The following is a 57,071-nucleotide window of genomic DNA, read 5'->3' as shown; positions in this document are numbered from 1 at the left end:
AAGTGCTCCACGTCGCGGGCGATGATGTGGATGATGTAGTCCATGTCGCCGGTCACGGCGTGGCAGGCGATGACATAGGGATTGTCGCGGATCGCCTGTTCGAAGCGCGTGATGTTCTCGTCGATATGGGCGTTCAGGTTTATCAGCACATAGGCTTCCAGTTCGAAGCCGAGCTTGCGCGGGTCGAGCACCGGCGCGTAGCCCAGGATCACCCCGTCGTCCTCCAGCCGCTTGATGCGGCGGCTGACCGGCGTGGCGGAAAGCGCGGTGCGTTCGGCCACTTGCGCCACCGGCATGCGCGCGTCTTCCTGCAAGGACGCGATGATCTTGCGGTCGAATAGATCCAGCTGCATGAATCCCCTGCCCTGAGCTGACTTCCTGGTGGAATCCCCTTTTACAGGCTGCCAGCGCGCGCGCAATCGCACGAATCTGCCATGAGACTTGTGGTATTCTCTAGGGAATGAAGAAGCCCTCCACCGAGACATCGACGAGCGAGCTTCGGGGAGAGTATGAAGGCGCTGCCGCGGACTACACGGTCGGGCAGGACTGGCATGCCTACACCCCCGAAATGCACGAACGCTGGCGCCGCCTTCATGCGCGGCAGTCGGCGCTTGTCGAGACATATGCCTGCCGCGCCTTCCGCGAGGGCCTGGCGCGGCTGGACTGCGCGGACGGCATTCCACGCTTCGAGGATGCCAACGCGATCCTCGGCCCCGCCACGGGCTGGGAGCTGGTGGGCGTGCCGGGCTTCATTCCCGATGCCGTGTTCTTCGACCACCTTGCCCATCGCCGCTTCCCGGTAACCCGCTGGCTGCGCGAGGAGCATGAGCTGGACTATCTGGTCGAGCCGGACGTGTTCCACGATTTCTTCGGCCATGTGCCGATGCTGCTCGATCCCACCATCGCCGATTTCCTGGAGCTTTACGGCAAGGCCGGGGCGCGGGCCATGGCGATGGATGCGCTGGGGATGCTGGCGCGGATCTACTGGTACACCATCGAATTCGGCCTGGTCCGCGAGGACGGCGCGTTGAAGGTCTTCGGCGCCGGCATCATCTCCTCGGCCAGCGAAACCCGCTTTTCCATCGAGGATCGCGCGGTCCTGCGGCTGCCCTTCGATGCCGTGCGCGTCATGCGCACCGGTTACATGATCGATGCTTTCCAGAAGACCTACTTCGTCCTGGAGAGCCTGCCGCAGCTGATCGAGGATCTGGTCGGGCTGGATTTCGGCCCCGTCTACGAAACCTGGCGCGCGGCGCCGCCCATTCCTGCCGGAGAGACGCTTTCCGGCGAAATTCCTTTCGGAGAAACGCTTCCATGACCGACCTTCTCGAAACCTCCATCGAGCCAAATCCCATCGGACTGGACGGCTTCGAGTTCGTCGAGTTCTCGGCGCGGGAAAAGGGCGTGCTGGAGCCGGTGTTCGAGGCGATGGGCTTCACGAAGATCGCACGTCACCGCTCCAAGGACGTGGAACTCTGGCGCCAGGGCGGCATCAATTTCATCACCAATTACGAGCCGCACAGCCCGGCCTGGTTCTTCAGCCGCGAGCATGGTCCTTCGGCCTGCGGCATGGGGTTCCGCGTTCGCGACGCCCGCGCCGCCTATGCCGAACTGCTGGCCCGCTCGGCCGAGCCTGTTTCGGTCGAGACCGGACCGATGGAACTGCACCTGCCGGGCATCCGCGGCATCGGCAACTCGATCATCTACCTGATCGACCGCTACGAGCGCGCCGATGAAAACGGCGAAAGCGACGGCGCCCTGTCGATCTACGACATCGACTTCGACTATCTGCCCGGCGTCGATCGCCACCCGGTCGGCGCCGGCTTCGACGTGATCGACCACCTGACCCACAACGTCTACGGCGGCCGCATGGCCTATTGGGCGGATTATTACGAGAAGCTCTTCAACTTCCGCGAGATCCGCTATTTCGACATCAAGGGCGAATATACCGGCCTCACCTCCAAGGCGCTCACCGCGCCAGACGGCAAGATCCGCATCCCGCTCAACGAAGAGGCCGAGGGCGGGAAGGGCCAGATCGACGAGTTCCTGCGCGCCTTCAACGGCGAGGGCATCCAGCACATCGCGCTGATCTGCGACGATCTCGTCGGCGCCTGGGACAAGCTCAAGGCGCTGGGCGTGCCGTTCATGACCGCGCCGCCGGAAACCTACTACGAGATGCTCGAAGAGCGGCTTCCCGGCCATGGCGAGCCTGCCGACCAGCTTAGGATGCGCGGCATCCTGCTCGACGGCACCACCGATGAAGTCGGCGCGGGCGGCCAGCCGCGCCTGCTGCTCCAGATCTTTGCCGAGGCCCGCGTCGGGCCGGTGTTCTTCGAATTCATCCAGCGCAAGGGCGACGACGGTTTCGGAAACGGCAATTTCAAGGCACTGTTCGAAAGCATGGAGCGCGACCAGATCCGCCGCGGCGTGTTGAAGGTGGAAGAGCCCGCCGGATAAGCGGCGCAGCGCACACGAAATTGGGAGAGACGGGCGGGCCCACGCAGGCTCGCCCGCAATTCCCGGGAGACCGAAGATGACTGACGAGAGCCCGATGCCAGCCCCGATGCCCGACGCGACTTTGGCGCCGAAACTTGGTGGGATCCACCATGTCGCCTACCGTTGCCACGACGCGAAGGAGACCGTCGCGTTCTACCGCGAGGTGATGGGCATGGATTTCATGCTGGCCATCGCCGAGGACAAAGTGCCCTCTACCGGCGCCCCCGATCCCTACATGCACGTCTTCCTCGACTGCGGCGGCGGCAATGTGCTGGCCTTCTTCGAGCTTCCGAATTCACCCGAGATGGGGCGCGACGAGGCGACCCCCGCCTGGGTCCAGCACATCGCCTTCAAGGTGGAGGGCGAGCAGGACCTCCTTTCGGCCAAGCAGCGGGCCGAGGCGCGGGGCATTTCGGTGGTCGGCCCGGTCCATCACGGCGTCTTCAAGTCGATCTACCTGTTCGATCCCAACGGCCACCGCCTGGAACTCGCCTGGCAGTTCGGCAGCTCCGGCCAGATGGCCCAGCTCAAGGCCGTGGCCGACGACATGCTGGAGGAATGGGCGCGCACCAAGAAGGCCCCGCGTCACGCGTCCTGGCTGCACGAGAAGATCGCGGCGGAGACGTGAGGCTCCACGGCTACTGGCGCAGCTCCACCAGCTACCGCCTGCGCATCGCGCTGGATCTCAAGGGGCTTGAATACGAGCAGGTTGCGGTCAACCTGCTCGACGGGGAGCAGCGCTCCCGGGAGTACCGCCGCCTCAACCCCTACGGCGGTGTTCCGGCGCTGGAGATCGATGGGCGCATCTATGCGCAGTCGATGGCGATACTGGAATGGCTCGACGAGAGCTTTCCCGACCGTCCGTTGCTCCCCCGCGATATCGAGGACCGCTTCGCGTCGCGCGAACTGTCGTTGGCGATCGCCACCGAGCTTCATGCACCGCTCAACCTGCCGGTGCTCAAGTACCTGAAAAACGACCTCGGCCATGCGCAGGACGAAGTGGACGACTGGTATCGCCACTGGATCGCCCGCACGTTCGAAAGCGTCGAGACCCGGCTGGCGCAGCGTCTGGAGGCGTCACGCGGGGCAGGAGATTTCCTGTTCGATGCGCCGGGGCTGTTCGAATGCGTCCTGGTGCCGCAGCTCTACAATGCGCGGCGGTTTTCCTGCGATCTATCGGCCTATCCGCACCTGACACGCATAGATGCGGCCTGCCGGGAGCATCCGGCCTTCATCGCCGCGCATCCCGACCGCCAGCCGGACCGAAACTGACCGCGTAAGGTTCCCGTCGGCGGGCACGCAGAGAATCCGGCGCTTTCCCTGCGTCCCGATGGGAAAAGACTACCTGACAGGCGCCCTCAGGCCTTCGGCGTGACCCAGACCTCTACGGGCGCGGCGAACTTGCCCGGCGCAGGCTTGCCCACATGGACGCGGTCGGCGGTGACGAGTTCGCCGGTGGCGAGGTTGAAGCTCGCCCAGGGCTTGGGCATGCGGCCGAACGTCATCTTCTGGATGGGTTGGCCGGTGGTCGAATTCATGATGGTGGCGATAATGCTCATCCGCCCGCCCGTAGCGAGATCGTGGCGGGGCGGTCCAGCGGGCGGGGCAAGCTATGCACCGCCCAATTCGCTCAGCTTTCGGCAGGCGCCAGCAACAGGTCGCGCAAGGCGTGGAGGCTGGGCAGCACTTGCGCGCAGAGCAGCGTCTGTTCCTCGGTGGCGGGCAGCAGGTCGGGCACCATCACCGTGGCAATCCCGGCCGAAGTCGCCGAGCGGACGCCCGCGGGGCTGTCTTCGATGGCGACGCAATGCGCCGGATCGACACCGAGGCGGCTGGCGGCCAGCAGGTAGGGTTCGGGGTGGGGCTTGGCCTCGGTCACGTCGTTGCGGGTGACCACGAGATCGAAATAGCGCAGCAGGCCCGCCTTTTCGAGGCGTTGCTGCGCATAAGGCGCTTCCGAGGACGTGGCGATGGCCATGGGAATGCCGGCCTTGGCGAAGTGCTCCAGGATCACCTCGGCGCCGGGGCGCAGCGGGATTCCGGCATCGAGCATGGCTGCGAAGGCCCGGTCGCTTTCCTCGAAGAAGCGGTCCAGCGGGAAGTCCGGTCCCATGTGGTCGGCGACCAGGCGGCGCGAACCGTCGCGGTGGATGCCGACCATCGAATTCTGCAGCTCCGCTGCGAGCGGATAGCCCATCGCCTTGCCGGTCTGCGCGAAAGCGCGGCCGTGGGCGGCTTCGGTATCGAGCAGCGTCCCGTCCATGTCGAAGATCGCCGCGCGGATCGGGTCGGGCAGCACGGGGGAGCGAAGCGTTTCGGGCAGTGAAGTCATAGGCTCAATATGCGCCCTGACAGTGTCGGGACCATTGCAAAGGGCGAATGTGCGGTTGCGAAAAGCGCCCGTCGTCCCGGATCGTGCCCGGGGCGACGGGGCCATCATGCGTTGGCGTAAGTCACCGTATCGCCCACCTCGACACCGAGCAGTGCCGCCGCCGCGGCGTCCAGCGTCACGCCGCCGTCGGCAGCGTCCACTTTGCCGAGGCAGGCCCGGAACCGTGCGAGGCGGCCGGTCGCCACGAGGTGGCTGGCTTCCGTATCGTCCGCCTTGGTCAGGGCGGTAATCACGCCGGTGCGGGCGTCCTGCACGGTGCGGATCTGGTCGGTCCGGGCGAGCATGGTGGGGCCGCCGTCGAAGATGTCGACGTAGTTCTGGAAGGCGAAGTTCTCGTTCTCCAGCATCCGCATCGCCGGGCGGCCGGAGTAGTGCGGCTGGCCCATCACCTGCCGCGCCGCCTCTGAGAGCAGGGCGCAGTAGATCGGGTGCTTGGGCATCAGGTCGGCGATGAACTGGTTGCCGTGCTTGGCGTTGAACTCGTCGGCATCGCGGAAGCTCATGTCGAAGAAGCGGCCTGCGAGACCGTCCCAGAACGGCGAGTTGCCGGCATCGTCGATGGCACCGCGCAGTTCGGCCAGGGTGGTATCGCCGAAGCGCGCGCGGTGCGTCTTGATGAAGAGGTAGCGGCTGCGCGCCAGCAGCTTGCCCACGCCGGCCGAGCGTTCGGTGGCGTCCAGATAGAGCCCGCCCACTTCGCTGGCGCCGTCGAGATCGGTGCAGAGCGTCAGCATCTCGGCGCGGAAGGTGCGGCCCAGTTCCTGCGAGTGCTGCGTGATCCGGCCGATCCGGTAGGAATAGAAGGGAAACTCCGTGCCCACTTGCGAGAAGGCCTGGCAGGTGCCGCGGACTTTGCCCGTGGCGGTATCTTCCAGGATGAACACGAAGAGATCGTTGGCGATGTCTTCGCTTTCGCGCGCGAAGCTCTTGGCCGTGCGCTTCAGCTTGGCGCCCAGCGTGGGCTTGTCCGGCGGCAGGTTGGTGAAGCCGCCGCCCGTGCCCTTCGCCATGCGATAGAGCGCGTCGAGGTCCTTTTCCTGTGCGGTGCGCAGGAGAAACGTCATGCGGGCAAAACTCCGTGGCGGTCGATCCGGTGAAGGACGAGAGCGGTGAGGCGGGCGCGGGCATCGAGCGAGTCGGCCAGCAGGAATTCGTCCGGCGAATGGATCGACCCGCCCAGCGCGCCCATGGTGTCGAGCACCGGAACGCCGCAGGCGGCGATGTTGTTGCCATCGCAGACGCCGCCGGTGTCTTTCCAGCTCATCGGCTGGCCAAGATCGGCGGCGGCCTTGCTGACGGTGCCGTAGAGCGCCTCGGTTTCGGCCGAGATCGCCTTGGGCGGGCGCGAGACGTGGCCGTGGACGTGCATGTGCACGTCATGCGCGGCGGAGACTTCGGCCACGGCGGCCTTGACCAGCGCCTGCGCCTCTGCCGCCAGCTCGGGGGTGGCGGGGCGCATGTTGAAGTGAAGGATCGCCAGGTCCGGCACGGTGTTGTTGGGCGCGCCGCCTTCGATCCTGGCCGGATTCACCGAGAGTCCGGGACGGCGCATCGCGGCGAGGCGCAGGGCGAGATCGCCTGCTGCAACCACGGCATTGCGGCCCTCTTCGGGATTGCGGCCCGCGTGCGCGGAGCGGCCGTGGATCACCACGGCATAGTTCCCGGATCCCGGCCGCGCGCGGGCCATCTGCCCGCCGGGAAGCGCCGGTTCGTAAGTGAGCGCTGCCAGTTTGCCGCGCGCCAGATCGGCGATCAGAGCGGCCGAAGACAGCGAGCCGGTCTCCTCGTCGCTGTTGATGAGGACGTCGTAACCGAGGGTCGGGCCGGAGCGCTCGTAAGCGGCAAGCCCGGCCAGCATCAGCGCGAGGCCGCCCTTCATGTCGGCCGTGCCGGGGCCGTGCAGCCTGTTCTCGTCCAGCCAGTCGCAGGTCTGGAAGGGGTGTTCGCGCGGGTAGACGGTGTCCATGTGCCCGGTCAGGATGACCCGGCGGGCCGCCTCCGGTCGCACCGAAAGCACGAGGTGGCGGCCGTGAGCCACGGGGCGGGTCTGGCCCTGGCTGTCGACTTTCTCCACCGGGGCAGGATCGACCAGCCGCACTTCCCCCGGCAGCGCGGCGAAAGCCTGGGCGAGCTGCCCGGCCATCGCGGCCAGCCCCTCGATATGAGCGGTGCCGCTGTTGATCGCCGCCCATTCGAGCGTGTGGGCGAGGATCGGCGCCCGCTCGATCGGGGCCAGGAGGTCCTGTTCCTCGGCGGTGAGAGCGCTCATCCGCCCAGCTTGCCGTGAAGCTTGCCGTTCAGTTTGCCGTTCAGGGCGGCGCTGTTGCCCTGCGCGTCTGCCGCCTCGAAGCTGGCTACCGGATAGGCGCAGTAATCGGCGGCATAATAGGCGCTGGGGCGGTGGTTTCCGCTGTCGCCAAGGCCGCCGAAGGGCATCGATCCGGCGGCGCCGGTGGTCGGGCGGTTGCGATTGACCACGCCCGCGCGGCTCTCCAGCACGAAGCGGTCCCACAAGCCGTCGTCGGCGCTGACGAGGCCGGCGGAAAGGCCGAAGCGCGTGGCGTTGGCAGCGGCGATCGCGGCGTCGAAGTCCGGAACCCGCGTGACCTGGACGATGGGAGCGAACACTTCCTCGTCAGGCACGTCCACGCCGGTCACGTCGAGAATGCCCGGCGTCACGAAGGCGCCGCTGCGTCCCTCGATCCCGCCGAAAGGCCGCACGACCCGCGCGCCGCGCGCGACCAGTTCGTCGTAACGCTCCGCAGCGGCCTCGGCCGCGCGCTCGGAGATCAGCGGGCCGATCCACGGTTCGGGGGTCTCGTTCCAGGCGCCCACGGTGATCCGGTCCGCCAGCGCGGCGACGGCATCGACCAGGGCCGCGCCGAAATCGTCGTCCGGCACGATCAGGCGGCGCGCACAGGAACAGCGCTGGCCGGTGGTAATGAAGCTGGACTGGACGACGACCGAGGCGGCCTCGTCGAGATCGCCGTCCCATACCACCAGCGGGTTGTTGCCGCCGAGTTCGAGCGCGAGGATCACGTCCGGCCGATCCGCGAAGATCCGCCGGAAATGCGCGCCGGCGCCGGCCGAGCCGGTGAACAGCAGGCCGTCGATATGGCCTGCCACCAGCGCCTCGCCAGTGGCGCGGGCGCCGTGAACGATCTGGAACACGCCTTCGGGCAGGCCCGCTTCGAACCAGGCATCGGCCATGGCCTGCCCGGTCGCGGGGGTCATCTCGGAGGGCTTGAACACCACCGTGTTGCCCGCCAGCAGGGCCGGGACGATGTGGCCGTTGGGCAAGTGGCCGGGGAAGTTGAAAGGCCCGAGCACGGCCATGACGCCGTGTGGGCGGTGGCGCAGAACGGCCTGTCCGAACGGCATGTCGCTGCGTTTCTCGCCCGCGCGCTCGGCTTGTCCGGCGATGGAGATGCCGATCTTGCCGATCATCGAGGCGAGTTCGGCGCGCGTCTCCCAGAGCGGCTTGCCGGTCTCGCGCGCGATGACCTCGGCCACGGCGTCCTTGCGGGCTTCGAGCACGGCCTTGTAGCGCTGCACCGCCTCGACCCGGGCCGCCACGGGCAGCGCCGCCCAGCCGGGGAAGGCCGCATGGGCGCGTTCCAGCGCGGCGTCCACGGCCGCGGCGTCCGCGATCGGGCCTTCCCAGACGAGGGCGCCGCTGGCGGGATCGTAGGACCTCAGCTGGTTCATGCGTTCCTCGTGACGGCGAAGATGCCGGTGGCATTGCCAGAATCGAACGTGAGATCGAGCTTGCCGGTCTCGGGATCGATGTCGCGGGTGATGAATTCGTAGAAGGAGCCCGGCACCGGCAGCGGCACTTCGCTGCCGTCGGCCTCGCGGAAGGGGCGCACGACCTTGTCCGCCAGGATCGCCGTCTGGCGGACGCGGCCGTTCTGCGAGATCTCCACCGACGGCTTCATCGGATAGCCGTCTTCCTTCAGTTCCTCGGCCAGGATCATGACATTGGCCGTCCGGGTCGTGGCGTGGTTGAAGGCATTGCCCTCGGTGGCGATCCAGGCGCCTTCGCGGGTTTCCGGCAGGAGCACTTCGTAATCCGCCAGCGCCGGGGGCTGATGCTGCCGCTCGAAACAGGCGAGCGCGCCCTTGAGCGCGGTGACGCCCTGCTCGAAGGCGCAGGCGCCCTTGGCGGAAAGCGCGTCCAGCGCCGCCCATTCCGCTTCGCCGAGTGGATCGACGGAAGTGCCGAAGACATTGGCGCAGGCCGCTCGGGCCGCTTCGGCCAGCTGCTCGACATGGAGTTCGGAGACGAAGAACTGCGGGATCGTCTCGGGCAGGTCGCGCTGGACATAGGCGCGCCCGGTCATCTTCAGCTTGGGCAGCGGATAGAGGCCGCCCACTTCATAGCCGAGCGGGATCAGAAAGCGGCCGAAAGCCTCGTGGCCGGCAGGCAGGTCGCCGGTCTCTCCGTCGATGGTGCGCAGGGCGCCGTGGTCGAAGACGATCGTCTCGCCCGCCTCACGCACGGTCTGGACGTAACGCGCCGCGGTGGGCACGCGGACCAGCAGATCCGCGAACAGCGCAGCGTTGAGCGCCATCGCGACTTGGGCGCGGGACACGGTGTCTCCCGAGCCGGCAAGGGCGGGGTCTATGGTCAGAACGGTCAGGGCCGAAGTCGCGGCATCGTCGCCCACGGCGGCTGACAGCAGCCGGTAGAGCGTCTGGTCCCGATTCGCGAAAGGGGTGGAGGCGGAGGGCATGGTGTTCCCGTCGTTTCTCAGTTTGCGCGTTCGACGGACATAGGAAAGCCCCGGAGCCAAGTCCATGCCGGGCAGGGGTGGGCCCATGCTTTTTTGTCTATACTAAATCGCGACCTGCTTGCGCCTCCGTGATGCCGCCGGCTCCCGATTCGCAACTGCACAAATGTGAACTTAACGCGTTTCCGGCCTCTGCACGGCCTTCGCGGCGGGCGCTTTGCCGCGACATGTCAGTTTTTTTGCAGTGCAGCGGGAAACTCATGGCACTCTTGGGCTTTCATTGAGCATTCTCCTCCACCTTCTGCGGGGTGCGCATGAACCTGATGCCTCGTGACGAAGAACCCGGCCGGAAATCGGGTTCGGACAAAGTCCGTTCGATCTTCGACGTGATCCCCTCCAGCGGCGACGCCGAGGCGGGGCCTGTCGAAGCGAACAGGCCCGAAGCGGATCGGCCGGCACCGCGGCCCCTGCACATCGCGCTTGTCGGCAACTTTGCGCCGCGCAAGTGCGGCATCGCCACTTTCACCACCGACATCTTCGAGAAGCTGCGGGAATTCCATCCCGAGATCACGCTCGACGTGCACGCGCTGGACGATCCCGACCATCGGCTGGACTACCGGGACGTCACCGGGACGATCGCTTGCAACGATCCCGAGGACTACGCCCGCGCCGCACGCCAGATCAACGAAGCCGGTGTCGATGCGGTCTGGGTCCAGCATGAATACGGCATCTTCGGCGGCGAGGATGGCGAGATGGTCCTGGACTTCGTGGACCGTCTGGCCGCGCCGCTGGTGCTCACGCTGCACACCGTGCTGTCCGATCCTTCCGAGCGCCAGCGCAAGATCCTGCGCCACCTGATCGCGCGCGCCTCGCGTATCATGGTCATGTCGCATCATTCGCGACACCTGCTGGAGAGCGAATACGACGCCCCGCCGCGCATCCTCGAAGTGATCGAGCACGGCGCGCCGGACCGTCCCTTCGGCCGCCAGGACGAATTCAAGGAGCAGCTGGGTCTCGACGGCCGCAAGGTGCTCATGACGTTCGGCCTGCTCAGCCGCGGCAAGGGCCTGGAACACGCGATCCGGGCGCTGCCGGCGATCGTCGCGCGCCATCCCGAGGTGATCTACCGCATCGTCGGCGCCACGCATCCCAATCTCGTCGCTTACGAGGGCGAGGCCTATCGCGAGGAATTGCAGGCCCTGGCCGATCGGCTGGGCGTGCTCTCGCACATCGCCTGGGAAAACCGCTTCCTCGAAACCGACGAACTGCTCGACCAGCTCGAAGCCTGCGACATCTACCTGACGCCCTATCTGGGGATGCAGCAATCGACGTCCGGCACGCTCAGCTATGCCGTGGCGGTGGGCAAGGCCGTGGTGTCCACGCCTTATGTCCATGCCCGCGAATTGCTGGGCGAGGGGATCGGCCGCCTGATCGAGCCGGGCTCCAGCGAGGCGATCGCCGAAGCGGTCAACGCCCTGCTCGATCGTCCGGCGGACCTCACCGCCATGCAGCGCCGCGCCTGGGCGCGGGGCCGCGAGATGATCTGGCCGCGCTTCGCCGATGCCAGCCTGCGCCTGGTAGACCGGGCCCGCGCGCCCGATCCGGCGATGCCGCCGATTACCGCGACGCCGGGCCTCGCCGCCGTGCTGGCGATGAGCGACGCCACCGGCATGCTCCAGCACTCGGTGGGCGTCGTGCCGGACCGCCGCCACGGGTATTGCCTGGACGACAATGCCCGCGCGCTCATGCTGATGAACGTCGCGCGCGGCCTGCCTGTGGCCGAGCGGATGAAGTGGAGCCTTGCCTACGCGGCCTTCGTGCAGTCGGCATGGAACCCCGACCTTGCGCGCTTCCGCAACTTCATGCGCTTCGACCGGGGCTGGTGCGAGGACGAGGGTTCGGAAGATTCCAACGGTCGCGCCATCTGGTCACTGGGGCACACATACGAACGGGCGCCGGATCAGAGCCTTTCGGAATGGGCGCTCCAGCTGTTCGAGGACGTGCTCCCCCGGCTGGCCACGATCGAGGCGCCCCGCGCCCGCGCCTTCGCCATGCTCGGCGCCTGCGCGGTGCTGCGGCGCGATCCCCGCAATGCGGCGGCGCTGGAGTGCGCGCGGGAGGGGGGCGACTTCCTCATGCGCCTGCTCGGCCATGGGCGCCGTCCCGACTGGGCCTGGTTCGAGGCCGTGCTCGGCTATGACAACCCCCGGCTGCCGCAAGCCCTGATCGAAGCGGGCCGCGCGCTGGACCGGGAAGCCTGGATCGGGGCCGGCCTGGAAACGCTGGAATGGATTTGCCGCCAGCAGGTCTCCGCGCGCGGCCAGTTCCGCCCGATCGGCTCGGAAAGCTTCGGCAAGCCGCATGGCTACCTGCCGTTCGACCAGCAGCCACTGGAAGCCCAGGCCGCCATCGAGGCAGCCTGCTCCGCCTGGACCGCCACGCATGGTGCCTTCTGGGTGGAACATGCGCTGACGGCATGGCGCTGGTTCTTCGGCGGCAACGATCGCGGCGTCATTCTGGCGGACATTGCGACGGGCCGTTGCCGGGATGGGGTCACACCGAGGGGAGTCAACGCCAATTGCGGTGCGGAATCCATTCTCGCCTTCCAACTTTCGCACTATGCTCTGGCCGAGCTTGCCGTGTCGGCACCGCTCGGACGTGGAGGAGGATTGCTTGAATCGGCCCGAGAACGTCTGGTCTGAACCGCTCCATGTTTTTGAGACTCGCCTTTACGCCGATCCGGCGCGAGTCGTGCTGCGCCCGTTCCACCTGGGCTGGCAGGGCAAGAACGCGCCCGGCGGCCGTGCGAACAAACTCGTGGAGGATATCGCCGGCCTGAGCGAAGAGCAGGTGGCTTCCGAGTACGAGCGCGTGCTGCGCGACTTCAAGGAGCGGCACTGGCAGACCGAGAACATATTCGCCGACCGCTTCCTGGAAGTTGCGTCGAATCTGGATCTTGATCCCACCCAGTTTTCCGAGACGCGCCAGCGGCTGATCGGGGCCTATTTCTGCCACGAATATACGTTCGCGGCAGCGGCCCTGATGAACCCTTCGATCGTGCCTGCGCCTGACCAGTCTGGAATGCAGGACGGCGCGGTGCGCTTCATCATGTCGCTGCGGGCCGTGGGCGAAGGGCACATCAGCTCCATCGCCTTCCGCGAAGGCATAGCCGAGGCCGACGGCACGTTCTGCCTCTGGCCGCAGGCCTCCTTCGCGACGTCCGTGGAACTGGACGAGGAAGGTGAAGTCGATGCCGACGGCGCCGTCTCGGTCCACCGCCATCCCGAATCGAGCCTGTCCAACACCGTGATCTTCCCGATCACGGAACAGCAGCGCGGCGGGCTGGAAGACTTGCGCCTCGTGCGGTTCGACCATGGCGGCGGCGACTTCGAATGGGTGGGCACTTACACGGCCTATTCGGGCAGTTCGATCCGTTCCGAACTGCTGCGCACGCGCGATTTCCGGGCGTTCGAGCTGGAGCCAATCCGCGGCCGTGCCGGTCGCAACAAGGGCATGGCGCTGTTTCCCGAGAAGATCGACGGCCAGTTCGCCATGGTCGGGCGGCAGGACGGCAAGAACCTGTTCCTGCTCCGCTCCGATTCGCTCGACATGTGGGACGACGACGGCGTGCTGCTGATGGAGCCGAAATACCCCTGGGAATTCATCCAGATCGGCAATTGCGGCAGCCCGATCCCGACCGAGCACGGCTGGCTGCTGTTCACGCACGGTGTGGGCGCCATGCGCAAATATGCGCTCGGCTGCGCCTTGCTGGACCTGAAGGACCCCTCAAAAGTCCTTGCCCGCACGGTCGAGCCGGTGCTGACGGCGGAAAATGCCGACCGCTCGGGCTATGTGCCGAACGTGGTCTATACCTGCGGCGCCCTGAAAGTGGGCGAGCGGCTGCTCCTGCCTTACGGCATTTCCGATAGCACCGTGGGCTTCGCCACTTGCGAGATCGACGGGCTGCTGAAGCTCATGGCCTGATCGCCTCAGGTCCCCAGGTGCCCGGTCGTGTCGTAGCGGATCGAGGTATAGGGCACCTGGAAGTAGTCCAGCACCGTGTAGCCCGCCTTGCCCAGCCTTGAGCGGGAGCGGCCGAACAGCAGTTCGCCGAGGTTGAGGCCCAGGCCCACGAACAAGTGGCGCTTGGGTTCCTTGCCGGCCAGGCGGTCGTCGATCATGAAATCGCTGCCGTAGTAGCCCACCTGCAGGTCCACGAAGCGCAGCGGCGTGCGCTCCAGCGCTTCGAAACCCGCCCCCTTGAACGAGAGCATGTAGCGCTGCTGGGCATAATGGGCCTGGCCGCGGTAGCTGTAGATATTGTCGTCCGGGATGATCTCGATCTTGAAGGCGACTTTCTCGCGCATGCCGGGCACGGTGTTGCGCAGGATCGAAAAACCCGCGCCGACCAGGTTCATCGTGATGTCCTGCATCGAATAGCCGCTGTCCGTCTCGATCCCGTCCGAAATCTCGTTGAGCGCCATGAAAGTCGAGGCGAGGATCGCCGCCGTCACCGCGTCGCCTTGCGAGGCATGGGTCTTGTCGTGGAGCCGCATGTGCAGGATTTCGGCGATCAGGTACGTGTCGAAGGCATGAGTGAGCTTGTCGATGCCGAGGTTGGTGGTGTCCTTCCCGAACCAGCCCTCGTTGTGGAAGTGGAAGCTGGTGGTCTCGCGGAACAGCTTCTTGCCGCTCTGGAGGCTGAAATAGCCGAGCAGGATCAGCGTCTCCCACTTGATCGTGCCGAGCTGGCTGAGGAAGTCGGGATTGGCGGCGTAAGCGCGCGGCACATGGTCCGACCAGCGGCGCGGCTGCAGTTCGGCAGGGAGCATGGGCGGCAGGCGATCCCCCGGACCGGCGCCGGGTTCGCCGCTGGGCCTGACGAGCGGCGCATCACCCGGGTCCTCCAGCGAAACCTGGCCGGTTTCCGCGCCGGACGACGGCGTTTCGAACGGGCTGCGCGGGCGCTCCCGCGCTTCGGCCAGATCGGCCAGGTCCCACTGCGCTAGGCTGGCGTCTGCCTCGGCGTCAGGGGCGAGATCGGGCCATTCGCCGAAGCCATGGGCCCGGGCGGGCGCGGCGAGGAAAGCGGTCAGGACCAAGGAACCGAGAAGCAAGTTGCGCATGCATCATCCCCGGCCCCCCGGAGCAGACGTGATGTGCGACCAACCGGGTGCGAGTAGGCGCCCGAAAACCCGGAAATTCAACTAGGACTTTCATGGATATGCCGGGCGGGGCGAGAGAGCATCGCCGCTCTCCCGCCCCGCCCGGCGGAACCCTGGGCCGGATCAGCCGTGCGCGCCGAACTCGTTCGCCAGCGCCGTGGTGATCCGCAAGGACAGGGCATAGGAGCGGGCGATCGGGTCGATGTAGTCGCTGTGGATGCGGGTATAGCCGGTCGCGCTCGAGTCCGGGTAGTCGCTGGGGCAATCCACCTTGAAGTCGTCGATCGAGGGGAAGCTGGTGGGGAAGGCGCGGCGCAGCTGGGCCAGGCCATCCTCGACGCGCAAGGTGAAGAACATCTCCAGCACGTCGTCGCGGCTGATGTCGTTGGCGCGGCTGAAGGGCGGGACCATGACCGCGCGCAGGAACATGTGCTTGAACAAGGCGATGCGCAGGGACTGGAGCACGCCCAGGCTGCGGCGGGTGTGCTCGCGGTCCGGCAGCGGGGCTTCGTCCGGCAGCAGGTCGAGCAGGAAGTGCAGCTTCATCGCGTCGACGCGCAGGCGCGAGGCGAGGCGGCGGAACACGCCGGTGCGATCGTCCTTGGTCAGGTATTCGGCCAGCTTCAGGCAGGCCTCGGCGATGTACTGCTCGTCGCCGCGATAGGGGCGGCTGGCCCAGTAGGCGGAATTGAACAGCTCGCCATAAGCCGCCACGGTCTTGATCGAGGCCAGCGCATTGGCACTGCGCGCCAGCCGCATGAGTTGCTGGCCGCGCTCGCTTTCGCGCAGGAGCACGGCAATTTCCTCGCGGTTGCCGTCGGAGGCGGTGCCGATCCCGGCGATCACGTTTACCGGGTAGCCGAGCTGCTGGAGGATGGCGTTGTGCGGGATCGCGCGGATCTGCCGCAGGCTCATCGAACGGTCGGAAGCGAGGTCCGACTGGCGGCGCGACTTGCGGCTGCCGGTATCGTTGAGCAGGCCCAGCCCGAAAGCGGTGATCGCGCGGCTATAAGTCGCGCTTTCGAGATGCTCGTGCTGGACGCCGCGGATCGCCCGGTAGAAATCGAGGCTGAGATCGGTGCGGCGGTAGAACAGATCGGTGGGCGCATCGGCATCGGCGCCCCAGAGCGGCATCTCGGCCATGCGCGTGAGCGTGGCGAGGGCCAGTTCGTCCGAGCCGAACCAGAGGTAGCCGTCCCCGCCCTGGAACGAGACTTCCGGTTCCAGCCGGATGCCGGCGCGCAGGAAGCGGCGGCGCGCCCAGGGCGACATCGGCCACTGGAAGCGGTCCTTGATGCTGGAAGGATGAGCGCCGCGGCCCATCGATTCGCCGTGGGTGTTGAAGATCAGCGCCGAAACGTCGGTCAGCCCGTTAGCGACCATCGCTTCGGACAGGCGGCCCTGAAGACGCTCGATGGCGAGTGCGGCGGGCACTTGGCCGACGAAACGGCCCGCGTCCGAGAAGCCGGTCTGGATCGAGACGCGGCCGCGCTTGCGCGCATAGTCGCGGTAGGCAGGCTCTGCCAGCACGGCATCGACGAAGCGGCCGCCGTGTTCCAGCGCGCTTTCGGTCTCGAACAGCGGCGAGACGTCCACCTTGTCGTCGATCCCGAACATGCGCGCGAAATAGAGCGCGGCCAGGATCGTCGTCGGTTCCTCGCACTCGGCCACGAGCATGCGGATCGGTGCATCGGCGTCGATATGGGCCAGGATCTGCGCCATGGCCAGGAACTGGCGCACGGCGGTGGAATTCTCGATGGCGAGCGCGGCGAAGTTGGACTTGAGCGGCACGACTTCGGCCAGCAGTTCGCGCATGCGCACCAGCGCGGCCTGGCTGGCCAGGCTGAGCTTGCCTTCGGGGTCGATGCGCAGGCGGATCGCGTTCTGGAGCTGGGAGGCGTTCACCCGGAAGTGGATCCAGCCCATGCCCAGGCCGTCCGCCCGCATGGCGGCGGCGGTCACGAGCAGGGTGCGCGCGATTTCCTGATCGGCATGGCGCGCTTCGTTTTCCAGCGCGGTGATGACCCCTTCCAGGCTGACCAGCCGGTCGGCATGATCCGCGGTCAGCGCGTTGGCGGCTTCCGAAAGCGCCTCCGGCGAGGAAAGATCGGCGGCGAAACGGGCGACCATGTCCTCGGTCAGCTTGCCGGCGCGGGCCAGCTTCTGCGCGATGTCCGGCGCGGCCTGCATGAGGCTTTCCGCATAACCGGCGAGGCGCAGCGCCTTTTCCTGAAGGCGGTAGCGGATCGAGGTGGACCAGCCGATATCGGTGCGGCCGTCCATGTCGTAGCCGACCCAGGAGGCGAAGCGCGCCGGCATCGGGTTCAGGCCGCGCCAGCGCTTCGGCCAGCGGGCAGCGGCAATGTCGAAGAGGCGGGCGTTGATACGGTCGCGGGCCTTCTGGCCGCGCGCGATCGCTTCCATCGCCTTGTCATGCTCGTAATCGAGCGTGATCTGGTCGCGCTCGGAAGATGCGGCACAGACCGTGGCGTCGCTGAAATCGCCGTTCGAGGCCGAGACGGCCACGGCCTCGGTCTGCGCGGTGGAGAGCAGGAACGTGGGGTGCGCGGTGAAGACCACATGGGCGGCCGGGCGCTGCCAGCGGACGGCGAAGGCGGTGAAGTCGTCCTCCTCGGCCGCCGCATCGATCCGTGCGTCGTTCTCGGCAAGGCCGACGGGAGCGAGCAGCCGGTCGAGACGGGCGGCACGGGCGCGCAGGCCCTCACACTCCATCTCGGCGACCAGAGCCTCGATATGATCGAGGCTCATCTCGCCGGTCTCCAGCCGCCGCGACAGTTCGAGGCCGAGCTGGAAGACCGGGTTGTAGAGCGGCGTCTGGGCCGTGAGGACGTGCAGTTCCTGGAGCCGCTTGTCGAGGTCCTCGACGGTGGTCAGAGCCGCCCCGCTCACTGGGCGAGCCCCGCTGCGGCGCGGGCCGCCGTCTCGATCGCGGCGACGTCCGGCTTGCCCTTGGGGACCATCCAGCTGCCGCCGACGCAGAGCACGGCATCGAGGGCGAGCCATTCCGGCGCGTTCTGGGGCGTCACGCCGCCGGTGGGGCAGAACTTCGCCTTGAACAGCGGGGCCGCGATCGCCTTCAGCGCCGAAGGTCCGCCCGCCGCCATGGCGGGGAAGAACTTCAGCCGGTCGAACCCGCATTCCAGCGCGAACATCACGTCGCTGGCATTGGCGGTGCCGGGCAGGAACGGGATCTGCGACTTGTAGGCGGCTTCGGCCAGCATCGGCGTGAGGCCGGGCGAGACGATGAACTCGGCGCCCGCGTCGATCGAGCGCTTGAGGTCGTCGGGCGAAAGCACGGTGCCCGCGCCGACCACGGCACCGGGAACCTGCTTCATGATCTTGATCGCCTCGATCGCGCATTCGGTGCGCAGCGTCACTTCCAGCGCGGGCAGGCCGCCGGCGACGAGGGCTTCGGCGATCGGCAGGGCGTGTTCGATATCCTCGATCACCAGCACCGGGATCACCGGGGCAAGACGCATGACCTTTTCGACGGCTTCGGACGGGCTGCTCATTGGACGTGCTCCCTGACATAGGCGGCAGCCGCGCCGTAGAGGCCGGGCTGCGGGTGAGTGATGAGCTTGACGGGGATCTGCGCCATCATCGAGGCGAAGCGCCCCTTGGCGCGGAAGCGCTCCGAAAAGCCCGAGGACAGAATGGTTTCGCGGATACGGTAGCCGAGGCCCCCGGCGATGACGACACCGCCCGCGCCATGCGCCAGCGCATAGTCGCCCGCCGCGCTGCCCAGCGAGAGGCAGAAACGGTCCACGGCGGCGGCGGCCAGCGGGTCTTCGTAGTTGGTGCCGGCGGTCCAGATCTCCACGTCGGTCAGGTCGTGGACGGCGCGGTTCTCCATGGCGGCGAGCGTCTGGTAGATGTCGACGATGGCCGGGCCGGAGACGACGCGCTCCACCGAGACGCGGTTGTGGCGCTTGCGCAGGCGCGCGAGCACGGCATCCTCGATCAGGTCGAGCGGGGCATAGTCGACATGGCCGCCTTCGGTAGCCTGCACATGGTAGAATCCGCCCTGGCCGTGCGGGAGCCCATTGCGCCACAAGTGCGCGACGCCGAGCCCGGTGCCCGGCCCGAGCACGCTGAGCGTGCCGGTGGCGGGCAGCGGCCCTTCCGGCCCGGCCAGGTGCAGGAACTGGTCCTCCGGCGCCAGCGCCACGGCATAGGCGACCGCCGCGAAGTCATTGACGACGGTATAGTGTTCGACGCCCATCTTCTCGGGGATCATCGCGGGGCGAATGATCCAGGGGTTGTTGGTGAAGCGGATCACCTCGCCGCCGACCGGGCCGGCTATCGCGATCGAGATGGCATCGGGCAGATGCCCGCCATTGCGCTCGCGGAAAGCCTGCCAGGCCAGCTGGAAGCTGCCGTGTTCGCTGGTGTGCAGGGTGACGGGTTCGCCCAGCGTGATCCGGCCCTGGCCGTCTACCGAGGCCAGCGCGAAGCGGGCGTGCGTCCCGCCGATATCGACGGCGACGAGTTCGGTTGTCTCAGCCGCACTCACAGGCCCGCGACCTCCAGCATCGAGGAGCCGCCCTGTTCGGCGCCGCCCGCATTGATGCGGAACATCGCGAAGAGTTCGCGGCCCATGCCTTCGGCGGGCGCGGGCAGCGGCGCGGGGGTGCGGCCCGAGAGGTCGGCGGTGGTGGAAAGCGTGCCGTCCTCGGCCGAGAGGCGCACGATATCGCCGTCCTGGAGATAGGCAATGGGGCCGTCCGCCAGGGCTTCCGGGGTGACGTGGATCGCGGCAGGAACCTTGCCCGAAGCGCCCGACATGCGGCCGTCCGTGACCAGTGCCACCTTGAAGCCGCGGTCCTGCAGCACGCCCAGCGGCGGCGTCAGCTTGTGCAGTTCGGGCATGCCGTTGGCGCGCGGGCCCTGGTGGCGCACGACCACCACGACGTCGCGGTCAAGCTCGCCCGCCTTGAAGGCGTTGATGACGGCTTCCTGCGTTTCGAACACGCGGCACGGTGCCTCGATAGTCCAGCGCTCCTGGTCGACCGCGCTGGTCTTGAACGTGGCGCGGCCGACATTGCCGGAAACGAGGCGCATGCCGCCATCGGGCAGGAAGGGCTTTGCCACCGTGCTCAGCATGGCATCGTCGCCGCTGACGGTGGGGGCGGGCTTCCACTTGAGTTCGCCGTCGTCGAGCGTCGGCTCGGTGGCATAGGCGCGCATGCCGTCCTTCGAGACGGTGAGGATGTCCTCATGCGCGAGCCCTGCGTCGAGCAGTTCGCGCACCACCCAGCCCATGCCGCCGGCGGCGTGGAAGTGGTTCACGTCGCCCGAACCGTTGGGGTAGACGCGGGTGATGAGCGGGACGGCGGCGGAAAGCTCGTCGAAGTCCTGCCAGTCGATCTGGATGCCGGCGCAGCGGGCCATGGCGGGCAGGTGGATCGCGTGGTTGGTCGATCCGCCGGTGGCCAGCAGGCCGACGATGGCGTTGACGATCGCCTTCTCATCGACGAGGTGGCCCATCGGCCGGAAGTCGTCGCCCTTGCGGGTCATCTCGGTCACGCGGTGGACGGCGGCGCGGGTCACGGCCTGGCGCAGCGAGGTGCCGGGCGGCACGAAGGCGGCGCCGGGCATGTGCAGGCCCATCATCTCCATCATCATCTGGTTGGAGTTGGCCGTGCCGTAGAACGTGCAGGTACCGGCCGAGTGATAGGAGGCGCTTTCGCTGGCCAGCAGCTCCTCACGTCCGACCTTGCCCTCTGCATAGAGCTGGCGGACCTTCTGCTTTTCCTTGTTGGAAATGCCGCTGGGCATGGGGCCCGAAGGGATGAACACGGCGGGCAGGTGGCCGAAGCGCAAAGCGCCCATGACCAGGCCCGGCACGATCTTGTCGCAGATGCCCAGCAGGGTCATGCCGTCGTACATCGCGTGGCTGAGCGAGACGGCGGTGGACAGGGCAATGGTGTCGCGGCTGAACAGCGAGAGTTCCATGCCGTCGAAGCCCTGGGTCACGCCGTCGCACATGGCGGGCACGCCGCCCGCGACTTGCGCGGTGGCGCCCACTTCGCGGGCATAGAGCTTCATCTGCTCCGGATAGCGGCCATAAGGCTGATGGGCCGAGAGCATGTCGTTGTAGGCGGTGACGATGCCGACGTTGATCGCCTTGCCGGTGGCGATGGCGGGCTTGTCTTCGCCGCTGGCGGCAAATCCGTGCGCGAGGTTCGAGCACGAAAGGAACGATCGGTCCGAATGACGGCCGGCTTCGCGCTCGACCAGGGCGAGGTAGCGGGAGCGGCTGGGCTTCGATCGTTCGATGATGCGATCGGTCACGCGGGCGACCACCGGGCTGAGGTTGCTCATGGGGTTACTCCTGCACTTTCCGTCTGTCTTTTTTGTCTCAGCCTCCCGAAGCCGCCGCTTGCGGGATCTCCCGAGCGGGGCTTGAAGGCATTCAGGTAACCGGTGTCAACACATATCTTCCACCGGTTTGCGGGGGAATTTCACGCGGCCGGGCATGGAGGACCGTTCACGCACCCGGTCATATAGGGTGCGTGCCGGGTTCATGCCCGCGCCGGCTGCCTTGCTGGAGCCCGATCACGCATGCGCGATCACTCGTGCCAAGTGACGCCGTCGCGCTCGGCGAGGGCGATGGCGGCGGAGGGGCCCCAGCTTCCGGCGGTATAAGTCTTCGGCTCCTGGCCCTGATCTTCCCACTCGGCGCGGATGGCGTCGATCCACTCCCACTGCGCTTCCACCTCGTCACGGCGGACGAACAGCGTCTGCTCGCCCTCGATCAGGTCGAGCAGCAGGCGCTCGTAAGCGATGCGGCGCTGCGGGCCGGCGAAAGCGTCGGGCATGGTGATGGCGAGCGGGATGGAGCGCAGGCCGAAGCCGTTGCGGTCCAGCCCCGGCACTTTGGCCATGAGCGAGAGCGTGATGTTCTCGCTCGGCTGGATGCCGATGACCAGGCGGTTGGGCACCGTGCGGGCGCCGCGGCCGTGGAAGATCGAGTGCGGCACGTCGCGGAACTGCACGACGATCTCGGTCGTGCGCTTGGGCAGGCGCTTGCCGGTGCGCAGATAGAAGGGCACGCCCTGCCAGCGCCAGTTGTCGATATGCGCCTTGATCGCGACGAAAGTCTCGGTGTTCGAATCCTTGCCGAGTTCGTCGTCATAGCCCGGCACGGCCTGGCCGCCGATGGCGCCGGCGCGGTACTGGCCGGTGACGGTCTCGTTGGCGGCAACCTTGCGCAAGGAGCGCAGGATCTTCACCTTCTCGTCGCGCACGCTGGTGGCGTCGTAGCTGACCGGCGGCTCCATCGCGACGAGCGCGAGCAGCTGGAGCATGTGGTTCTGCACCATGTCGCGCAGCGCGCCCGAATCGTCATAATAGGCCACGCGCGATTCAAGGCCGACGGTCTCGGCCACGGTGATCTGCACATGGTCGATATGCGCGGCGTTCCACAGCGGTTCGAACATCAGGTTCGCGAAGCGCAGCGCCAGCAGGTTCTGGACGGTTTCCTTGCCCAGGTAGTGGTCGATGCGGAAGATGCGGTCTTCCGGGAAAGCACGGGCGACGGCGTCGTTGATGACCTTGCTGGAGGCAAGATCGATGCCGAGCGGCTTTTCCAGGCCGATGCGCACGTTCTCGCCGGCCAGGCCGCTGGCCTGAAGGCCGCGAATGGTCGGCTCGAACAGGCTGGGTGCCGTGGAGAGGAAGATCGAGAGGCCGTCCTGCGGCTGGCCGACTTTGGCGGCCAGGGCGTTGAAGCCTTCCATCTGGTTGGCGTCCAGCGTCTGGTACGACAGCCGGTTGAGGAAGCGCGCCATGCCGCCGCGCCGTTCGGCGGGCAGGAACTGTTCGAGCGAGGCCCGCGCGAAATTGCGGAATTCGGCGTCGTCATGCTCGGACCGGGCCGTGCCGATGATCTCGACCTTGGGGTCCAGCAGGCCCTCCGCATCGAGGGCGCAGAGCGAGGGAAGCAGCATGCGGCGGGAGAGATCGCCCGTCGCGCCGAACAGGAGCAGGCGGTCTGACGTGAATGGAGCGGAAATGGAATTGGTCACTTGGCGCTGTCCACCTTCTGGGGGTTTATCCACCTATAGGGTCATTTTCCGCCGGGGATCGACGGGCTCCTCCTCCTGCGTTCCCTGTCATACCTTCCCGCGAGGACGAGCTGCCTCTCTTCGCGGTTGCAGCATGACACGGACTGCGTGCGACGTGCTAGGCGAGAGCGCGCAAAACCTCAACCTCGTTTGCACGGATTGAACAGGAGAAGTGGCCGCAAGCGCATTTGGCATCGGGTGATCCCGGTATTTTCCGCAAGTTCGTTGCGATGGCGTCTTTGTCCTGTCGTCAGGTAAGGGCATGGAGAACGATCAGCAGCCGCGCTAACGGCCTCGACAGTCCGCATCGGAGAGGCAATCCGGGCGAAGAACAGGAAGCACGATCATGGCCGGTGACGGCACCCACCTCCTCGAACACCTCCAGACCCCGGCGATGATGGTCTCGCGCGGGCAGGTCCGCTTCGCCAACAGCGCCGCCCGGGCGCTTCTGGGAGCGCATATCGTGGGGCAGGACGTGCGTATCGCCATTCGCGAACCGCGGGCCGTGGGCGCGATTCTCAGCGAGGAGGGCGGTATCGCCCGCGTCTCCGGGCTTTCCACCGGCGGCAGCGTCTGGGAAGTGGATTGCCGCGTGGTTTCAGCGACGGACCGCCTGGTCAGCCTCTACGACCTGTCGGAACGCGTCAGCGTCGCCAAGTCGCACGCCGATTTCGTCGCCAATGCCAGCCATGAACTGCGCACCCCGCTCGCCAACGTGCTCGGCTATGTGGAGACGCTGCACAATCCCAAGGCCGGCGGCGACGAGAGCGTGCGCACGCGCTTCCTCGATACCATCCGCCACGAGGCGCAGCGCATGCAGGCGCTGATCTCGGACCTGATGTCGCTCTCGCGGATCGAGGCGGTGAAGCACGAGGTTCCCTCGGAGCGGGTGGAGATGGTGGCGCTGGCGAAGGAAATCGCGGGCGAGGCGCGGGGCGATGCGCAGATCACCGTCCATTCGAACGGGGACAACGCCGTCGTCACCGGCGATCGCGGGCAACTGGCGCAAGTGCTGCGCAACCTCATCGACAACTCGCTCAAGTACGGCAAGCAGGGCGGTCCGGTGGACGTCGGCCTCGAATCGACGCCGACCGGCTGGCTGCTCGTCACTGTCAGCGACCACGGCGACGGCATCTCGCCCGAGCACCTGCCCCGCGTGACCGAGCGCTTCTATCGGGCGGACACCAGCCGCAGCCGCATGGTCGGTGGGACCGGGCTGGGGCTGTCGATCGTCAAGCACATCGTCGAGCGCCATCGCGGCCGCTTCGATATCGACAGCCGCCCGGGCATGGGCACGACCGCCTCGCTGATGCTGCCGCTGCGCAAGGAAGAGGCCGGCGCCTGAGGCGTCTGGCCGGCTGGTCGCCTGGCTGGCCGGCCGGCCAGGCCGGGCCAGGCAAGTTCGGCCCTCAGAAGTCCAGTTCGAACCGCGTGCCCACGACTTGTGCGTCGTAGTCGGTCTTGCCCGAAGTGGTGGGCGTGGCGCCGGTATAGGCCAGGAGCGCGTAGTTCACGTTGAAGCGCAGGTTCTGGATCGGCTCCCAGACGAGCGCGGCGATATAGCCGTTCTGGGTGCCGCCGCGAATGTCGCGGTCGTTGAGGTCCAGCCAGTCGTAGCGCACCGTGAGCAGGACCGAGCCGAAGCCGTCCTGGCCCAGCGGGTGGGCAGGCTTCTCGACGCGGAAGATGCCTTCCTTGAAGCCCCGGTGGTCGCCCTTGGTAAGGAAGATGCCGGTCTCGGCATAAGCGCCCTGGAAAGTGACGGTGGAGGCGTCGAGGCGGTCGGCGGTGAGCACGTGATACTCGGCCGCCGCATGCCAGCGGCCCCGGATCGCGGCGAATTCCAATCCGTAGTGATCTTCTTCCGAGACGTTCATCGCCGGGGTGCCGATCAGGCGGGTATTGGTGGAATGCACATAGGGGCGCTGGCGGTAGCGCGTGTCGCTGTCCGCCAGGCGGCCGAGCCGGCGCCAGTGGGCCGAGCCGCCGAAGTGGAGCTGGAAGTCGCCCACCTTGGGCGAGAACGCCAGGCGCCCGTCGAGGCCGAAGCTGTTGTTCTCGTCGCCGCCGTTCTCGCCGTCGTTGCTGTTGGAGAGTGCGCCGATATCGTCAGTGAACACGCCCGCCTGCGCCAGCCAGGGGCCCTTGTTGTACTGGAACGCCATGCCCAGGCGGCGCTCGAAGTTGAAGGCGTCGGTAAAGGCGGCGCGTTCCATCACGCTGCCGCTGGTGTCGCCGGTCAGTTCGTCCAGCGACTGGAACGAGTTCTGGTTGCCCAGCCGGATCTGCCAGGGGCCGGTGTGGTAGCCGACATATGTGTCGACGAGGTCGACGGCGTTGTCGGAAAGTTCGAGTTCCAGCTTGTAGTCGAAGCCTGCGCCGATGGCGCCTTCCGCGCCGAGGCGGATGCGGCGCATCTCGCTGGAGAAGCCGAGGCCCTTGTCGTGGAGGCCCTTCGGCGCGCCCACGTAGTTGGCGTCCGCCTGGATGCGGCCCTTGACCTTGAAGAGGTTGTCGCCCTTGGCGAACTGGGGGCTGCCCTTCCACTCGATGGCGGTGTCGTCCTTGGCCTTGGCCGCGCCGGCGGATCCTGCAGTTCCGGCAGCGAGCGCCGCGGCAGGGGCCGGCTGCGATCCTGGACCGGCGGGGGATCCGGCATCGGTGGCTGCGTCGGGGGCTGCACCGGGGGCGCCGCCGCCGGGCGCGGCGGCGTTGAGCCGCGCTTCCATGGCTTCCATCTGCGCCTTCATCGTGCGGATCTGCGCCCGCAGTTCCTCGGCCTCCTGCGCCGAGATGGCCTGGGCATGGGCGCCCGGTGCGGAAAGAACGACGGCGACCGCGGTCGCGCTGGCCATGATGAGACGCATATCAGGCATTCTCCTAAGCGCTGCACCGATGTGCCGGGCGCGACGAGGCCGATTATTGCCGTTCAATGACAGTTTGATGACTAATGTGACGGTGAATGTGACGAATATGACGATCAGTATCAGCGCTTCGTCCGGGCGATTCGACCGCCCGTTACAGGTTAATGTGCCCAAGCCCCCTGACCCGGTGAATTCCGCAAGTCCGAATCGAGACAGGCGCAAGCCAGTCCCCGAAACGACCGGCATCCGCAGGGGCGGCGCCGGAGCGATCCGAGTCGCGGCAAAGTTTCTCATCGACATGGCCGGGAAACAATCCCGACACACCGCGCATGGAGGGCGCCGGGTCGCAACGCGACTCCATGAGGCGGGAAGGTGGGGCCGTCCGCGGACGCTTTCATGACATTACCCGGTCGGGCGGCATGGCCAGGCCCGACAGGAAGGACCTGGGCGCAAATGGGGTTTGGCCAAGCTCGCCCGAAAGAGGTATGGAGCAGCGAACCGCCCGGATTTGCGTGACTTGGCGAGTTATGTCACTTCATTGTCATGGAAGTGTCATCCTACCCCAATAGGGGCGTCGGAGAATGAAAGCCCAAGGGGTTAAAACCATGCGTTCGACCAAGACCATCATCTTCGCCGCTGCCTCCGTCCTGGCTCTGAGCGCCTGCGGCGGATCGGGCGGCTCGACTGCGGGCTCGCGCGATTTCGTGCGGGCCGTGGGTTCCTCCACCGTCTATCCTTTCGCCACCGCCGTGGCCGAGCAGTTCGCCAAGGCCGGCGGCAAGTCGCCGGTCATCGAATCGACCGGTACCGGTGCGGGCATGAAGCTGTTCTGCGCCGGCGTCGGCGCCCAGCACCCTGACATCGAAGACGCCTCGCGCCGCATGAAGAAGTCGGAATACGACGAATGCGTCAAGAACGGCGTGACCGAGATCGTCGAGATCCAGGTCGGCATCGACGGCATCGCCTTTGCAGAGGGCAAGAGCGGCCCGAACATGAAGCTGACGCCTGCCGACATCTACAAGGCGCTGGCGGCCAATCCCTTCGGCAAGCCGAACACCGCCAAGACCTGGAAAGACGTGAACCCCTCGCTTCCGGCCGAACCGATCCTCGTCTACGGCCCGCCGTCGACCTCGGGCACGCGCGATGCGCTCAAGGAACTGATCCTTGAAGCGGGCTGCAAGACCGATGCCGCCACTGCCGCGCTGAAGGACAGCGACAAGGACAAGTACGAGGCGACCTGCCACGACATCCGCGAGGATGGTCCTTATGTCGACGCCGGCGAGAACGACAACCTGATCGTCCAGAAGATCTCGCAGAATCCCAAGGCGATCGGCATCTTCGGCTTCTCCTTCCTCGAAGAGAACGCGGGCACCATCAAGGGCATCCCGATGTCCGGCATCGTGCCGACTTACGCCTCGATCTCCGACTTCTCGTACCCCGGCGCGCGTCCGCTCTACATCTACGTGAAGAAGCAGCACCTCGCCCCGATCAAGGGCCTGCAGGGCTACGTGGCCGAGTGGGCCAAGTCCTGGGGTCCCGATGGTGCCCTGAAGGCCAAGGGCATGGTGATCTCGCCTGACGACGTTCGCGCCAAGAGCGCCGACATCGTCGCCAAGATGACTCCGCTCGATCCCTCGGTTCTGAAGTAATCCCCTTAGCGGGCAGGGACGCGAAGGGCGGCCATACATGATTCTTACCGGAGTACTTCTGGCCGTCCTCGGCCTCGGTCTCGTCGGCTGGTTTGCCGCACGGGGCCGGGCCCGGCTGCTCCATACCGGCCGCGGCACGATGCATTCGATGCCCGGCTATCACGCATGGCACGTCGCCCTGTGGATCGTCGTCCCGGCGCTGATCGCCTGGGGCGCGTGGCAGGCGATCATGCCGGGTCTTGTCGACGGGGCGGTCATGGCCGACCCCGCGGCAGCCCAGCTTCCCGCAGACCCGATGAGCCGCGCGGCGATCCTCGCCGAAGCCAAGGCCATTGCCGACAATCCCGACACGGTGGCGTTCAACCCGCTGTCGAACGCGATGTCCGTGCCCGTGCGCGACGCCCATTCGCGCTTCGGCCTGATCGGCGCGCTCCTGGTGGCGATCGTCGCCCTGGCCGGCGGCGGCTGGGCCTTCACCCGCATCCGGGCGAACTTCCCGGCGCGCACCCAGGTGGAGCGCGGCATTCTGGCGCTGCTGCTGATCGCCTCGCTGATGGCGATCCTCACCACGTTCGGCATCGTCGGCTCGCTGCTGTTCGAGGCCGGACTGTTCTTCCGCGACGTCTCGCCGATCGATTTCCTCACCGGCATCCACTGGTCGCCGGGCAATGCGCGCAGCGATAACCTTGCGGACAGCTTCGGTGCGGTGCCGCTGTTCTGGGGCACGATCTACATCGGTGCGATCATCGCCATGATCGTGGCGATCCCGCTCGGCCTGATGAGCGCGGTCTACCTCACGCAATATGCCTCCAGCACCGTGCGCAAGTGGCTCAAGCCCATGCTCGAGATCCTGGCCGGCATTCCCACCGTGGTCTACGGCTACTTCGCCGCGCTGACGGTGGCGCCGATCTTCCGCGACTTTGCGGGTTCGCTCGGCATGGCCAACCCCTCGACCGAGAGCGCGCTGGCGGCCGGCGTGGTGATGGGCGTGATGATCATCCCCTTCGTTTCCTCGATGGCCGACGATGCGCTCGCCGCCGTGCCCCGCGCCATGAGCGACGGTTCGCTGGCGATGGGCGCCACCCGGTCCGAGACCATCAAGAAGGTGCTGCTCCCCGCCGCGCTGCCCGGCATCGTCGCCGGCGTGATGCTGGCGGTCAGCCGCGCCATCGGCGAGACCATGATCGTGGTCATGGCCGCGGGCGCCGCCGCGCGGCTCTCGCTGAACCCCTTCGATTCGATGACCACGGTCACCTATCAGATCGTCCAGATGCTGACCGGCGACCAGGAGTTCAACAGCCCCAAGACGCTCTCCGCCTTCGCGCTGGGCCTGGTGCTGTTCATCGTCACGCTGATCCTCAACATCATCGCGCTCCGCGTCGTGAAGCGCTTCCGGGAAGCTTATGAGTAACGCAGGTCTCAGTAACGCGCGCTCGGGCATCGAGCCCCTCGGCAACGCGCGGTGGCAAACGCCGGAGGCCAAGCGGCGGATCGCCCGTCGCAACGCCGCCGAACGCCGCTTCAAGCTGATCGGCCTCGGCGCGATCGCCCTCAGCCTCGCCTTCCTGGCGCTGCTGCTGGTGATCATGCTGAAGAACGGCCTCGGCGGTCTCGACTGGAATTTCCTGTCCGGCTCCGACTCGACCGATCCCGACATCGCCGGCGTCTGGGGCGCGGCCAAGGGCTCGCTGCTGACGATGCTCGTCACTTTGCTGCTCTCGTTCCCGATGGGCGTGCTGGCGGCGATCTACCTTGAGGAATTCGCCCCGCGCAGCCGGTGGATCGAATGGATCGAAGTGTCGATCAACAACCTGGCGGCCGTGCCCTCGATCATCTTCGGCCTGCTCGGCCTGGCGGTGTTCATCAACACCCTGGGCATGCCGCGCAGTTCGCCGCTGGTCGGCGGCCTGACCCTGGCGCTGATGACGATGCCGGTCATCGTCATTTCCGGCCGCAACGCGATCAAGGCGGTTCCGCCCTCGATCCGCGACGCGGCCCTCGCGATCGGCGCCAGCAAGATGCAGACCGTGTTCCACCACGTCCTGCCGCTCGCGCTGCCCGGCATCCTCACCGGCACGATCATCGGCATGGCCCGCGCCCTGGGCGAGACGGCGCCGCTGCTGATGATCGGCATGCGCGCCTTCGTCGTGACGCCGCCGGGCGGGATCACCGATCCCTCCAGCGTGCTGCCGATGCAGATCTTCCTGTGGTCTGACGAGATCAATTCCGGTTTCGTCCAGAACACATCCGCGGCCATCATCGTCCTGCTGATCTTCCTGCTGGCGATGAACGGTCTGGCCATTTACCTTCGAAACAAGTTCGAAGTCCGCTGGTAGGGACATGACAAAAGCCAAACTCACCGCCCGCAACGTCGACGTCTTCTATGGCCCCAAGAAGGCCATCAACGACGTCTCGATCGAAATCGACAACGGGCTCGTCACTGCCTTCATCGGGCCTTCGGGCTGCGGCAAGTCGACCTTCCTGCGTTCGCTCAACCGCATGAACGACACCATCGCCGACGCCCGCGTCACCGGTGAGATCCTGCTCGACGGCGAGGATATCTACGCCGCCGCGATGGACCCCGTCGCCCTGCGTGCCCGCGTCGGCATGGTGTTCCAGAAGCCGAACCCGTTCCCCAAGTCGATCTACGAGAACGTCGCTTACGGTCCGCGCATCCACGGCCTGGCGCCGTCGAAGGCGGACATGGACGGGATCATCGAGAACGCCCTGACCAAGGCCGGCCTGTGGGACGAAGTGAAGGACCGCCTGCATGATGCCGGCACCGCCCTTTCCGGCGGCCAGCAGCAGCGCCTCTGCATCGCGCGCGCCATTGCCGTCAGCCCCGAAGTCATCCTGATGGACGAGCCGTGCTCCGCGCTCGATCCGATCGCCACCGCGCGTATCGAGGAACTGATCGACGAGCTGAAGGACACTTACGCCATCGTCATCGTCACGCACTCGATGCAGCAGGCGGCCCGCGTGTCGCAGCGCACCGCGTTCTTCCACCTGGGCAACCTGGTGGAATACGGCGACACCAGCCAGATATTCACCACCCCGCGCGAGGAAAAGACCAAGGACTACATCACCGGCCGCTACGGCTGAGGTCGGTTCGAAATTCGCCGCAAGGCGCGTTTCGCGGCCGGCGCCGGGACGAAAAGGCCCAGCGGGCATTTTCCGAACAGACTGCGAAGCCGGTGCTATAAGTCAAGGACACTCAGGGAAGACACCAAATGGTCGATCATACAGTCAAGGCCTTCGACAGCGAGATCGGGCAGCTTCGCGGCCTGGTCGCCGAGATGGGCGGCCTCGCCGAAGTCGCCATCCGCGACGCCATCATCGCGCTGTCGCATCATGACGAGGAACTGGCCGCGCAAGTCGTTGCCGCCGACGCCCGCCTCGATGCGCTGGAGGCCGAAGTGGACCGCCTGGCCGTCCGCACGATCGCCCTGCGCGCACCCATGGCCGACGATCTGCGCGACGTGATCGCCGCGCTGAAGATCTCGGGCGTGATCGAGCGCATCGGCGATTATGCCAAGAACATCGCCAAGCGCGTCAATGCGCTGGAAAACCGCGGCAAGATCGAGCCGCTCGAACTCGTGCCGATGATGGCCGAGATCGCCGAGGGCATGGTTCGCGACGTGCTCAATGCCTATGGCTCGCGCGATGCCGCGCTGGCGCAGGAAGTGATCCGCCGCGACGAGAAGCTGGACCAGTTCTACAACACGCTGTTCCGCTCGCTGCTGACTCACATGATGGAGAACCCGGCGACGATCTCCAGCGCCGCGCAGCTTCTCTTCATCGCCCGCAACCTCGAACGCATCGGCGATCACGCGACCAACGTCGCCGAAATGGTCTACTATGCCGCGACCGGCGAATACCATGCCGAGCGCGACAGCCAGACCGACGATACAAGGGACCTGCCGTGAACCCCTCCGTTCTCGTCGTCGAAGACGACCGCGCGCTCTGCGAACTGCTCACCTGGAACCTCAGCGCCGAAGGCTATCAGGTGCGCAGCACCAGCGATGGCGAGGAAGCGCTGCTGATGGTGCAGGAACAGGCGCCTGACGCCATCATCCTCGACTGGATGATCGAGCATGTGCCCGGCATCGAAGTCTGCCGCCAGCTCCGCAAGGACAAGGACACGGCGCAGATCCCGATCCTGATGCTGACCGCCCGCGGCGAGGAAGAGGACCGCATCCGCGGCCTCAAGACCGGCGCTGACGATTACGTCACCAAGCCGTTCTCCCCGCGCGAGCTGCTTGCCCGCATCGAGGCGCTGCTGCGCCGCGCACGGCCCTCGCTGGCCGGCAACGTGCTCCAGTGGGGCGATATCGAGCTGGACGCCACCAGCCACCGCGTCCGCCGCTCGGGCGAGGCGCTGCACCTCGGCCCCACCGAGTTCCGCCTGCTGCGCTACTTCATGGAACGTCCGAACCGGGTGGTCTCGCGCCAGCAGATCCTCGACGGCGTCTGGGGCATGGATTCCGACATCGACGAGCGCACCGTGGACGTTCACATCCGCCGCCTGCGCAAGGCGATCAACCGCGATGGCGACACCGATCCCATCCGCACCGTCCGCGCCGCCGGCTACGCGATGGACGTGACCTGATCGGGCGGGGCAGGGCGGCCATCGACAGCCGCTCTGCCCGCCGCCTGGTCCCGCCGTTCCTGCCAGGGCGGGCGGCTTCGCGGATCACCGCGGAAAATGCCGGGGCATCTGCGCCCGCGAGCAATCGGGAGGCGGTCTTCGGTGATGGGCGGACTTGGCCCGAGCCGATAAGCTGCTTCCCATAAACCGCGCGCGGCCTGCGGACTCATCGCCCCCGCGCCTTGCCGCTGCGCTGCCCCTCGCTAGGCTTGTGCCCGGAACGGACGGGACAGGACGCGATGGGCGAGCTAGGCTTCGGCTACTTATACGACTTCCGCAATCCGGCGCCCTGGCGCCGCGCGCCCGAGGCGCTCTACGCCGATACGCTGGACGTCATTGCCGAGACCGAAGCGCTCGGTTTCGATGGCGCCTGGGTGCCCGAGCATCACCTTGCCGAAGACGGTTACATGACCTCGCCACTCGTCGTGCTCGGCGCCATAGCGGCACGCACCAGGCGGATGCGGATCGGCGGCGGCATCGCACTCGGCCCGCTCTACGAGCCGCTGCGCTTTGCCGAAGACTGCGCGGTGCTCGACACCCTCTCCGGCGGGCGGTTGGCGATGGGACTGGCGATCGGCTACCGCGCCCGGGAATATGCGGCGCACGGCCTGGACTTCACCCGCCGCGGCGCGCGGTTCGACGAATTCCTGCAAGTGGTGCGCCGGCTCTGGGCCGGCGAGACGGTGGATTTCGAAGGCCGTCATTTCCGGCTGGAGGGGGCCCGTGTGGCGGCGCTGTCCAGCCGCGGGCAAGTGCCGCTCTACATCGGCGGTTTCGCGCCCAAGGCCGTGGAACGCGTGGCCCGCTATGGCGATGGCTACTTCGGCAACCCCGATATCTGGCCGCTGTACCGCGCCAAGCTGGAAGAGCAGGGCAAGGATCCGGCGGAGGCCAGGATCTGGCTGCAGGAACTGATGCTCGTCGTTTCGCATGACAAGGCTGCGGCGATGGAGGAACTGGCGCCCTATTACCACCATGTGAGCAATAGCTACGCGGCCTGGATGGCTGAGGACAGGGCCCTCGGTATCGGGGCCAATGCCGAGGATGCGGTGATGAAGCCGATGGACCTCGATACCTTCAAGCGCAGCGGCGCGTTGCAGATCCTCACCCCGGCCGAAGCGGTGGAGCGCTTCCGGGCGATACGGGCCAAGGCGCCGGTCGAGCATTTCACCATGATGATGCCGCCCGGGCTTCCGGCGGAGCGCTTCCTTGCCTATGCCCGGACCTTCGCGGATGAAGTGATCCCGGCATTTCGGTGAGGGCAGGCTTGAACACGGTTACGCATCAGGATGCAGCAGTTCCCGAAAGCGCGGCGCGCGCTGCCTCGCCCCAGTCGGTCACGCGCGTGGTCCGGCTGCTGGAGGCGCTCTGCGCCAGCAGCGAGCCGGTTTCGCTGGCCGACCTCAGCCGCCGCCTCGCCACGCCGAAAAGCAGCCTGGCAGCGCTGCTGCGCGGGCTGGCCGACGAGGATTTCGTGATCGCCGCCGAAGGCTCCTGGCGGCTTGGCCCCGGCGCCTTCGGACTGGGCAGCGCGCTCACCGAGGCGCGGCGGCGCCTGCAAAGCTCGGACCTGATTCGCGACGGCATGCGCCGCCTTTGCGCGGAAACCGGGGAGACCGTGCTGTTCGCCGTCGGCGACGCCCAAGGCGACCAGCTGACTTATGTGGACATGATCGAAAGCCGCAATGTCGTGCGCTATTCGGTCAGCGTGGGCGACCGGCGGCCGCTCTACGCCACGGCCGGGGGCCGCGCGCTGTTGGCGACATGCTCGCCGGAAGCGGTGGAGAGCTACTTGCGCCGCCTCGAAGCGGAGGCTTTCACGCCGGCTACGCTGGTCGACCCGCTGGCCCTGGGCGAGGCGGTGGCGACGGCCCGCGATCAGGGCGTGGCCCAGACGGTCGACCAGGCGGCGGAAGGGGTGACCGGCACTGCGGCCGCCATCCGCGATGCCGCCGGACTGGTGCTGGGCGCACTGGTGGTCGCAGCGCCCACGCCCCGCGCGCAGCACAGGCTGGAAGACCTCGCCGTGCGCGTGCGCAAGGAAGCTGCCGACATATCGCGCAGCCTGGGGTTTCGCTGAACGGGCAGGCCGGGCCGAAGCGGATTCGCCGGGGAAGCCGGTCTTTTCGGAACTGCCGCGCCGTCAGGCCGCGGCGCGGGTCGGGCGTTCCGAGGCTTCCAGCGCGCCCTGGATGGTCGTGAGGAACTGGTCGGTCGCGCGCTGCCAGGAGAAGCGCGCGCCCAGCCGGGCGGCATCTTCGCGGCGCACTGCCAGTGCGGTTGCTATGGCGCGTTCCAGCACGGTGTCCACGGCGCCGGCCGGCGCTTCCAGCCCCTCGTCGACGCCGCAGCCGTCGCGGCCCAGGATGTCGACCGGACCCGTCACCGGGAAGGCCGCAACCGGGGTGCCGCAGGCCAGAGCCTCGATGACGACGAGGCCGAAAGTATCGGTAAGGCTGGGGAACACGAAGCAATCGGCGGCGCGATAGGCGCTTGCCAGTTCCTCGCCGGACAGCGCGCCGAGGAACAGCACGTCGGGATGGCGGCGCTTCAGGCTTTCGAGCGCGGGGCCATCACCCACCACGACCTTGCTGCCCGGCACATCGGCGTCGAGGAAGGCGTCGAGGTTCTTTTCCGGGGCCACGCGGCCGACGTTCAGCAGCACCGGGCCGGGCAGGGCGGCCATGGCCGGGTGCCGTGCGCCTTCGGGCTTGAACTGCGCCTGGTCGATGCCGCGGCTCCAGCGGCGGGTATGGCCGATGCCGCGCCCCGCCAGTTCCTCGGCCAGGCTGTCGGTAGAGACGAGCACGGCCTGGCTGGGCGCGTGGAAGCGCTGCATGATCGGCCAGAAACGCTCGGCGCTGAGGCCGGTGCGCACGGCGGCATACTCGGGAAAGCGCGTATGGAATGCCGAAGTGAACGGCACCCCGCGCGAAAGGCACCAGCCGCGCGCCGCCCAGCCGATCGGACCTTCCGTGGCGATATGGACGATCTCCGGCTGCGCCTTGTCGAGCATGCGGCGCACCCCGAAGCGCGGTGCCATGGCCAGCCGGATCGAGGCGTAACCCGGCATCGGTACGGTGAAGAAGCGGTCCGGCGTGAGCGTTTCCACCTCGTGGCCGCGCCGGGTCAGCTCGTCGAGCGTGGCCGAAAGCGAGCGGACGACGCCATTGACTTGGGGAAGCCAGGCGTCGGTCGCCAGGGTCAGCTTCACTCGGCGGCCTCGTGATGGGCGGCTTCGTGGTGGATCGCCTCGACGCCTTCCGCGGTGTGGCCGCCGGTTTCCGCAATCCAGTCTATGATCGCGATGTGGCCCTGAAGATCCTCGACCAGCGCGGTGCAGCTTTCCACCCAGTCGCCGTCGTTGTAGTAAGTGATGCCGCCGAACTGGCGGATTTCCGCGCAGTGGATATGGCCGCAGACCACGCCGTCGAACCCGCGCGAAATCGCCTCGCCAGCGACCGCTTCCTCGTAGCTGCAGACGTATTGGACGGCGTTCTTGACCTTTTTCTTCATGTAGGCCGAGAGCGACCAGTACGGCATCTTCAGCTTGCGGCGCACCGCGTTGAAGATGATGTTGGCCCGAAGCAGCGCGCCGTAGGCCTTGTCGCCCAGGAAGGCGAGCCACTTGGCATAGAGCACCACGCCGTCGAAGGCGTCGCCATGCGTGACCAGCAGGCGGCGGCCGTCGAGCGTTTCGTGCACCGCTTCCAGCACCAGTTCCACGCCGCCGAAAGTGAGCCCGGCATAGTCGCGCAGCATTTCGTCGTGGTTGCCCGCGACGAAGACCACGCGGGTGCCGCGATGCGCCATCTTGAGGATGCGGCGGATCACTTCGTTATGGGCGTCGGGCCAGTACCAGCCCTTGCGCAGCCGCCAGCCATCGACGATGTCGCCGACGAGGTAGAGCGTCTTGCATTCCACCGAGCGCAGGAAGTCCACCAGCATCTCGGCATTGCAGCCGCGCGTGCCCAGGTGCACGTCCGAGATCCAGATGGTCTCGTACTTGCGCTTGGGGCGGAAGCCCTTGGGATCCGGCAAGTCGAGCCAGGCCGGGATGTTCGTTCCGGCAAAGCCCGTATTGTTTCCGCCATTTCCGGCAGTGGCGTGTTCGAGAAGGGTGTCCACGTCTTTCCGCATCGTTGCGCCCCCGTTCCAGTTGCCCGGATAATGGCATTTTCCCGTTGCGCGCCCGTGACGGTTGCGGGTCACTTCCGTGACAGGTGCCGAAGGGGCCGGCGCGATGTTTTCGCTGCTCGATCTTTTCCGCCGCAAGTCATCGATATGTCACTTGTTCGTCACACTGGCGCGGCAATTAGCCGCGCGTAGTCCCGGTTTGGGGGTAATCAGGCAGGGGGCCATGCGGCGGATCGACATATTGCTGGCGAGTGAACTTTCGGGTGGTCTCGCGGCGTTCCGGCACGACGATTTCGATGTCGTCCTTCATCGCTGGACCGACTTTGCCGAATTGCCGCTGATCGAAGGGGCGCTCTGGGTCTTCATCGACTGGGTGCTGCCCGAGATGTCGGGGCTGGAACTCTGCCGCCGCCTGCGCGCGGATAGCCTGACCAGCCACGCCCACGTCACGATCGTGCTGGAAGAGGACAATGTCGACGACCGCAAGCGCGCGCTGCGCATGGGCGCGGACGACTACATGGTCGGCCCGCTGACCCGCTCGGCGCTGCTCGACCGCGTGCTGGGCGCGAATATCAGCGAACAGGACACCGCCAACGGCCGCGTGCTGGCGCAAGGCGAGCTTTCCGTGGACGTTGCCGCCTTCCAGGCCCGCTGGCAGGGCAAGCCGATCTCGCTGATGCCCAACGAACTGCGCCTGCTGCGCTATTTCATCGAGCATCCCGGCCGCGTCTTCACCCGCACGCAGCTCATCGCGGCACTCGGCAAGCAGGAACCCGCCGTCGACGAACGCACGGTGGACGTCTGGATCGGCCGCCTGCGCCGCGCGCTCAAGGGCGTGGGCGCCGGCAATCCCCTGCGCACCGTGCGCTCGCTGGGGTATGTGTTCGACGCGATCTGAGGGTTCGGCCAGGCCACCTGACGCGCCGCTTTCGTCTGTTCCGTTCGCTTCGAACTTGCCCCCGGATGGGACCATCGCGCTGGGTTCAGCGGGCGTCCGACCCCCTCACGCCAAAGGGTGAGAGGGCCGCTTTGGGTGGGAAGCGGTCATTCGCCTGAGATGCCGAGAGCCTCCGGCAAATCTCGGATGAACTGTTCGCGTGTAGGGTAATCAGGAGCCACAGATCGTATCTCGGCGCTCAGTGTACGGATGTCTTCGTCACCTACGCGCTGCAAATTAGCGCCAAGCTGCTCCATTGCAGAGACCGCTGCATCGGAATCTAACAGCCGATCGTCTGTAAACTCCAAAAACAGACAAACGTCGACAATGGCCTTCGCGACATAGTGGTCGGTCATATGAAACTCCTAACCGAAACTCACATCGCGCAAGATCGAAATGTCCGCAATGGGGCGATTCCAGCCAGTCCGCTTCCCATCCTCCTGCCTGGCAGGCGGGGCGAACTCTATCCTTCCATCGCTCCCATCACTGTCGTTTCCAGCAGCGCTATGGGCCGGGTGCCGCGCGCAAGGTGACGCTCTTCTTGCCTGACCGTGGCAAACACGGCGTCACCTTGCGCTGAGACAGGGCCTTAGCCCAGCAGGCCTGCGGTCTGGGCGAGCAGCCAGAGGCCGATTACCAGGAACAGCAGCGCGGCGATCGTGCGGACCACGTTCAGGGGCACGCGCTTGATGATCTCGTTGCCCAGGAACACTGCCGGCACGTTGGCCAGCATCATGCCGATGGTGGTGCCGGCCATGACCGGAAGCACGCTCTGGAAGCGGGCGCCGAGGGCGATCGTGGCGAGCTGGGTCTTGTCGCCCATCTCGACCAGGAAGAAGGCGATCGCGGTGGCCACGAAGGGGCCGAAGCGGCTGGGCTTGGGCTCGTCGTCTTCGTCGAACTTGTCGGGGATCAGGGTCCAGCCGGCCATCACGATAAAGCTGACGGCGACGAGATAGCGGAACCACTGGCCGTCGAGGAAGGCCGAGGCCTGTTCGCCCACAAGAGCGGCAAGGAAGTGGTTGGCGAGTGTCGCCACGAAGATCCCGCCGACGATGGGCCAGGGGCGCTTGAAGCGGGTGGCGAGGACGATGGCGAGGAGCTGGGTCTTGTCGCCGATTTCGGCAAGCGCCACCACCGCCGTGGAGGTGAGCAGGCCCGACGAGAACAGGATTGGCAAGTTGAATTCTCCGGGCCGGGCGACAGACAAGACAATAGCGCGGCAGAACCCGCCCGGCCGGACGGAGCTGCAACGCCATTGGTCTCGCCCGAGCGGTTTCCCGCGCTCCTGTGCGCCATGGTCTCTCGACCAAGTGTGTTGACGACAGGTCCTGCTGATCTTGCCGGGAACAGTCCCGAGGCAAGGAGGGCGCAGGCGGCTACTCCCCAGATGACCCGGCGCCCTTAGCGCGTGCGGCCGCCGCTGGCAAAGAAAAAACGGCCGGTGACAAAGCGGCTGCGAAACGGGCGGTCGGCGAAAAAAAGGCCGGCCGCATTGCTGCGACCGGCCCTTGAGTTGCCGTCGGGAGGGCAGGAAGCCTCCCTGGTGAGTGGGTTAGAACTTCGCCGAAGCCGAGAGCGAGAAGGTGCGGCCGACGTCGTAAGTGTTGTAGTTGACCCGGCCATCGACCATCTGCTGGTATTCCTGATGGCTCCGTCCGGTCAGGTTGCGGCCTTCGAACTTCAGTTCCAGTTCCTTGCCGGCGACCACGAAGCCCTGGCGAACCACCAGATCGATCGTCAGGCCGGGATACTCGAACAGGTCGGGCTGGCCGGAGTTCGCAAGACCGCGGCTGACCGCGCGCTTGCTGGCGTAGTTGAACAGGATCGTCTGCTGCGACAGGTTGGCCGTGTCCTCCAGGCCGATCTGCACGTTGGCGATGTGCTCCGACTGGCCCGTGAGCGGCGCGCCGTCGCGGAAGTAGTCGGTGGCCAGCGAGGTGCCCGTGCCGGCGCCGTAGATGCGCACGGTGTCGCCGTCCTGCACCTTCAGCTTCGACTTGGTGAAGGTGTAGTTGCCGAGCAGCAGCAGGCGGCGGGTTTCGAAGAACTTGCCCATGTTTTCCAGGGGCACGTACTTCTGCACTTCGAATTCGGCGCCGTAGAGGTCTGCCTTCGGCGCGTTCGCATAGGACGTGACGAAGGTTTCGGTGCCGGTCAGGAACGATTCGATCGGATTGTCGATCCGCTTGAAGAAGGCGCCGAGGGCCACGCGCTGGTCACGATCGAAGTACCACTCGTAGCGGGCTTCGGCGTTGTAGAGCTGGCTGTCGATCAGGAACGGGTTGCCCTGATAGGTGCGGTTGGTGTCCGGATCGAAGTAGGGTTGATAGAGCAGCTCGCGGAACTGCGGGCGCGCGATCGTCTTCGAACCGTTCAGGCGAACCTGCATGCCGGGCTCGATTTCGTAAGTGAGGGTGAGCGCAGGCAGGAAGTATTCGTTCTTGAGGTCGGTCGCCTTGGTCGCCGGCTGGCCGATCGGGCGCAGGATCGTCGATTCCTTGGCATATTCCCAGCGCACGCCGAGATCGAAGGAAAGCGCGTCGGTCAGGCTGCCGTCGAGCTTGCCGTAGAAGGCGTGGTTGAGCAGGCGCGAGTCGAACTGGGCCGTGCTGGCATCCGGTTCGCGCAGTTCGAGGCCGTAGTTGACGCCGTTGTCCTGCAGGTACCAGGTACCCGGCTGGAGCAGCACGTCGAGACGCAGCAGGCCGAAGTTCGAGATCTGCGTTTGGTCGCCATTCGCGTAGATCGAGAATGAGCGGCGCGTGTTGGTGCGGGTGTTGATCTGGTAGGCATAGCCCACCGTACCCGTCCAGCCCGGCGAGAACTGATGCGAAACGTCGGCACCGGCCGACCAGACATCCTCGTTCAGGCGCGAGAAGGTGATCGTGGTCGGGTCCTGGTTGCCGTTGCCGAGACGGTTGACGAAGTCGTTGCCGTAATCGTCGGTCGCGGTGTTGGTGCGCAGGTACTCGGCGTTGATTTCGAAGGGCGCGAGGCGCTTCGAGTTCGCGTAACCGGCGCGCAGGTCGATCTCGGTGTTGTCGGCGGGGTGGAATTCACCGACGAACTGGGTGTCGATCAGCTGGCGTTCGTACCAGGCCGTCGTCTGCTCCATGTAATCGGCATTCGGGTTGTTCTCCCGCTTGCCGAGACGGAGGCTGGCGTGCTTGTCGGTGTCGTGGATGTAGACGTTGGTCCAGCGGACCGAGTTCTCGCCCCATTCGAGACCGAGGCCGAGCAGGCCGTTGGCGACCACGCGGTTGTCGGTGTTCACCGCCTGGAAGTTTTCGAACAGCTGGTTCGGGTCGGCGGTCAGGCCCTGGGCGCGCTGCTGCGTGATCGCCTTGGTCTGGGTCTTGTTGGAATATCCGCCCGCGGCGATCACGCCGAGCGTGAATTCACCGAGTTCCCACTTCGTGCCTGCCGAGACATCCACCGAGAAGTTCGGCTGGACGTGGTCGTCGCGCTGAACGACGGCGTTGCGGCCGTTGACCAGGAGACCGCCAAGCTGCCGGGCCAGGTCCGAAGTCGGGTTGATGACCGTGTCGCTGTTGAAATAGTCCTTCAGCGCCGAAGGCACCGAGCGGTTGCCGTTGTCCCAGCCCGTCCAGTCGGTCTTGCTGCCGTAGTAGGTGTAGCCCATCTGGTTGGTGGTTTCGGTATCCCAACCGATGCCGCCGCCGATGGTGAGGAAGCTTTCCGTCGGGATCGCCTTGGTCGTCAGGTTGATGACGCCGCCGCCGAATTCACCCGGGAAGTTCGCCGAATAGCTCTTCTGCACGAGCGAAGAGGCGACGATGCTGGTGGGGAACAGGTCGAGCGGAACCACGCGCTTGAGCGGTTCGGGGCTGGGCAGCGGCGAGCCGTTGAGCAGGGCCAGCGAGTAACGGTCGCCAAGGCCGCGCACGTAGACGTAGCCGTTGCCGACCACCGAAAGGCCGGTGACGCGGCCCAGGGCGCCGGCGATGTCGCCCTCGCCGGTGCGCGCGATTTCCTCGCTCGACAGGATCGAGATGACCTGGGGGGTTGTCCGCATGATGTTGCGGTTGCGCTGGCCGGTGACGACGATCGCGCCGCCGGGCAGCGAAACGTCCGGTGCTTCCGCTTCGTCGGCCGGCTGCGCGACGTCGTTCGTCGGCGTGGACGGTGCCGCGGAGCCCTGATCGGTAGTAGGCGAAGTGCTGTCCTGCGCCCACGCCATCGCCGGCGTGAGAATCGTCGTGGAGAGCAGCAGCAGCGATGCGAGCCGCGGCTTGGTCATGGTTGGTCCCCCTGGAACACGGATTTCGTTACGAAGCATCGGATGTGACAAAGGGGGCGGCCGCTAAGGACCGCCCCCCGGTGTCACGGGCGGTCCGCTCAGGTCGTCGGCAGCGCGGTGCAGGCTGCGTTCGAACCGAAGTTCGCGGTCGCGTTGTCGCAGGTCCAGCCCTTGTACCAGGTGTCGCTGGCACCCGAGACGGCGCCGATGTAGGTCACCTTGTCGAAGAAGCTCGACAGGGTGGTCACGTCGTAGGCCGCAACGCCGCTTTCGTTGGCGCCGTTGATGAAGGTGCTGGTCAGCGTCGAGGTATAGGCGTCGCTGTTGTTGTTGGTGCCGGTGGCGAACTGGGTCTGGGTGTTGGCAGCCGTGTAGGTGCCCGAACCCAGGTACTTGGTCGCGTTGCAGCTCATGACCACCGAGAAGGCCTTGAGCGTGGCAGGAACGGTGCCCGAGCCGTTGAGGCGAAGGCATTCGTTGGCCGGCGAAACGATGATGCCGTTGGCCAGCGTCACGTCGGCGTTGCCGCGGATGAGCAGCGAGGCCAGGTCGTTGGCTTCGTTGTTCGAGCTGGCGGCAGGCTGGACCATCGTGAAGTTCGCGATGTTGGTGACCTGACGCGGCGTGTCGGTTTCGGCACCGTTCGAGTCGGCTTCGACCAGGGCGTCGCCGCCGCCGCTGCGCTGCAGCAGCATGACGTACTGGAAGTTGCCCTGGAGACCGGTGTCGATGTCGAGGCTGTCATCGTCGGCGTTGACCGAGATGTAGTGCTTGAAGTTCACGGCGCCGCCGAAGAATTCAGCGCCGTCGTCCGAGCTGTTGACCGACTGGAAGTAGTCCAGGGTCGTGCCGGTGCCGGTGCCTTCGGTGGTGAGCGACTGCAGTTCCTTGCCGTTGCTCAGGATGTAGCCCGAGTAGCGGATCTGCACGTACTTCATGGTGCCGGCGTTGTAGGTGTTGTCGGCGCCGCCGAAGACGGCCTTGTTGACCGCACCTTCGGTGTCGCGCTCGCAGGTGCCGGCAGCGGTCGAACCGTAGTTGCAGTCCGTGACCTTGCCGCGGCCGAGCAGCACGACGCCGCCCCACTGGCCCATCGAGCTGTCGTTGTTGGTGCCGACGACGTTTTCGCGGCTGGTGAAGATGATCGGCTTCGCGGCAGTGCCGGTCGCGTTGATCTTGTTGCCGCGGTTGACGGCGAGCCAGGCGGCTTCGGCGCCGTTTTCACCGTAGATGATCACGCCCGGATCGATCGTCAGCGTGACGTTGGTGTCGGCCGAGAGGACACGGCCGTTGCAGCTGGCGGTGGTGGTGGTGAACGTCGCGGCCGAGGTCGGCGCGGCGAAACCGCCATCGCAACCTACGTCCACGCGGCCGGCGATGCGATAGAGAACGCCGGCAACCTTGGGGAGGCTGGCGTTGACGTCGACGAGCGCGGGCAGCGTGCAGACGCGCCACGAGCCTTCAGGACCGGAAACGGTGCCGCTGTCGGTCAGGCCGCCGGTGGCGTTGAAGGTTGGGCAGCTGGCTGCCGCGACGACCGTGCCCGAGGTCGGGGCGGGGGTCGGAGCGGGAGTCGGCGTCGGATTGTTGATGACGATGCTGCCGGCACCCGGCGAGGAGATGTCGTCGGCGCCGCAGCCGGCGAGAGCGAGAGCACTGCAACCGATCAGCAGCGCGCCATGAATGGTCTTCACGTGAATTCCCCCGTTTGTCAGGTCGAGCCGAGGCGGCGAGTCCGCCTTCGCTGAGCGCGGGGTCTAGGAGGGGGGAGTGACAGTTTGTTGGCGCTAACGTGACACTAATCTGCAGTTATACGACGGTGATGTGACAAATGACCGGCATTACCTCGAAAGAGGTAGGGGCGACTCGCGTTTTTGCCCGGATTCACACGTCGATTGCAGTTTTATGACAGTTGCGTCATTTTCTTGTGAGACACGGTTTTTGCGCGGATGTTGCATTTCATCAACAGATCGAAAAACCGGGAGATTGCCATGTCCTTCACTGCCCTCGCCGCCACTCTCCTGCTCAGCCAGGCCGCCGTTTCGGCCGCACCCGCAACGCCGCTGAACGACAGGATCGACGTGGCCTACACCGAATTGTCGAGCGGACAGGCCGGGGCCGCCGTCAGCAAGCTGGAAGCCTCGGGAGCCACGAAGTCCGAAGATCCGGCAACGCTGATCAACCTGGGGTCGGCCTATGCCGCCAATGGCCAGACCGAAAAGGCGCTGGCGACCTATCGTGCCGCCGTCGCCAGTTCCGATCGCTACGACCTGCAACTGGCGGACGGATCGTGGGTCGATTCGCGCGCCGCGGCCCGTCTTGCGTTGAATAACCTGCTGCGTACGACGGCCCGCGCATCGCGCTGAACGCCGTTTGTACGATCAAGTCTCTGTAATGCGGGGAGGGATCGTTCCCTCCCCGATGAATCAAGCGGCGCTGGCCTTTCGGGACGCACCTGAATTATAAGACGCCCACACAAAAAAGGGTGTGGTGGGTTGCGGCGCCCCTTCTGAGTTGACCTGAATTTCTGTGACGCGTGCAACAGGACTGCCAGATTGGCCGTCTCGTCGTCACATTGCTGTCATCCAGATGGAGCACTGCGCCCTCATACGGAGGGCATGGTGATTCGGTACGCACAGCTTCAAACCCGCAAGGTACGGGGATATTTCTCGATTTTCGCGACCCTGGTTGCCGCGTCTCTGGGCTTCGCGCCCATGGCGGCACAGGCCCAGCAGGTGACGCGTGCCGATCCGGCCGGATCCGGCCCGATCGTGGCTGCGCTCGGATGGTTGCAGGGCACGCTGCTCGGCAATGTCGCCACGGCCGTGGCCGTCATGGCGGTGGCCGCAGTGGGCTTCATGATGCTGACCGGCCGCATGAACTGGCGCTTCGGCGCCACCGTCATCATTGGTTGCTTCGTGCTCTTCGGCGCCGGCGCGATCGTGACGGGCATCCAGTCGGCCGCCGGCTGATGCCGGCCCCCGGGTCCAGGAGCTGTCCATGAGCCTCGCACGCTATCCCGTGCACCGCGCGCTCACGCGCCCGCAGATGTTTGCGGGCGTGACGTACAGCTTCTTCATCATCAATGCCGCGGTGACGACGGAGATCTTCCTCATCACCAAGAGCTTCTGGGCGCTGCCTGCAGCGCTCGCGATCCACGGCGCCGGATACCTCGCATGTCTTCGCGAACCCCGGGTGTTCGACTTGTGGATCGCCAAGGTCAGCAAATGCCCCCGCGTGCCGAACTGGCAGCGATGGGGCTGCAACAGCTACGCGCCCTGATCGAATAACAAGGGACGCGGGGGAAATGACGATGGCGAAGAACAGGAAATCGGTCCTCAAGAGTGCGCTCGGGGGTTGGGGCGCCAAGGAAACGCTGGTTGGCGACCGGCTGCCCTATCAGGCACTGGTGGACGAAAACGTCGTGCTGCTGCGCGACGGTTCGGTGATGCTCTCGCTGATGGTGCCGGGCTTCGCTTTCGAAACCGCCGACAGCGAGGAACTCAACGCCCACGTCGCCACCCGCGAAGTGCTGCTGCGTTCCGCGCTCGATGCGCGCTTCGTGCTCTATCATCACGTCATCCGCCGCCGTGTCGAGATCGCGATGGAGGGCCAGTTCGAGGACGCGCTGGCCGCGCATATCGATGCACGCTGGCGTGCGCGCACCGGATCGGGCGCGCTCTTCGTCAACGACCAGTTCGTCACCCTGGTGCGCCGCCCGGCGCGCGGCAAGGCGGGCTGGCCCGACAAGCTTTCGCGCATGCTCCGCAACAAGGGCAATGCCCCGGCCGAGGCCGATCCCGCCGACGTGCGCGCGCTTCGCGCCGCCGCTTCGGCCATGGTCGCGTCGCTGGGCGCCTATGGCGCGCGCCTCCTGGGCGACTACGAGGGCCAGGCAGGCCAGTGCTCGGAAGTGCTGGAACTGCTTTCGGCGCTCTACAACGGCGAGATGCGCCCGGTGCGCCGTCCGGTGGACGGCACGGACATCGGCCATATGCTGCCTTATCGCCGCATCAACTTCGGCATGGACGCGCTCGAACTGCGCGGCGCCGCCAGCGCTTCGTTCGGCTCGCTCGTCAGCCTCAAGGACTATCCCGACAGCACGGCGCCGGGCCTGACGGACGCACTGCTGCGCCTGCCCTGCGAACTGGTGCTGACCGAGACGTATGCGCCTTCGGACCGCCAGATCGCCCGCGAACGCATCGACCTTGCCATCCGCCGCCTGCGCTCGGCCGACGAGGAGGCGATGGCGGAACGCCGCGAGATGTCTTCCGCGCGCGATTCGCTCGGCACCGGCGCGGTCGGTTTCGGGGACCATCATCTCTCGGTTCTCGTGCGCGCCGATTCGCTCGACGCCCTCGATGAAGTCACGGCGCTCTGCGCGGCCTCGCTTGCCGATGCCGGTGCGGTCGCCGTGCGCGAAGACGTCAACATGGAGCCGGCGTTCTGGGGCCAGCTCCCCGGCAACGAGGCCTTCATCGTCCGCCGCGCGCTGATTTCCAGTGCCAACATGGCCTGTTTCGGTTCGCTCCACGGCTTCGCGATGGGCCAGGCGAGCGGCAACCACTGGGGCGATGCAGTGACCCTGCTGGCGACGACCAGCTCGACGCCGTTCTTCTTCAATTTCCACCAAGGTGACCTCGGCAACTTCACCGTCATCGGTCCGTCGGGTTCCGGTAAGACCGTGGTCATGAACTTCCTTGCCGCCCAGGCGCAGAAGTTCAATCCGCGCACCGTGCTGTTCGACAAGGACCGGGGCGCCGAAGTGTTCCTGCGCGGCATCGGCGGCACCTACAGCCGCGTCGCTGCCGGACATCCGACCGGCTTCAACCCGCTTTCCCTGCCGGACACCGCCGCCAACCGCGCCTTCCTGCGCGACTGGCTGGGCGTGCTGCTCGATGCCAAGGGGCCTGAGGAACTGGCAACGGTCGCGGGCGCAGTGGATGCCGCCTATCACAACGACCCGTCGCTGCGCCGCCTCTCGCACTTCCGCGAGCTGCTGGCGGGCGCGCGCCGCCCCGAACCCGGCGACCTCGCATCGCGGCTCGATGCCTGGATCCAGGGCGGCGAGCATGGCTGGCTGTTCGACAACCAGTACGACAAGCTCGACCTTTCGGCCCGCGTGCTGGGCTTCGACATGACCGCGCTGCTCGAAAGCCCGCGCCTGCGCACGCCGGTCATGATGTACCTGTTCCACCGCATCGACGAGCGCCTGGACGGCGAGCCGACGATGATCCTGATCGACGAGGGCTGGAAGGCGCTCGACGACGAGGTCTTCGCCGCCCGCATCCGCGACTGGCTCAAGACGCTGCGCAAGCGCAACGCGCTGGTGGGCTTTGCCACCCAGTCCGCGCGCGACGCGCTGGACAGCAAGATCGCCACGGCCCTGGTCGAACAGACCGCGACGATGGTGTTCATGCCCAACGCCCGCGCCCGCTATGAGGATTACTGCGAGGGCTTCGGCCTTTCGCAGCACGAACTGGACGTCATCAAGACGCTGCCCGCGCAGTCGCGCTGTTTCCTGATCCGTCAGTCGGACGCGTCGGTCGTGGTGCGTCTCGACCTTTCGGGCATGCCCGAGGTGCTCACCGTGCTTTCGGGCCGCGAGAGCACCGTGCGCAAGCTCGACCAGCTGCGCGAGCGCTACGGCGATGATCCGGCCGCCTGGTATCCGGTGCTGACCGGCTTCCAGTGGCCCGGTGAAAGCGATGACGACGCCGCCTGGATCGAGGCGGCGGAGTAAGGGCGATGAGCACCGCCTGCGAACAGCTTACGGAAGTCGCCAGCGGCGGTGTCGCCCCGGCGCTCCGCGCGGTCGACTGCGTGGCCAACGAGATGGCTTCGGCCGCCTTCGGCCGCCTGTTCGGCGCCGAAGGGGCCATGGCCCCGGTGCTGACCATCCTGCTTACGCTCTACATAGCCTTCTTCGCGATCTCGTTGCTGACGGGCCGTTCCAGCCTTGGCATTTCGGCGCTTACGCCGCGCATGCTGACGCTGGGCCTCGTTCTTACGTTCGCGACGAGCTGGATCGCCTATCAGGGCGTTGTCTGGAACCTTGCCGTGGGCGGGCCGGACTGGATCGCCTCGCTGCTGATGGGTGCCAAGGGTTCGGCAACCCAGCTGTTCGGAGACCGCATCGACGTGGTCTTCAACGCCATTGCCGAGGCTTCGCAGAACGCGGGGCAGGGCAGTGGCGGCGGTGAAGTGGCGCAGGGCGCGACCCAGGGCGCTGCGCAGACGGCCGGTGCGGCCAAGTCGGTCGCCGCCAGCGGCGGCGCGGCGGGTCTGTTTTCGCCCGACAGCGTGATGTGGATGGGCGCGCTCATGCTGCTGCTCGGCACTGTCGGCGTCCTGCTGACGGCGCGCATCGCCCTTGCCATCCTGCTGGCGCTCGGCCCGATCTTCGTGGTCATGGCGCTGTTCGGCGGCACGCGGGGCCTTACCGCCGGCTGGCTGCGCGGCGTCGTGCTGACGGCGACCACCCCGCTCTTCGTCGTGCTTGGCGGCGGGATCACACTGGAACTGCTGGTGCCGATCGTCTCGGCGCTGGTGCAGGGCGCGCAGCTCGGCCAGATCGACGGACGCGCCGCCATGGCGCTCTTCGTGGTGGCGGCGGTGCATCTGGCGCTGATGGGCATGGTTCTTAAAGTTGCGGGAACGCTGGTGTCCGGCTGGCAGGTCTTCGGCCTGGCCAATGCCGAGCGCGGGCGCGGCGGACGCGGCGCCGCGGCGCCGGCCGCTTCGGCCCCGGCTTCCGGCGGGCAGGTCCAGCCTTTCGTCAACACCGCCACCCAGTCGCGCACCGCGGCGGTTTCGGCCGCCAGTGCGGCCGCCATGGCCCCCGTTCCCGGTCACGATCAGGCTGTCGGCGCGTCTTCGGGCGACCGGCGCACCGTCATCACCCAGGTCTCGGGCGGCGGGATCGAACCCCTGGGCGCGAGTCAGGCCTCGCGCACACGCGGTATCGGCAGCCGCTTCCGCGCATCCAACGACACCGCGGCAATTCATAACGGCCAAAGTCAAAACGGGCCCGGAAAAGGCGCGTCCGGCAATACGGGCCGCGCTCCGGCCAAGGAGAAGTTCACATGATTCGGCTTCAGGCCCCGGCCCGCGCCTACGCCCGTGCCTACGCTTGCGCCCTGGCCGCGACCGCCGTCCCGGCGCTTGCACTTCTGGCCGCGCCCGCGCAGGCGGATGAGCGACTGGTGCAGCACGCCTATTCCGACAACGAAGTCGTGCGGATCGACGGCCGCACCGGCGTCCAGGCGACCATCGCCTTCGGCAAGAACGAAGCGATCGAGAACGTGGCGGTCGGCGATTCGCAGACCTGGCAGATCACGCCCAACAAGCGCGCCGATCTGCTGTTCGTGAAGCCGCTCGACGCCAGTGGCCGCACGAACATGACGGTGGTGACCAACCGCCATACCTATTTTTTCGACCTCGTCGCCTCGCCCAAGGCGCGTCCGCTCTACATGCTGCGCTTCACTTACAAGGACGAGCCGGCAGAGACCGCGCCCGGTGCCCCCGGTGCCGCGCGGACGGCTGCGCTCGACCCTGCCGAACAGGCGCTGGCGGCGGGCGATCCGGCGGCCACGCCGGTCGACGCCTCGGCCCTGAACTTTGCATGGAAGCGCGCCGGCATCGCCAAGCTGCAACCCGCGCGCGTCTATGACGACGGGATCTCCACCTACCTGCTCTGGCCGGACAACACGGCCGTGCCCGCCATTCTCGTGCAGAACGAGAAGGGCGACGAAGGCCCGGTGAACTACGCGGTGCGCGGCCAGACGATCGTGCTGGGCGAAGTGCCCAAGCTCATCATCCTGCGCTCCGGCAAGGCCAGCGCCACGCTGGAAAACCAGCGGCCCGACGCGCCTGCCCCCGCCGGCTCGGGTGCGAGCGCCGCGGCTCCGGTGGCGACTGCCGCAAACCTCGCTTCATCGAACGGGAACTGACACATGGCGCCCAATTCCACACTGCGTGAGAAGTTCGAAAGCACGGCCGGCGCCGATCCGCGTGACGGCGAGGGCGCACAGGTCATCGACCTGGCCACGCGCAACGTCATGCCGCAGGTCAGCCAGCGCAAGAAGGCCGATGGCCTGGGCCTGGCCGCCGGCGTCCTGATCGTGGCCGCCCTGGGCGGCTTGACCCTCTGGTCGATGGACTCGGTCCGCAACGGACCGGCGGCCCAGCCCCAGCCCGCCGCGCCGCAGCCGATCGCGCCGCCCGCGCCCGCGCCGGTCGCCGCTGCGCCGCAGCCCGAAGCGACGCCCGCCCCGCTGCCGGCGCCTGCGCCCGCTCCGGTCCTGGCAGCCGCTCCCGGCGCCGCGCCCGCGCCCGAGGCCAATCCCTTCGCCAACCCCACCGTGGTGTTCGATGCCGGCGGCAATGCCGTGACGATCCCCGCCGTGGGCGCAGCCGGAGAAGGCAAGGCGGCCAATCCCAACGACGATTTCGCCGCGCGCATCGGCGGCACCGGCACCACGGCCGCTGCGGCCCATACTTTCGATCCCGCCACCACGGTCACCCAGGGCACCCTGATTCCGGCCGTGCTGGAAACGGCGATCGACACGGACGTGCCCGGCTACGTCCGCGCCATCGTCTCGGCCGACGTCCGCAGCTTCGACGGCAAGCGCACGCTGGTCCCGCGCTCCTCGCGCCTGATCGGCCAGTACAAGAGCGGCCTCACCGCGGGCCAGAAGCGCGCCTACGTGATCTGGAGCCGCCTGATCCGTCCGGACGGCGTCTCGGTCAACCTCGGCTCTCCGGCCATCGCCTTCGGCGGCGAGACGGGCCTTCCGGGCAAGGTCAATAGCCACTTCTTCGAACGCTTCGGTTCGGCCATGCTGCTTTCGGTCGTCGGCGGCCTGTCCACGCTCGCCACCAGCGGCTCCAGCGTGGTGGTCGGCGGCGGACAGTCCGCGGCGGCAGCCGCCGTCCAGCAGAGCGGCAGCGTCGGTCCGACGATCCGAGTCCGCCAGGGCGAACCGATCCGCGTCTTCACCGCCAAGGACCTGGATTTCAGCCAGGTCCAGTGATCCAGGTCTCGTTGCAACATGGTCGCCGACGTCTTCTCCCTTCAGCCCGAACGCTCCGCGATCGGCAAGCCCGTGACTGACCCCGAAGCCGGGGCCGGCCTTTCCGCGGCGCGATCGGTCTATCTCGACGCCTATCTGGCGCCGCTGCGCCCGTGGCTCGACCGCGAGACGGTGACCGAGATCCTCGTCAACCGCCCCGGCGAGATCTGGGTGGAGGACGCGGCGCATCCGGGGATGCAGCATATCCGGTTGCCGGAGATGGACAACCGCCTGCTCCAGCGCCTGGCGGAACAGGTGGCGCGGATCAGCCACCAGGGCATCAACCGCGAACATCCGCTGCTTTCCGCCACTTTGCCCGGCTACGGCAGCCACTCCGGCCAGAGCGGCGGCGGCGCGCGTATCCAGCTCGTCGGGCCGCCGGCGACGCGCTCCAACTGGGCCATGGCGATCCGTCGCCACCGTCTGCTCGAATTGCCGCTGGACGCTTACGACCGCGGGCCGATCGCCCCGCTGGTGGAAGAGCCGACGCCCGACCCCATGGCCGAGCCGATCGCCTTCCTGCGCGATGCCATCCGCCGCCGCCGCACCATCCTGATCTCGGGCGGCACGTCGACCGGCAAGACCACCTTCCTCAACGCCATGCTTTCGGAAATCCCGCAGCACGAGCGCGTCGTCGTGGTGGAAGATACCGCCGAACTGCGACTGCCGGGCGCCAACGGCGTCGGCCTGATCGCGGTGAAGGGCGAACTCGGCGAGGCGAAGGTTTCGGCCAACGACTTGCTCCAGGCCGCCTTGCGCCTGCGCCCCGACCGCATCGTGCTGGGGGAACTGCGCGGCAGCGAGACCGTCTCGTTCCTGCGCGCCATCAACACCGGCCATCCCGGCTCCTTCTCCACCGTCCACGCGAACACGCCGCGCGGCGCGCTGGAGCAGATTGCGCTGATGTCCATGCAGACCGGCATCGGCCTCACGCGCGCGGAGACGCTGGAGTATGCGGCGTCCGTGATCGACATCGTCGTGCAGCTGGACCGCCAGGGCGGCAAGCGCGGCATCAGCCAGATCGCCGAAAGCGCGACCCTGGTGGGATAGCACGGAGCGCTCGACCTTCGAGCGCTCCCCAAAGCGAGCCCGCGATGGTCCAGAGGCGCGCAAACACCTCCGTCATCGTGAACGTGTTTCAGGACCCGTTCGTGACCGCAGAGTGGCCCGTTCGGCGACCGACTGCACCCATCGGGTCAGCTTTCCGGCGGCGTTCAATCCACCAGGGCCAGCCCGCTGGAATCGCGAACCTCGCAGGCCAGGCCCAGCCAATCGGCCAGCGCCTTGTGGTCCTTGGCGACGCCGGGGCTGTAGAGCGGGCGCATGGCGGGAGAGAGGGTGAGCACGAGCTTGCCGTCCTCGCTGCGGACGGCGCTCTGGGCAAGGCCCTGCGCCGAACAGCCGGTAAGGCGGCGGCACAGGCGCACAGCCAGGCCCCAGCCGATCGCCCGGTCCAGGTCTTCCTGCACGGCGAGGCGGGTGAACTGTTCGGGCACTTCGGTCTGGCCGGAATTGGCGAAGACGGTCATGGCCATCATGCCGCGTCCGTGCATGTCGAGGCCGATCCAGCGCTTGCGCAGGGCCCAGGTCATGGCTTCCTCGGTACGCAGGTTCGGTTCGGTGCGCATCGCGGCCAGGGCGAGCAGGCCGGAGGCCTGGCGAAGCTGGCGGTCCTGCGGTTCCTCGCGGCAGACCGGCGCGGTCCAGCGGGCGAGGGCCATGGCGTCGTCCGCCGTGACCCGGGCCGAAGCGGAGAAACCGGCGACGCTGGCGAGCATCGGGTCCTGCGCCTGGATTTCGGCAGGGAGCTGCGCATGAAGCAGGCCTTCGCGCAGGCCCCATGAGGAGAACACCAGCTTCGACGGCTTGAGCCGCGCGATCACTTCCACCATCAGCGCGGCGGCATCGGGCAGGGTGGCGAGCCGGCTGGCGGAAATGCGCGGATCCACGTCATTGAGCTTGCCCTTGGCAAAGACCCGCGCGAGGCGCAGCGCTTCGGAGGCGGGAAGCTCGAAGCCGTGGGGATCGTCCACCGGGAAGTCGAGTGCGCGCATCGCCTGAAGCGCCAGGGCGCGCCAGGATCCGCCGACGATGTAGAGCGGCTGGCCGCGGCCCTTGGCGTCATGGGGATCGCCCCAACCGGCCTTGTCGAGGGCCTTGTGCACGGTTTCGGAGAACCTGCTCTCGCCCGCGGCGCGCAAGTCGGGCAGCAGCAGGGTGCCGAACGGCAGGGTGATGCCGCCGGTGCTGCGGCCTTCCGCGATTTCCACGAGTTCCAGGCTGCCGCCGCCAAGGTCCGCGGCCACGCCGTGCGCGCCGGGGAAGGCGGCGATCACGCCGGTGGCGCTGGCGCGGGCCTCTTCCTCGCCCGAAAGCAGGCGGGGGGAGAGGCCGAACTGGCGCACGGCATCGAGGAAGATCTTGCCGTTGGAAGCGTCCCGCGCGGCGGCAGTGGCCACGCACTCCACGTCCTTGACGTCGAGCAGGCGCAGAAGGCCCGAGAACCGGGCCAGCGCCACCAGCGCGGTCTTCATCGACTTGTCGTTGATCGCGCCGGTCTTGCCCAGATCGCGGCCGAGCCGGGCATTGACCTTCTCGTTCAGGATGACGACCGGCGCACGCGGCGGCCCGTTGTAGACGACCATGCGCACGGTGTTCGAACCAATGTCGATAATCGCGCGCTTTTCGCTGCTGTGGCTAATGCCGATCATTCCGTTCAGACGAATCGCCCGGGAGCGGGCTGCCTGCGCTCCCTATGTCAGATATTGCCGCGCCTTAGCGAGAGCTTTGGCACCTTTCGTCCACTGGCAAGCGATGCGCCGCGCCCGGAGAGCGACGGGTTGGTCATGAAATAGCGGTGGAGATTGAACGGGTTGTCGCTCTCTCCCACGCGCTCGGAAGTGCCGTCCGGATGGAGAATCCAGGACTGTTCGGTGTCCAGCAGGTTGGCCAGCATGACCTGGTCCAGCACCTGGTCGTGCACGGTCTTGTTGGTAATCGGCACCATGACCTCGACCCGGCGGTCGAGATTGCGGCTCATCGCGTCGGCCGAGGTGATGTAGACCTTGGCCTTGCGGTTGGGCAGTTCCGCGCCATTGGCGAAGGCCCAGATGCGGCAGTGTTCGAGGAAGCGGCCGATGATGGACTTGACCGCGATATTCTCGGACAGGCCCTCGATCCCGGGACGCAGGCAGCAGATGCCGCGCACCACCAGGTCGATGTCCACCCCGGCCCGGCTGGCGGCGTAGAGGCGGTCGATCAGGTCGGGATCGGTCAGCGAATTGAGCTTGGCCCAGATCGCCGCCGGCTTGCCGTTGCGGGCATTCTCGATCTCGCCGTCGATCCCGGCGTAGATCGTCGAGCGCAGCGAGATCGGCGAGATCGACAGGCACTCCGTCACCTTGGGCTCGACATAGCCGGTGATGAAGTTGAACAGCCGGCCCACGTCGCGGCCGATCGCGGGATCGGCGGTGAAGTAGGACAAGTCGGTATAGATGCGTGCCGTGATCGGGTGATAGTTGCCGGTGCCGAAGTGGCAGTAGGTGCGGTAACCCTCACCCTCGCGGCGCACGATCATCGAGGTCTTGGCGTGGGTTTTCCAGTCCACGAAGCCGTAGATCACCTGGACGCCGGCCCGTTCGAGCTGGCTGGCCCAGAGCAGGTTCTGCTCCTCGTCGAAGCGGGCCTTCAGCTCGACCACCGCCGTCACCGACTTGCCCTGTTCGGCGGCGTAGATCAGCGCGGAGATGATCGCGGACTGCTTGCCGGCGCGGTAGAGCGTCTGCTTGATGGCGATCACGTCCGGGTCCCGCGCGGCCTGGCGCAGGAAGTCGATCACCACCTCGAAGCTTTCGTAAGGGTGCTGGACGACGATGTCCTTCTCGCGGATGGCGGCGAAGATATCGCCGTCATGCTCGAGAATGCGTTCGGGATAGCGGGGGGAATAGGGCTCGAACTTCAGCTCGGGCCGATCCTCGTCGCAGATCGCGGAAAGGCCGGAGAAGCCGATCAGGCCTTCCGTCTTCATGATCAGCGCCTTGTCGAGGCCGAGCTGGTTGCGCAGCAGTTCCTCGGCCGAAGGATCGAAGGCGCCCTGAAGCTGGAGCACGATCACCAGGCCGCGGCGGCGGCGCTGGATCGCGGTGCGGTAGTAGCGCACCAGATCCTCGGCATCTTCCTCGATCTCGATGTCGCTGTCGCGCAGGATGCGGAACACGCCGTGGCCGTTCACGCCGAAGCCGGGGAACAGCTCGTCCGCATTGCGGCAGATCAGGTCCTCAATGGAAATCCAGGCCGCGTCCTCACCCGGGATCCGCACGAAGCGGGGCAGCGGGGCGGGGATCAGGACCATTTCCATGACCGGCGCATCGTCGGCCAGGCGGGTGAGCGCGAAGAGCACGCCGATGCCCTGGTTGGCCACGAAGGGGAAGGGGTGCGCGGGATCGATCGCCTGCGGGGTGATCACCGGCATGACGTGTTCGAGGAAGTAGCTGCGCAGCCAGGCCTCGCGGTCGCCGTCGAGGCGGGCGTCGCCCACCACGCGGATGCCGCAATCGGCCAGCTGGAGCTTGAGGTCCTTCCAGGTTTCCTGCTGGATCTGCTCCAGCTCGATCACTTTCTCGTGCGTGGAGGTCAGCGCCTGCGAGGGGGTGAGGCCGTCGATCGAGATTTCCTCGATCTGGCGGCGGACCTGCCCGGCGAGACCGGCGACGCGCACCATCAGGAATTCGTCGATGTTGCTGCCGGAAATCGACAGGAACCGCAGGCGTTCGAGCACCGGATAGTTCGGATTGGTGGCTTCGGCGAGGACGCGCTCGTTGAAGGCGAGCCAACTCAGCTCGCGGTTGAAGAACCGCGCGGGCTGGGTGGAAATATCGTCGACCTCGACGATTTCCGGGGCTTCGGTGGTCTCGGTAATTTCGAGCATGTCCTGGCTCTTCACATCTGCTCCGTGTCAGTCACTGCACTTGCATGCCACGATGACAGTTTGCGGGCAGTCTGGCCAGTCTTACGGGCGGTCTGCCGGTTCTTTCGGCTGGACGGAACCGCGCTCTGCTGGAATGGCGGCGGGGATGGACATTCCCACCCTTGTTGCCGCCTATCTCGCCCTGGCCAACCTCATCGCCTTTTTCGCTTTCGCCTTCGACAAGGGCCGGGCGATCGCGGGCGGACGGCGCGTGCCGGAGCGGCGCCTGCTGGCGTTCGCCGCGCTCGGCGGCTCGCCCGGCGCCCTGCTGGCGCGCCGCGTGCTGCGGCACAAGACGCGCAAGCAGCCGTTCGTGGACCGGCTGCGCTGGATCGTGACGGTTCAGGCGGGCGTGGTGGCGGGCCTGATCTGGGCCGCCTGGGCCTGACGATCAGGTGCCGGGCTGGACGTAAGGCGCGGTAGACCAGAGCTTGCGCTGCCAGCCGCGCGGGTCGTCCTCCATCCGCGTCTCCTCGCCGAACACCATCGTCGCCCGCGTGGGGACGGTGTAAGGGCGCCAGTCCGCCGCCCGATCGCCGGAGCCGGGACGCCCGGTTTTCGCAAGGCCCGTGAAGGCCGCCATCATCGTCTTGCTCAGCGCCCGGGCCTTGTCGTCCGTGCCGGAGAAACTGCCCGGAGCGTCGAGCGTGCCGAAGACATAGGGAATGTCGTCGGTATGCGCCGCGCCGCGCAGGGGATCGACGGGCGAGGGGCGTTCGAGCTGGTAGACCCAGGTGGCCTCGGCCCCGGCTCTGGCGCGCGCGTCCGCCTCGATCACCTGGCCCGGCCATGAGCGGCCCGCGGTGGTGGCGGCATAGTAGATCTGCTCGGCGGTCCAGTCCGGCTGGCGGGCGCGGTACTGGTCGATCATCCACTGCGGATCGAGGTCGATCTTGACCTCGCGGCCGACGCGCTCGGCCAGGTTGCTCCAGTCGAGGCCCTTGAGCCTGGGGCCGCGCGGGTCGAGGAAGGCGCGCGTCTCCTCGTGGGTATTGCCCAGGATCATCGGCACCGACACCGACTGCGGCGCGGCGTCCGGCCAGAAGGGATGGCGCGGCAGATTGGTCATGTCCAGCACCGGGCCGAAGTAGAGCGGGCCGCTGCCCATGACCGGATCGGTGGCGGCAAGGCCGTCCACCAGCCGTTCGATCGGCAGGTTGCGCAGGCCCTCGACATCGCCGGGCGCGAGCTTGACGGCGGCCATCAGCGCCTGCGTGCGCGCCCAGGCGTGCATCGGGCCGCTGGCCTGGACTTGCTGGCCGCTCATGGTCGCGGCGCTGTGGAACAGTCCCCGTGCGGCGGGCATGGCCATGAGCGTGGCGATCTTGGCGCCGCCGCCGGACTGGCCGAACACCATGACGCGCGCCGGGTCGCCGCCGAACCGGGCGATGTGATCGCGGACCCATTGCAGCGCGAGGATGAGGTCGAGCTGGCCCAGGTTGCCGCTATCGGCATACGTCGCGCCGAAGGGCTTGAGCCAGGAATAGCCGAGGGCATTGAGGCGGTGGTTCACCGAAACGACCACCACGTCGCCGGTGCCCGCCAGCCGGGCGCCGTGCGTGAGGGGGTCGGTGACCGAGCCGGTGGTATAGGCGCCGCCGTGGAAATAGACCATGACCGCGCGCCTGGCGGCCGGGTTCGCCTCGGGCGTCCAGA

General features: G+C 67.0%; 48 protein-coding genes and 1 riboswitch (2 of these 49 running past the window's edge). Of the genes, 25 read left to right on the top strand and 23 right to left on the bottom strand.

Translation table 11 applies throughout. The features are described 5' to 3' along the window. A protein-coding gene (locus tag ACZ1J6_RS15285; protein ID WP_132265189.1) for an Lrp/AsnC family transcriptional regulator crosses the window boundary here: on the bottom strand, positions 1–353 show its 5' portion. 109 nt of this gene lie to the left of the window's left edge; the window shows 353 of its 462 coding nt (coding positions 1–353); it begins with the start codon at positions 351–353; the stop codon falls past the left edge of the window. A 107-nt stretch (positions 354–460) separates the two neighbouring features. Between ACZ1J6_RS15285 and phhA the strand changes: the two genes are divergently transcribed. The 4 genes from phhA (at position 461) to maiA (ending at position 3,768) form a co-directional block, all read left to right on the top strand. Further along, complete coding sequence (gene phhA, locus ACZ1J6_RS15280; protein WP_442046332.1) at positions 461–1,318, top strand: phenylalanine 4-monooxygenase; 858 nt, start codon at positions 461–463, stop codon at positions 1,316–1,318. Beyond that, positions 1,315–2,457, top strand: a complete 1,143-nt coding sequence (gene hppD / locus ACZ1J6_RS15275; RefSeq protein WP_465128232.1) for a 4-hydroxyphenylpyruvate dioxygenase — start codon at positions 1,315–1,317, stop codon at positions 2,455–2,457. The genes phhA and hppD overlap by 4 nt, the downstream gene beginning before the upstream one ends. A gap of 76 nt (positions 2,458–2,533) precedes the next feature. Further along, positions 2,534–3,124 carry a VOC family protein gene (locus tag ACZ1J6_RS15270; RefSeq protein ID WP_465128231.1) on the top strand — a complete coding sequence of 197 codons (591 nt, stop codon included), beginning with the start codon at positions 2,534–2,536 and terminating at the stop codon, positions 3,122–3,124. Then, a complete protein-coding gene (gene maiA / locus ACZ1J6_RS15265) occupies positions 3,121–3,768 on the top strand; it encodes a maleylacetoacetate isomerase (RefSeq protein WP_465128230.1) in 648 nt (215 codons plus the stop codon). Before ACZ1J6_RS15270 ends, maiA begins: the two co-directional genes overlap by 4 nt. Before the next feature lie 86 nt (positions 3,769–3,854). Here maiA and ACZ1J6_RS15260 read toward each other — a convergent pair whose 3' ends face one another. The 6 genes from ACZ1J6_RS15260 to ACZ1J6_RS15235 form a co-directional block, all read right to left on the bottom strand. Then, positions 3,855–4,055: a hypothetical protein gene (locus ACZ1J6_RS15260; protein WP_132265197.1), complete on the bottom strand. Its 201-nt coding sequence runs from the start codon at positions 4,053–4,055 to the stop codon at positions 3,855–3,857. A 71-nt stretch (positions 4,056–4,126) separates the two neighbouring features. Then, on the bottom strand, positions 4,127–4,828 hold the full coding sequence (locus ACZ1J6_RS15255; RefSeq protein ID WP_134095262.1) for an HAD family hydrolase: 702 nt from the start codon (positions 4,826–4,828) through the stop codon (positions 4,127–4,129). A 104-nt stretch (positions 4,829–4,932) separates the two neighbouring features. Continuing rightward, entirely contained in the window at positions 4,933–5,952 is a 1,020-nt protein-coding gene (locus tag ACZ1J6_RS15250; RefSeq protein WP_465128229.1) for an arginine N-succinyltransferase, read from the bottom strand. Further along, positions 5,949–7,157 (bottom strand): hydrolase, encoded by a 1,209-nt coding sequence (locus tag ACZ1J6_RS15245; RefSeq protein ID WP_465128228.1) that lies wholly within the window; start codon positions 7,155–7,157, stop codon positions 5,949–5,951. The genes ACZ1J6_RS15250 and ACZ1J6_RS15245 overlap by 4 nt, the downstream gene beginning before the upstream one ends. Beyond that, entirely contained in the window at positions 7,154–8,596 is a 1,443-nt protein-coding gene (gene astD / locus ACZ1J6_RS15240) for a succinylglutamate-semialdehyde dehydrogenase (protein WP_465128227.1), read from the bottom strand. Before astD ends, ACZ1J6_RS15245 begins: the two co-directional genes overlap by 4 nt. Beyond that, positions 8,593–9,624, bottom strand: coding sequence for a 2-oxoadipate dioxygenase/decarboxylase family protein (locus ACZ1J6_RS15235; protein WP_465128251.1), 1,032 nt, complete (start codon positions 9,622–9,624; stop codon positions 8,593–8,595). The genes astD and ACZ1J6_RS15235 overlap by 4 nt, the downstream gene beginning before the upstream one ends. A 311-nt stretch (positions 9,625–9,935) precedes the next feature. On the opposite strand from ACZ1J6_RS15235, the gene ACZ1J6_RS15230 reads away from it, so the two are divergent. Together ACZ1J6_RS15230 and ACZ1J6_RS15225 are read left to right on the top strand one after the other, a co-directional pair. After that, positions 9,936–12,323: a glycosyltransferase gene (locus ACZ1J6_RS15230; protein ID WP_465128226.1), complete on the top strand. Its 2,388-nt coding sequence runs from the start codon at positions 9,936–9,938 to the stop codon at positions 12,321–12,323. After that, positions 12,295–13,605, top strand: coding sequence for a glycoside hydrolase family 130 protein (locus ACZ1J6_RS15225; protein WP_132265208.1), 1,311 nt, complete (start codon positions 12,295–12,297; stop codon positions 13,603–13,605). The genes ACZ1J6_RS15230 and ACZ1J6_RS15225 overlap by 29 nt, the downstream gene beginning before the upstream one ends. Before the next feature lie 5 nt (positions 13,606–13,610). Here ACZ1J6_RS15225 and ACZ1J6_RS15220 read toward each other — a convergent pair whose 3' ends face one another. The 6 genes from ACZ1J6_RS15220 to zwf form a co-directional block, all read right to left on the bottom strand. Next, entirely contained in the window at positions 13,611–14,747 is a 1,137-nt protein-coding gene (locus tag ACZ1J6_RS15220; RefSeq protein ID WP_465128225.1) for a DUF2279 domain-containing protein, read from the bottom strand. A 162-nt stretch (positions 14,748–14,909) separates the two neighbouring features. Further along, positions 14,910–17,696 (bottom strand): phosphoenolpyruvate carboxylase, encoded by a 2,787-nt coding sequence (locus ACZ1J6_RS15215; protein WP_431568348.1) that lies wholly within the window; start codon positions 17,694–17,696, stop codon positions 14,910–14,912. After that, positions 17,693–18,319, bottom strand: coding sequence for a bifunctional 4-hydroxy-2-oxoglutarate aldolase/2-dehydro-3-deoxy-phosphogluconate aldolase (gene eda / locus ACZ1J6_RS15210; RefSeq protein ID WP_132265215.1), 627 nt, complete (start codon positions 18,317–18,319; stop codon positions 17,693–17,695). Before eda ends, ACZ1J6_RS15215 begins: the two co-directional genes overlap by 4 nt. Further along, positions 18,316–19,320, bottom strand: coding sequence for a glucokinase (locus tag ACZ1J6_RS15205; RefSeq protein WP_132265217.1), 1,005 nt, complete (start codon positions 19,318–19,320; stop codon positions 18,316–18,318). Before ACZ1J6_RS15205 ends, eda begins: the two co-directional genes overlap by 4 nt. Next, positions 19,317–21,131 (bottom strand): phosphogluconate dehydratase, encoded by a 1,815-nt coding sequence (gene edd, locus ACZ1J6_RS15200; protein ID WP_465128224.1) that lies wholly within the window; start codon positions 21,129–21,131, stop codon positions 19,317–19,319. Before edd ends, ACZ1J6_RS15205 begins: the two co-directional genes overlap by 4 nt. Positions 21,132–21,379: 248 nt before the next feature. Continuing rightward, positions 21,380–22,759, bottom strand: coding sequence for a glucose-6-phosphate dehydrogenase (gene zwf, locus ACZ1J6_RS15195; protein WP_243654182.1), 1,380 nt, complete (start codon positions 22,757–22,759; stop codon positions 21,380–21,382). Between the two features lie 463 nt (positions 22,760–23,222). Here zwf and ACZ1J6_RS15190 point away from each other — a divergent pair, with 463 nt between their 5' ends. Further along, entirely contained in the window at positions 23,223–24,221 is a 999-nt protein-coding gene (locus ACZ1J6_RS15190) for a sensor histidine kinase (RefSeq protein ID WP_132265220.1), read from the top strand. Between the two features lie 64 nt (positions 24,222–24,285). On the opposite strand, the gene ACZ1J6_RS15185 is transcribed toward ACZ1J6_RS15190, so the two are convergent. Beyond that, positions 24,286–25,752 carry an OprO/OprP family phosphate-selective porin gene (locus ACZ1J6_RS15185; protein ID WP_314464674.1) on the bottom strand — a complete coding sequence of 489 codons (1,467 nt, stop codon included), beginning with the start codon at positions 25,750–25,752 and terminating at the stop codon, positions 24,286–24,288. Between the two features lie 593 nt (positions 25,753–26,345). Between ACZ1J6_RS15185 and ACZ1J6_RS15180 the strand changes: the two genes are divergently transcribed. From ACZ1J6_RS15180 to ACZ1J6_RS15145, 8 genes are all read left to right on the top strand, one after another. After that, complete coding sequence (locus tag ACZ1J6_RS15180; protein ID WP_132265222.1) at positions 26,346–27,389, top strand: substrate-binding domain-containing protein; 1,044 nt, start codon at positions 26,346–26,348, stop codon at positions 27,387–27,389. Between the two features lie 37 nt (positions 27,390–27,426). Next, positions 27,427–28,800: a phosphate ABC transporter permease subunit PstC gene (pstC, locus tag ACZ1J6_RS15175; protein ID WP_132265224.1), complete on the top strand. Its 1,374-nt coding sequence runs from the start codon at positions 27,427–27,429 to the stop codon at positions 28,798–28,800. Continuing rightward, positions 28,793–29,725, top strand: a complete 933-nt coding sequence (pstA, locus tag ACZ1J6_RS15170; RefSeq protein ID WP_134095270.1) for a phosphate ABC transporter permease PstA — start codon at positions 28,793–28,795, stop codon at positions 29,723–29,725. The genes pstC and pstA overlap by 8 nt, the downstream gene beginning before the upstream one ends. 4 nt (positions 29,726–29,729) lie before the next feature. Next, positions 29,730–30,491, top strand: a complete 762-nt coding sequence (gene pstB, locus ACZ1J6_RS15165; protein ID WP_132265227.1) for a phosphate ABC transporter ATP-binding protein PstB — start codon at positions 29,730–29,732, stop codon at positions 30,489–30,491. Between the two features lie 128 nt (positions 30,492–30,619). Beyond that, on the top strand, positions 30,620–31,315 hold the full coding sequence (phoU, locus tag ACZ1J6_RS15160; protein ID WP_132265229.1) for a phosphate signaling complex protein PhoU: 696 nt from the start codon (positions 30,620–30,622) through the stop codon (positions 31,313–31,315). Next, positions 31,312–31,998 (top strand): phosphate regulon transcriptional regulator PhoB, encoded by a 687-nt coding sequence (phoB, locus tag ACZ1J6_RS15155; RefSeq protein ID WP_086490131.1) that lies wholly within the window; start codon positions 31,312–31,314, stop codon positions 31,996–31,998. Before phoU ends, phoB begins: the two co-directional genes overlap by 4 nt. 278 nt (positions 31,999–32,276) lie before the next feature. Continuing rightward, a complete protein-coding gene (locus ACZ1J6_RS15150; protein ID WP_465128223.1) occupies positions 32,277–33,296 on the top strand; it encodes an LLM class flavin-dependent oxidoreductase in 1,020 nt (339 codons plus the stop codon). 8 nt (positions 33,297–33,304) lie between these two features. Then, entirely contained in the window at positions 33,305–34,117 is an 813-nt protein-coding gene (locus ACZ1J6_RS15145) for an IclR family transcriptional regulator (RefSeq protein WP_442046318.1), read from the top strand. A 63-nt stretch (positions 34,118–34,180) separates the two neighbouring features. On the opposite strand, the gene ACZ1J6_RS15140 is transcribed toward ACZ1J6_RS15145, so the two are convergent. Beyond that, positions 34,181–35,251: a glycosyltransferase family 4 protein gene (locus ACZ1J6_RS15140; RefSeq protein WP_132265235.1), complete on the bottom strand. Its 1,071-nt coding sequence runs from the start codon at positions 35,249–35,251 to the stop codon at positions 34,181–34,183. After that, a complete protein-coding gene (locus ACZ1J6_RS15135; RefSeq protein WP_134095273.1) occupies positions 35,248–36,177 on the bottom strand; it encodes a UDP-2,3-diacylglucosamine diphosphatase in 930 nt (309 codons plus the stop codon). Before ACZ1J6_RS15135 ends, ACZ1J6_RS15140 begins: the two co-directional genes overlap by 4 nt. 220 nt (positions 36,178–36,397) lie before the next feature. On the opposite strand from ACZ1J6_RS15135, the gene ACZ1J6_RS15130 reads away from it, so the two are divergent. Further along, on the top strand, positions 36,398–37,072 hold the full coding sequence (locus ACZ1J6_RS15130; RefSeq protein WP_132265239.1) for a response regulator transcription factor: 675 nt from the start codon (positions 36,398–36,400) through the stop codon (positions 37,070–37,072). 146 nt (positions 37,073–37,218) lie between these two features. Here the strand turns inward: ACZ1J6_RS15130 and ACZ1J6_RS15125 are convergent, their stop codons facing one another. From ACZ1J6_RS15125 to ACZ1J6_RS15110, 4 genes are all read right to left on the bottom strand, one after another. Then, positions 37,219–37,467 carry a hypothetical protein gene (locus ACZ1J6_RS15125; protein WP_465128222.1) on the bottom strand — a complete coding sequence of 83 codons (249 nt, stop codon included), beginning with the start codon at positions 37,465–37,467 and terminating at the stop codon, positions 37,219–37,221. A 233-nt stretch (positions 37,468–37,700) separates the two neighbouring features. Then, positions 37,701–38,291 carry a TMEM165/GDT1 family protein gene (locus ACZ1J6_RS15120; RefSeq protein ID WP_465128221.1) on the bottom strand — a complete coding sequence of 197 codons (591 nt, stop codon included), beginning with the start codon at positions 38,289–38,291 and terminating at the stop codon, positions 37,701–37,703. Positions 38,292–38,327: 36 nt separating this feature from the next. After that, positions 38,328–38,512: riboswitch (yybP-ykoY riboswitch) on the bottom strand. 154 nt (positions 38,513–38,666) lie between these two features. Beyond that, on the bottom strand, positions 38,667–41,375 hold the full coding sequence (locus tag ACZ1J6_RS15115; RefSeq protein WP_465128220.1) for a TonB-dependent receptor domain-containing protein: 2,709 nt from the start codon (positions 41,373–41,375) through the stop codon (positions 38,667–38,669). 98 nt (positions 41,376–41,473) lie between these two features. Then, a complete protein-coding gene (locus ACZ1J6_RS15110) occupies positions 41,474–43,069 on the bottom strand; it encodes a hypothetical protein (RefSeq protein WP_134095274.1) in 1,596 nt (531 codons plus the stop codon). A gap of 297 nt (positions 43,070–43,366) precedes the next feature. Here ACZ1J6_RS15110 and ACZ1J6_RS15105 point away from each other — a divergent pair, with 297 nt between their 5' ends. From ACZ1J6_RS15105 to virB11, 8 genes are all read left to right on the top strand, one after another. Further along, entirely contained in the window at positions 43,367–43,741 is a 375-nt protein-coding gene (locus tag ACZ1J6_RS15105) for a hypothetical protein (RefSeq protein ID WP_132263969.1), read from the top strand. A 252-nt stretch (positions 43,742–43,993) separates the two neighbouring features. Then, positions 43,994–44,347: a TrbC/VirB2 family protein gene (locus ACZ1J6_RS15100; RefSeq protein ID WP_132263967.1), complete on the top strand. Its 354-nt coding sequence runs from the start codon at positions 43,994–43,996 to the stop codon at positions 44,345–44,347. A gap of 28 nt (positions 44,348–44,375) precedes the next feature. Next, entirely contained in the window at positions 44,376–44,657 is a 282-nt protein-coding gene (locus tag ACZ1J6_RS15095; RefSeq protein ID WP_021233609.1) for a VirB3 family type IV secretion system protein, read from the top strand. 31 nt (positions 44,658–44,688) lie between these two features. Then, a complete protein-coding gene (locus ACZ1J6_RS15090; protein WP_465128219.1) occupies positions 44,689–47,118 on the top strand; it encodes a VirB4 family type IV secretion/conjugal transfer ATPase in 2,430 nt (809 codons plus the stop codon). Positions 47,119–47,123: 5 nt separating this feature from the next. Further along, positions 47,124–48,464, top strand: coding sequence for a TrbL/VirB6 family protein (locus ACZ1J6_RS15085; RefSeq protein WP_465128218.1), 1,341 nt, complete (start codon positions 47,124–47,126; stop codon positions 48,462–48,464). After that, positions 48,461–49,327 (top strand): TrbG/VirB9 family P-type conjugative transfer protein, encoded by an 867-nt coding sequence (locus tag ACZ1J6_RS15080; protein WP_465128217.1) that lies wholly within the window; start codon positions 48,461–48,463, stop codon positions 49,325–49,327. The genes ACZ1J6_RS15085 and ACZ1J6_RS15080 overlap by 4 nt, the downstream gene beginning before the upstream one ends. 3 nt (positions 49,328–49,330) lie before the next feature. After that, a complete protein-coding gene (locus ACZ1J6_RS15075) occupies positions 49,331–50,410 on the top strand; it encodes a TrbI/VirB10 family protein (RefSeq protein ID WP_132263960.1) in 1,080 nt (359 codons plus the stop codon). Positions 50,411–50,428: 18 nt separating this feature from the next. Further along, positions 50,429–51,499, top strand: coding sequence for a P-type DNA transfer ATPase VirB11 (gene virB11, locus ACZ1J6_RS15070; RefSeq protein WP_132263958.1), 1,071 nt, complete (start codon positions 50,429–50,431; stop codon positions 51,497–51,499). Between the two features lie 164 nt (positions 51,500–51,663). Here virB11 and ACZ1J6_RS15065 read toward each other — a convergent pair whose 3' ends face one another. After that, positions 51,664–53,160 carry a Ppx/GppA phosphatase family protein gene (locus ACZ1J6_RS15065; RefSeq protein WP_431566635.1) on the bottom strand — a complete coding sequence of 499 codons (1,497 nt, stop codon included), beginning with the start codon at positions 53,158–53,160 and terminating at the stop codon, positions 51,664–51,666. Between the two features lie 47 nt (positions 53,161–53,207). Continuing rightward, positions 53,208–55,376 (bottom strand): RNA degradosome polyphosphate kinase, encoded by a 2,169-nt coding sequence (locus ACZ1J6_RS15060; protein ID WP_165921346.1) that lies wholly within the window; start codon positions 55,374–55,376, stop codon positions 53,208–53,210. Positions 55,377–55,521: 145 nt separating this feature from the next. On the opposite strand from ACZ1J6_RS15060, the gene ACZ1J6_RS15055 reads away from it, so the two are divergent. Then, a complete protein-coding gene (locus tag ACZ1J6_RS15055; RefSeq protein ID WP_132263952.1) occupies positions 55,522–55,803 on the top strand; it encodes a DUF1294 domain-containing protein in 282 nt (93 codons plus the stop codon). A gap of 3 nt (positions 55,804–55,806) precedes the next feature. Here the strand turns inward: ACZ1J6_RS15055 and ACZ1J6_RS15050 are convergent, their stop codons facing one another. After that, positions 55,807–57,071, bottom strand: partial view of a carboxylesterase/lipase family protein gene (locus ACZ1J6_RS15050; RefSeq protein ID WP_465128216.1) — the 3' portion only. Its footprint extends 313 nt past the window's final position; the window shows 1,265 of its 1,578 coding nt (coding positions 314–1,578); its start codon lies beyond the right edge, outside the window — the gene reads right to left on this strand; its stop codon occupies positions 55,807–55,809.

Source organism: Novosphingobium sp. BL-S-21 (assembly GCF_055521655.1).
This window is presented reverse-complemented; position numbering and strand designations above follow the sequence as displayed.

Coding starts and splice junctions, on each gene's coding strand:
- phhA (WP_442046332.1), top strand. CDS start 461: ATGAAGAAGCCCTCCACCGAGACATCGACGAGCGAGCTTCGGGGAGAG.
- hppD (WP_465128232.1), top strand. CDS start 1,315: ATGACCGACCTTCTCGAAACCTCCATCGAGCCAAATCCCATCGGACTG.
- ACZ1J6_RS15270 (WP_465128231.1), top strand. CDS start 2,534: ATGACTGACGAGAGCCCGATGCCAGCCCCGATGCCCGACGCGACTTTG.
- ACZ1J6_RS15260 (WP_132265197.1), bottom strand. CDS start 4,055: ATGAGCATTATCGCCACCATCATGAATTCGACCACCGGCCAACCCATC.
- ACZ1J6_RS15255 (WP_134095262.1), bottom strand. CDS start 4,828: ATGACTTCACTGCCCGAAACGCTTCGCTCCCCCGTGCTGCCCGACCCG.
- ACZ1J6_RS15250 (WP_465128229.1), bottom strand. CDS start 5,952: ATGACGTTTCTCCTGCGCACCGCACAGGAAAAGGACCTCGACGCGCTC.
- ACZ1J6_RS15245 (WP_465128228.1), bottom strand. CDS start 7,157: ATGAGCGCTCTCACCGCCGAGGAACAGGACCTCCTGGCCCCGATCGAG.
- astD (WP_465128227.1), bottom strand. CDS start 8,596: ATGAACCAGCTGAGGTCCTACGATCCCGCCAGCGGCGCCCTCGTCTGG.
- ACZ1J6_RS15235 (WP_465128251.1), bottom strand. CDS start 9,624: ATGCCCTCCGCCTCCACCCCTTTCGCGAATCGGGACCAGACGCTCTAC.
- ACZ1J6_RS15230 (WP_465128226.1), top strand. CDS start 9,936: ATGAACCTGATGCCTCGTGACGAAGAACCCGGCCGGAAATCGGGTTCG.
- ACZ1J6_RS15220 (WP_465128225.1), bottom strand. CDS start 14,747: ATGCGCAACTTGCTTCTCGGTTCCTTGGTCCTGACCGCTTTCCTCGCC.
- eda (WP_132265215.1), bottom strand. CDS start 18,319: ATGAGCAGCCCGTCCGAAGCCGTCGAAAAGGTCATGCGTCTTGCCCCG.
- edd (WP_465128224.1), bottom strand. CDS start 21,131: ATGAGCAACCTCAGCCCGGTGGTCGCCCGCGTGACCGATCGCATCATC.
- zwf (WP_243654182.1), bottom strand. CDS start 22,759: ATGCTGCTTCCCTCGCTCTGCGCCCTCGATGCGGAGGGCCTGCTGGAC.
- ACZ1J6_RS15190 (WP_132265220.1), top strand. CDS start 23,223: ATGGCCGGTGACGGCACCCACCTCCTCGAACACCTCCAGACCCCGGCG.
- ACZ1J6_RS15185 (WP_314464674.1), bottom strand. CDS start 25,752: ATGCCTGATATGCGTCTCATCATGGCCAGCGCGACCGCGGTCGCCGTC.
- ACZ1J6_RS15180 (WP_132265222.1), top strand. CDS start 26,346: ATGCGTTCGACCAAGACCATCATCTTCGCCGCTGCCTCCGTCCTGGCT.
- pstC (WP_132265224.1), top strand. CDS start 27,427: ATGATTCTTACCGGAGTACTTCTGGCCGTCCTCGGCCTCGGTCTCGTC.
- pstA (WP_134095270.1), top strand. CDS start 28,793: ATGAGTAACGCAGGTCTCAGTAACGCGCGCTCGGGCATCGAGCCCCTC.
- pstB (WP_132265227.1), top strand. CDS start 29,730: ATGACAAAAGCCAAACTCACCGCCCGCAACGTCGACGTCTTCTATGGC.
- phoU (WP_132265229.1), top strand. CDS start 30,620: ATGGTCGATCATACAGTCAAGGCCTTCGACAGCGAGATCGGGCAGCTT.
- ACZ1J6_RS15150 (WP_465128223.1), top strand. CDS start 32,277: ATGGGCGAGCTAGGCTTCGGCTACTTATACGACTTCCGCAATCCGGCG.
- ACZ1J6_RS15135 (WP_134095273.1), bottom strand. CDS start 36,177: ATGCGGAAAGACGTGGACACCCTTCTCGAACACGCCACTGCCGGAAAT.
- ACZ1J6_RS15130 (WP_132265239.1), top strand. CDS start 36,398: ATGCGGCGGATCGACATATTGCTGGCGAGTGAACTTTCGGGTGGTCTC.
- ACZ1J6_RS15125 (WP_465128222.1), bottom strand. CDS start 37,467: ATGACCGACCACTATGTCGCGAAGGCCATTGTCGACGTTTGTCTGTTT.
- ACZ1J6_RS15115 (WP_465128220.1), bottom strand. CDS start 41,375: ATGACCAAGCCGCGGCTCGCATCGCTGCTGCTGCTCTCCACGACGATT.
- ACZ1J6_RS15105 (WP_132263969.1), top strand. CDS start 43,367: ATGTCCTTCACTGCCCTCGCCGCCACTCTCCTGCTCAGCCAGGCCGCC.
- ACZ1J6_RS15100 (WP_132263967.1), top strand. CDS start 43,994: ATGGTGATTCGGTACGCACAGCTTCAAACCCGCAAGGTACGGGGATAT.
- ACZ1J6_RS15095 (WP_021233609.1), top strand. CDS start 44,376: ATGAGCCTCGCACGCTATCCCGTGCACCGCGCGCTCACGCGCCCGCAG.
- ACZ1J6_RS15090 (WP_465128219.1), top strand. CDS start 44,689: ATGGCGAAGAACAGGAAATCGGTCCTCAAGAGTGCGCTCGGGGGTTGG.
- ACZ1J6_RS15085 (WP_465128218.1), top strand. CDS start 47,124: ATGAGCACCGCCTGCGAACAGCTTACGGAAGTCGCCAGCGGCGGTGTC.
- ACZ1J6_RS15080 (WP_465128217.1), top strand. CDS start 48,461: ATGATTCGGCTTCAGGCCCCGGCCCGCGCCTACGCCCGTGCCTACGCT.
- ACZ1J6_RS15075 (WP_132263960.1), top strand. CDS start 49,331: ATGGCGCCCAATTCCACACTGCGTGAGAAGTTCGAAAGCACGGCCGGC.
- virB11 (WP_132263958.1), top strand. CDS start 50,429: ATGGTCGCCGACGTCTTCTCCCTTCAGCCCGAACGCTCCGCGATCGGC.
- ACZ1J6_RS15065 (WP_431566635.1), bottom strand. CDS start 53,160: ATGATCGGCATTAGCCACAGCAGCGAAAAGCGCGCGATTATCGACATT.
- ACZ1J6_RS15060 (WP_165921346.1), bottom strand. CDS start 55,376: ATGCTCGAAATTACCGAGACCACCGAAGCCCCGGAAATCGTCGAGGTC.
- ACZ1J6_RS15055 (WP_132263952.1), top strand. CDS start 55,522: ATGGACATTCCCACCCTTGTTGCCGCCTATCTCGCCCTGGCCAACCTC.